This is a genomic window from Aeromonas sp. QDB14, from assembly GCF_027707845.1.
Classification (GTDB): domain Bacteria; phylum Pseudomonadota; class Gammaproteobacteria; order Enterobacterales; family Aeromonadaceae; genus Aeromonas; species Aeromonas caviae.
The window spans coordinates 1-57,273 of the sequence record NZ_JAPCJD010000018.1; the positions used below are offsets into that span (position 1 = coordinate 1).

Genomic DNA, 57,273 nt, shown 5'->3' on the forward strand with positions numbered 1-57,273 from the left:
GAGAGTAGGACACTGCCAGGCACCCAATACAAGAAACCCCGCTCACTCGAGCGGGGTTTTTTATTGCCTGAAATTCAGCACTCACTGGAGTGCAAGCGGGCACTATGGTGCTGTTTCCCGCCGTGTTTTCTGATACTCGCATTCATCATCCCAGCCAATATCGACGTGTTTGTGGCCTGTATCTGTTCAATATCTCTTCGAAAGCCTGCGTTCTGGATATAAAAAGCACAGAATGTGATGCTTCTACCTTTCTTGTCATGCCTGCTCTGGTTTAATTCCCGGGTCCACATCGATGGACCAAGGAATCACAATAATTTGAGGAATGGACACATGTTCAAAAGAACAGTAACGATGATGCTGGCGGCGGGAACCCTGGTATTAGGCGGTTGCGCATCCAATGGTGGTGCAGAGCAGGCGGCGGCGGACAACAGCGACTTCGGCGGCAAGTCCATCTACCTGCGTGGTGAGATGAACGACTGGATGGCCACCGACGAAAGCAAGGTCGTCAAGGTTGCCGACAAGCTCTACATGGCCAAGGGGACGCTCAAGAAAGAGTGGGCTCCTTACAAGTTCAAGTTTGCCGACTCCGGCTGGAGTTGTGGCACCAACTTCGGTTACAAGAGCCCGAGCGATGGCGTTGCCGTGCTCGGCGGGGAACCTGTACCGGTCAACCCGTGCTCCAAGTATGAGGACATGAAGTTCTCGCCCGAGGCGGATGGCGTCTATGAGTTCTATCTGAATATGGCGGGTGAGACACCGAGCGTATACGTCAAGAAACCCTGAGATACTCTCTCGCTTTAAATCTCTCGGAAATTGAAACGGTTAAATGCCCTGGCCCAGAAATCTGCTGGCTGGGGCATTTTTTTAGGATAGAATCGGCGCCTTCATGACGGATAAATCACAATATATTGTGTTTTAAGTCCTTAAATTCACTACTGGTAGTATTTTTGTCACGATATTGCCCCATTCACAGGAGGTTGATTGACCATGGCTAAATCCATTCCGGTACTGGAGGGCGTCACCGCCAGCCGCCAGATCCCTCTGCAGGAGACGTCTCTCGAGATCTGGGACAGCAAGTATCGTCTCAAGAGCAAGGATGGCGCCCCCATCGACGGCTCCATCGACGAGACCTACCAGCGTGTCGCTCGCGCGCTGGCTGCGCAGGAGCGCGAACCCGACACCTGGTATGAACCCTTCCTGTGGGCCCTGCGCAATGGTGCCATTCCGGCGGGCCGTATCACCTCCAACGCCGGGGCGTTTGAGCACAAGCCGGCGACCTCCACCATCAACTGCACCGTCTCCGGCACCATTGAGGATTCGATGGACGATATCCTCGGCAAGGTGCACGAGGCGGGGCTGACCCTGAAGGCGGGTTGCGGCATCGGTTACGACTTCTCGACCCTGCGACCGCGTGGAGCCTTCGTTTCGGGAGCGGGGGCCTATACCTCGGGGCCGCTCTCCTTCATGGATATCTACGACAAGATGTGCTTTACCGTCTCCTCTGCCGGTGGCCGTCGTGGCGCCCAGATGGGCACCATGGATATCCGTCACCCCGATGTCGTCGAGTTCATCCAGGCCAAGCGGGAGGATGGTCGCCTGCGTCAATTCAACCTCTCCCTGCTCATCACCGAAGAGTTCGTCAGTGCGGTGAAGGAGGATGCACCCTGGCAACTGATCTTCCCCTACACCGCCAAGGAGGTGGAGCAGGATGGCATCGCGCTGGATGACCCTGCGAGGGTGGTCTGGGCGGACTGGCCCAACAAGGAGGGTGTGGTGATCAACGAGCTGGGCCAGGTGGCCTGCAAGGTCTACAAGACCCTGCCCGCGCGCAAGCTGTGGAACGTCATCATGACCTCTACCTACGACTATGCGGAGCCCGGTTTCATCCTGATCGACAAGGTGAACCAGATGAACAACAACTGGTTCTGCGAAGAGATCCGTGCCACCAACCCCTGCGGTGAACAGCCTCTGCCGCCCTATGGGGCCTGTCTGCTGGGCTCGGTCAACCTGACCACCTTCGTGCGCGATCCCTTCACCGAGCAGGCCGCCTTCGACTGGCCCGCGTTTCGCAAGGTGGTGGCCATCTTCACCCGTATGCTCGACAACGTGGTGGAGATAAACCAGCTGCCGCTGGCCAAGCAGCGCGAGGAGATCACCGCCAAGCGTCGCCACGGCATGGGCTTCCTGGGGCTGGGCTCGACCCTCACCATGCTGCGCATCAAGTACGGCTCTGCGGCCTCCGTCGCCTTCACCGAACAGGTCTCCCAGGAGCTGGCGATGACCGGCTGGCAGGAGTCTCTGCGTCTGGCGAAGGAGAAGGGGCCGGCCCCCATCATGGAGCAGGAGTTCGAAGTCACCGGCAAGATGCTGCGTCTGCGCCCCGAAATGGCGGCAGATGGCATCAAGCTCGGCGACAAGGTGAAGGGCAAGGTGTTGCATGCCCGCTACAGCCGCTACATGCAGCAGGTGGCCGAGGTGGATCCCGCTCTGGTAGCCGAGCTGGCCGAGGTGGGTGGACGCTTCACCCACCACAGCAGCATAGCGCCGACCGGTACCATCTCCCTGTCGCTCGCCAACAACGCCAGCAACGGCATCGAGCCGAGCTTTGCCCACCACTACAGCCGCAATGTCATTAAACCGGGCAAGAAGAGCAAGGAGAGCGTGGATGTCTACTCCTTCGAGCTGCTGGCCTATAGGGAGCTGGTGAACCCGGCCGCCATGCCCTATGCCGAGGAGGAGGGTAGCCGCCTGCCGGATTACTTCATCACCGCGGACGACGTCACGCCGACCGGGCACGTGGATATCCAGGCGGCGGCCCAGCGCTGGATCGACTCCTCCATCTCCAAGACCGCCAACGTGCCGACCGATTTTCCGTTCGAGCAGTTCAAGGATATCTACCTCTATGCCTCGGACTCCGGCCTCAAGGGCTGTACCACCTTCCGCTTCAACCCGGCCGCCTTCCAGGGCGTGCTGGTGAAGGAGAAGGATCTGGAGAACACCAGTTACGAGTTCACCCTGGAAGATGGCACCGTCATCACGGCGAAGGGGAACGAGGAGATCGAATACGATGGCGAGCTGCACACCGCCGCCAACCTCTATGACGCCTTGAAAGAAGGCTATTACGGCAAGTTCTGAGGACGAGACATGGTCAAGAAAATCGACAGAAAAATCGTCGCCTACAAGGTAAAAACCCGGGATGAGCCGCAAGATGCGCCGACGCCCCAGGATGACGTGGTGCACATGCATGAAACCGTGTTGCGCCCGGAGCGGTTGATGGGCACCACCTACAAGCTGAAAACGCCGGAGCATGTCTCCGAGCACTCGCTGTTCATCACCATCAACGACATCATTCTCAACGAGGGCACGGTGCACGAGACCCGGCGCCCGTTCGAGATCTTCATCAACTCCAAGAGCCTGGAGCACTATCAGTGGATAGTGGCGCTGACCCGCATCATCTCGGCGGTGTTTCGCAAGGGAGGGGACGTCACCTTTCTGGTGGAGGAGTTGCGCTCCGTGTTCGATCCCAAGGGGGGGTACTGGAACAAGGGCAAGTACGTGCCCTCTCTCATCGCCGAAATTGGCAACGTGATCGAAACCCATCTCACCGAGATCGGCATGCTCAAGGTGCCCGGGCTGGACGAGCACCAGCAGGCGTTCCTGGCCGAGAAGCAGGCGCAATTGCAGGCACAGCAACAGGCAGAAGAGCAGCCGGCGGGCAGCGGTTTCCCACCCAGTGCCGCGCTCTGCTACAAGTGCCACACCAAGGCGCTGGTGCAAAAGGATGGCTGCATGACCTGTCTCAATTGCGGGGATTCCAAGTGCGGTTGAGGTGCTGATTGCCACCAAAGGCCGGCAACATGCCGGCCTTTTCGTTGCTGATTTTATGTTCGAACGACGCCCATGATGGCAGCGATTTGTTGCGCACCGGTAAATTCGGGCGTAGCGTTGGGGGTAATAAAACTGTCACGGCCGTGTGGTTTCAATGACATCTGAGATTCACACACGTGGCACCTTCAGTGCCAAGGAGGATGCTTATGGACAACACGGACCGAAAGCTGTTTATCCTGGATACCAACGTTCTGCTTCACGAACCCCTCGCCATCTACTCCTTCAAAGAGCACGACGTGCTCATCCCCATGACGGTGCTCGAAGAGCTCGACAACATCAAGGATCGCCAGAAGGACGTCAGCCGTGATGCCCGCATCGCCATCCGTGCCCTGGAAGATGTCTTCCGCGATGCGACTCCGGAGCAGATAGTGCAAGGAGTGGCACTGGCCGGCGAGGCGAGCGGCCGTATCTCCATCTTCAGCGATCACCATCTGCCCCAGGATGCCGAGGTGTTCACCGACAAGGAGGCGGACAACCGCATCATCAACGCCGCCCTCTACCTGCAAAAGCACGAGATGAAGCGTCAGGTGGTGCTGGTCACCAAAGACATCAACATGCGCCTCAAGGCCAAGGGAGCAGGTCTTGCCCATGTGGAGGATTACCGCAGCGACCAGCTCATCGACGACATCCGCCTGCTCGCCAAGGGCTTCCAGGTGGTGCCCGGCAGCTTCTGGGAGCGGGTCGGCGAGTGCGACAGCGAAACCCATGGCCGCGATACGGTCCACGTCATCGATGCCAACCTGCTGGAGGGAGTCCACGTCAACCAGTACCTGCTGGACGAGGAGAACTTCTTTGCCGCGCGGGTACTGAGCCACGACGGCAACAAGATCCGCCTGAAAGATCTCGGCCGCGAGCGGCTGATGTCCCGCAAGGCCTGGGGGGTGCATCCCAAGAACGTCTATCAGGGCATGGCGCTGGATGCCCTGCTGGATCCGCACATCGACCTGGTGATCCTGACCGGCCCGGCGGGCTGCGGCAAGACCCTGCTCGCCATGGCGGCGGCGCTGGAGCTGGTGATCGAGAAGGGGATCTACGAGAAGGTGATCGTCACCCGCAATACCCCGGAAATTGCCGAGAGCATCGGCTTCCTGCCCGGCACCGAGGAGGAGAAGATGATGCCCTGGCTGGCGGCGGTGACCGACACCCTGGAGGTGCTGCACAAGCAGGACGAGAACATGAGCGGGTCGCTCAGCTACATCATGGAGAAGGCCAATATCCAGTTCAAATCGGTCAACTTCATGCGCGGGCGCAGCATCCAGAACACCTTCGTGCTGCTGGACGAGTGCCAGAACCTGACCGCGTCCCAGATCAAGACCATCATCACCCGCTGCGGGGAGGGGACCAAGATCGTCTGCTCCGGCAACCTGGCTCAGATCGACTCCAACTACCTGAGCCCGGTGACCTCGGGTCTGACCTACATCGTCGAGCGGTTCAAGGACTTCGACGGCAGTGCCAACATCTTCCTGAACGGGGTGGTGCGCAGCAGGCTGGCTTCGTTCGCCGAGGAAAATCTCTGATTTGACGGGATCTCTGCATGAGAAAGGGGAAGTCGGACGGCTTCCCCTTTTTTGATCCCGCCTATCTCATGCCTCTCTCGGTCGGCCCAGGTAGCGCAGCAGCCCGGGGTGATCGCTGCTGTGCAGGATATCCGGCTTGCCCTGCAAGGCGATGCGCCCTGCGTCGATGAAAAGCACCTGATCGGCGATGAGCTGGGCATCCTCCGGGTTGTGAGAGACCATCAGCACGGTGATGCCCTGCTCGCAGGCGAGGCGGGCGACCTCCGCCAGCATCTCCCGGCGCAGGGCCGGATCGAGGGCCGAGAAGGGCTCGTCCAGCAGCAGCAGCGGCCTGCCCCGCACCAGGGCGCGGGCCAGCCCCACCCGCTGCTGCTGGCCGCCGGAGAGCTGCTCCGGCAGGCGCGTCAGCATCTCCCCCAGGCCCACCTTGTCAGCGGCCTCCTGCACCTGCCTTTTCTGGGCCGGATTCAAGCGCAGGCCGGGATGCAGGCCGATGGCGATGTTGTCGAACACCGACAGGTGCAGGAAGAGGTTGTGATCCTGGAACAGGGTGGTGACCGGGCGCTCGGCGGGGCCCAGTGACTGCAGATCCTGGCCGTCGAAGGTGAGGGTGCCCGACTCCACCGGCACGAAGCCCGCGATCATGCCGAGCAGGGTGGACTTGCCGGCGCCGCTCGGACCGATGAGGGCGGTGATCTCCCCTTTGGGCAAGGTCGCACTGAAGGTCACCTGCCAGTCGGGATAACTGGTGACCAGTTCCTCAATTACCAGCATGTTTGGCTCCTGAATGTCGTTTTATAGAACAACAAGTAAGAAAAATTGATGAAAGGCAGCGTGAGTGACTGCCCCAAGGGGCGCCCCAGGGGCGTGCCCAGCCGGATCCTGGGGGCGGGGAGGCGGCAATGCCGCCGGGGATCAGTGATCCACATGCCTGCCTCCCAGTCCCCGCTCCACCAGCCAGAACAGGGAGAAGCAGAGGGTGAGCAGCAGCAGGGCGGTGGCGGCCGCCTCGGTCAGCCGGTAGCTGCCGAGCTGCTGATAGAGCAGCCAGGGCAGGGTAGTGAGGGTCTGGCTGCCGAACATGGCGATGGCCCCGAGATCCCCGAGGGACAATATCATCGAGAGCGCCATGGCCAGGGCCAGCGGACGGCGCAGCAGGGGCCACTCCACCAGGCGCAGGCGATGCAGGCCGCGCACCCCCAGACTGTCCGCCAGCCTATCGTACTGGCGCACCACCAGTTGCATGGGGGCCGAGAGAGTGCGCAGCACATAGGGCAGCGCCATCAGGGCGTTGACCAGCACCACCAGCCAGGGGCCCAGGGCAAAGACGTCGGTGAAGGGCATGAACAGGATGAAGAGGCCGGTGGAGAGCACCACCGCCGGGATCATCAGGATCATGGAGCCGCTGGCCTCCCACAGGGCGGCGGCCCGCCGTTTGCGATCCCGCACCCTCAGATGCCGGCTGGTGAGCAGCAGCCCGGCGCCGAGCAAAGTGGCCAGGGAGCCCGCCGCCAGGGCTATGCCCAGGGACTGCCCCCCTGCCTGCCATAGCCGGGGTGAGCCGAGCGCCGCCAGCAGACCGGGGTTGAACCCGGCGACCACGATGGCCAGCAGGGGCGGCAGGAAGATGGCGAGCCCCATGGTCAGGGCCAGGCCATCCACCAGAGCGCTGCCCTTCTGGTGTCTGTCGGGACGCAGGCAGGGGCGACGGCTGGTGAGGCGACTGGCCGGAGTGGTCTGCAGCTTGTGTTGCAGCAGGAGCAGGGCCAGGGTCAGCAGCAGTTGCACCAGGGCGAGCCCGCCAGCGGTGGCGAGATCGAAGTCAAAGCGCAGCGCCTGGTAGACGGCCACCTCCAGTGTGGTGGACTTGGGGCCGCCCCCGAGCGCCAGCACTGTGGTGAAGCTGGTGAAGCAGAGCATGAAGATGAGGCTGGCGAGCCCCGGCAAGATGCCGCGGATGAGCGGCCACTCCAGCAGCCGGAAGATGTGGGAGGAGCGCATGCCGAGCTGGCTGGCGAGGCGCCAGGAGGACTCGGGGATGCTCTCTATGCTCTGCAGGATGAGGCGGGCGGCCAGCGGCATGTTGAAGAAGACATGGGCCAGCAGGATGCCGAACAGGCCGTAGAGGTAGTTGCCGGGATCCAGGCCCAGGCCGTGCAGCAGTTGCGGCAGCCAGCCCTGACGACCGTGCACCGCCACCATGCCGAAGATGGCGATGATGACCGGCAACACCAGGGAGAGGCCGAAGAGCTTGAGCAGCAGGCGGCGTCCGGTGAAACGGCGTCGCGCCAGGGCTCTGGCCACCGGGATGGCAAGCCCCAGGCTCAGCAGGGTGGAGAGCAGTGCCTGCCAGAGGCTGAAACCCAGCACGTGGCGCAGGTAGGGATCGCCTAGCAGGGCGCGGGGGGAGAGGGCCCCCGCCTGCCACAACAGGGCGACCAGCGGCCCAATTGAGAGCAGCAGGATGACCAGGGTGGCTGCACTGCCGGGCAGCCACCAGAGGGTGCGACGACCTGAACTCACTGGGTGACGGCTTGCAGCCATTCGCGGATCCACCCCTTGCGGTTGGCGGCTACCTCGTCAGAGCTGAAGGTGAGTGGCTTAGCTACGGTGATCATCTGTTCGAACCCCTTGGGCAGCGCCACGTCTGTCACCGGATACATCCAGTTGCCGCCGGGGATCTCGTTCTGGAAGGCGGGGCTCACCATGAATTGCAGGAACTGGTCAGCCAGTTTGCCCTGTGTGGCGCCCTTGAGCTTGGCTGCTACTTCCACCTGGCGGTAGTGACCCTCCTCGAACGCGGCCGCCCGGTACTGGGGTTTGCTCTCGGCAATCAGGTGATAGGCGGGGGAGGTGGTGTAGGAGAGCACCATGTCCGCCTCGCCGTCGAGGAACATGCCGTAGGCCTCTGACCACCCCTTGGTGACGGTGACCGTCTTTTTGGCCAGTTGCGCCCAGGCGGTCGGTGCCTCATCCCCGTAGACCGACTTCATCCAGAGCATCAGGCCCTGACCCGGGGTGGAGGTGCGGGGATCCTGATAGATCACCTTGATATCGGGGCGCGCCACCAGCTCCTTCAGGCTCTTGGGGGGCTGCTTGAGCTTGTTGCTGTCATAGACGAAGGCGAAGTAGCCGTAGTCATAGGGGACAAAGGTGTCATCCTGCCAGCCACCCGGCACCTTGAGGTCATCGAGCCTGGTGGAATGGGGGGCGAACAGGCCGCTCTGTTTGGCCTCGCTGATGAGGGCATCGTCCAGCCCCAGCACCATGTCGGCCTTGCTGTGCTGGCCTTCCAGCCGCAGCCGGTTGAGGATGGCGACGCCATCCTCGAGGGGCACCAGATTGAGGGTGCAGCCGCACTCCTTCTCGAAGGCCTGCTTGATCTTGGGGCCCGGCCCCCATTCGGCGGCGAAGGAGCCGTAGGTGTAGACGGTGAGGGTGTCGGCGGCAAACGCCTGGGCAGAGAGCAGGCTGGTGGCGATCAGCAGCAGGGTCTTCATCAATGGCACTCCTGTGGGTGTCGGGGTGCTCATCAATGGCACCTCGCGTGTGGTGAGCGCCGGCGGATGAGGGCACAAAAAACGCGCGCCATGCCTCAAATTCCTCCGCCAGCATTATCTGGATCAGGTTCACGGGTATAATCTCAGCGGTAAACCGCACCCCGTTTGAGCAACGCATCGCATTGTATTGGCGTTCCTGGGGGGAGGCCAGCACTATGTTTCACGGGCCGCATCGTGCGAGCCACCACCAAGGAGGAAGTCCCCAGTGATCACCAGCACCAAGGAAAGACGTGCCTTCCAGCGCATGGTCATCAATGCCCCCGTCACCCTGTTCCAGCATCAGCAGGTGCTGGAGGGGGTCTGCCGGGATCTCAGCGCCAACGGCATGGGCGTCGAGGTGAACAAGCACGCGTTCGATCTTGCCCAGCCCATCCGGGTGAGCCTGGCGACCAGCAGCAATCTTCTGCCTCCCTTCGAGGCCCAGGCTCGCATCGTGCGGGTGCTGGAGGAAGAAGACGGTCTCCTGCTGGCGCTGGAGTTTCTCTCCCTCACCTGAGACCCGGGCGCCCGTCCTCCTCGAGACAGGCCAGCCATGGGCTGGCCTGTCTCATTTCCCCTCATCCTGCACCGGTTGCACGCTCAACTGGCCGCTGTCGACCAGCGTCTTGCTGGTGGGCGCGAGCTGGCCCATGGGCAGCTGGGCCGGGCCGGTCGGCTCCATCAGGAGGTAGGTCTCCCCCGCCCGGCTCAAGGTGGCCTCCCCCGGTTTGGCTGGCAGGGCCACCCCCAGCAGGGCGTGTCCCGGCACGAACACCATGGCCTGCTTGAGATTGGGATACCCCTGGGCCAGCAGGGCGGCCATCAGGGTCACCTTGCTGTCGCAATCCCCCCGGTTCTGCTCCAGCACCTGGCGCGGGCTCAGAAACCCCTTGCCAGAGCGGCCCGACTGGCTGTCGAGCAGTTGATAGGGGATGGCCTGGATGAAGTCGAGCATGTGGGCCACCGTCTTCTGGCGCGCCTCGGTCTCGGTGGCCCCTTCCTGCTTGAGCTGCTCCATCAACGGGGCCAGTTCGTCCCGGCTCTCCAGGGCGATGCGCACATGATCCTGCTTGATGGCGGGAGCGCCGTCGGGGGCAGTGAAGGGCTGGAAGTAGTGCTGCGTGAGCCAGGCGGCCTCCAGTTTGGCCTGCTCGGGCTTGACCCATTGGGAGGCTTCCCGCGCCTTGTCGGCGTTGCGGCTCTTGATGCTGAGGCTCATGGCGGGGCGAACGAGGGAGAACTGCACCTCGGGGAACGCCAGGGGGGCCTGTTGCAGCAAGCTTTGCAGTACGTCTTCCTGCATCCTGGCCGGACGGTAAGCGATGAGAGGGGGCAGCTTGCCCGCCTCCAGCCGGTAGCTGAGCTGCTGCGCCTTGCCCTCCTTGTCCTGCCAGCCGACGTTGAGCTGACCGCCACTGTTGGTGAAAGAGGTCTGTCCGCCCAGGGCCGGGAGGCTGAGCAGCAGGCAGAGCAATGAAAGGGCGCCCCTTGCGGACATAGGTGTCTCCTGTCGGACATGCAGAGGTGGTGGGCTTTGTACAGCGACCCGACAATAAAACAGGGAGCCTCGGCTCCCTGTTGATTCTACTCGCTTTCTTGTCGCAGGCTCGTCAAATCCAGCTTGGCTGCTTCGCCTCGAAGGCGCTGATGGCGGCCTCGTGCTGCAGGGTCAGACCGATGGCATCCAGCCCGTTGAGCAGACAGTAGCGACGGAACTCGTCGATTTCGAAGCCGAACGTGAGGCTGCCTGCACGCACCTGGTTGGCCTCCAGATCCACTTCGATCTCGATGCCCGGCTGGGCGGCGACCAGCTGGAACAGGGCGTCGACCTCCTCCTCCTTCAGACGAACCGGCACCATGCCGTTGTTGATGGCGTTGCCGTAGAAGATGTCGGCAAAGCTCGGAGCGATCATGGTCTTGAAGCCGTAGTCCGCCAGCGCCCAGGGGGCGTGCTCGCGACTCGAGCCGCAGCCGAAGTTCTCGCGGGCCAACAGGATGCTGGCACCGGCGAATTGCGGTTTGTTCAGTACGAACTCCGGGTTGGGCTGCTCCCCTGCATCGTCCAGGAAGCGCCAGTCGTGGAACAGGTGCTTGCCAAAGCCGATGCGGTTGACCTTCTGCAGGAACTGCTTGGGAATGATGGCGTCGGTGTCGACGTTGGCGCTGTCGAGGGGAACGACGATCCCTTTATGCTGTTTGAAACCTGTCATCATGTTCTCCTTGTCGTTACAGCGCACGAATGTCGGCGAAGCGGCCGGTGACGGCGGCGGCGGCGGCCATGGCCGGGCTCACCAGGTGGGTGCGGCCGGCACGACCCTGACGCCCCTCGAAGTTGCGGTTGCTGGTGGAGGCGCAGCGCTCCCCTGGTTGCAGCCGGTCGTTGTTCATGGCCAGACACATGGAGCAGCCGGGCAAACGCCACTCAAAGCCTGCCTCGATGAAGATCTTGTCCAGCCCCTCGGCCTCGGCCTGGGCCTTCACCTGCTCGGAGCCCGGCACCACCAGGGCCTGTACCCCGGCGGCCACCTTGCGACCGCGGGCGATGGCGGCAGCCGCGCGCAGATCCTCGATGCGGCTGTTGGTGCACGAACCGATGAACACCTTGTCGATGGCGACCTCGGAGAGCTTCTGACCCGGTTGCAGGTCCATGTAGGCGAGTGCCTTGCGGGCGGACTGCTGCTCCACCGGATCGGCGAAGGATTCCGGTGCAGGGATGGGCTCATTGACGGCAATGACCTGGCCCGGGTTGGTTCCCCAGGTCACTTGCGGGGCGATGTCGGCGGCGTCGAGCACCACTTCGGCGTCGAAGTGGGCACCTTCGTCGCTCTTGAGGGTCAGCCAGTAGGCGATGGCCTGCTCCAGCGCCTCCCCCTTGGGAGCGAACTCCTTGCCACGGATGTAGTCGATGGTGGTCTGGTCGGGGGCAATCATGCCCGCCTTGGCGCCGAGCTCGATGGCCATGTTGCACACCGTCATGCGCCCTTCCATGGTGAGCCCCTCGATGGCTTCACCGGCGAACTCCACCACGTAGCCGGTCCCGCCTGCATGACCTACCTTGCCGATGATGGCGAGCACCACGTCTTTGGCGCTGATGCCTGCGGCCAGCTTGCCGTTGACAGAGATACGCATGGTCCTGGCGCGGCCCTGTTTCAGGGTCTGGGTGGCCATCACGTGTTCCACTTCGGAGGTGCCGATACCGAATGCGAGCGACCCGAAGGCGCCGTGGGTGGCGGTGTGGGAGTCACCGCAGACGATGGTGGTGCCGGGCAATGTGATGCCGAGCTCGGGGCCCATCACGTGGACGATGCCCTGGTACTTGTGGTTCAAGTCATAGAGACGAACCCCGAACGCCTTGCAGTTGGCGGCGAGCGTCTCCATCTGGATGCGGGCCATCTCGCCGGAGGCGGCGATGTCCTTGGTGGTGGTGGAGACGTTGTGATCCATGGTGGCCCAGGTCAGATCCGGGCGACGCAGCTGGCGGTTCATGGCGCGCAGGCCGTCGAATGCCTGGGGGCTGGTCACTTCATGCACCAGGTGACGGTCGATGTAGATGAGAGGGGTTTCCCCTTCCACTTCCCGCACCACGTGTGCGTCGAACACTTTCTGATAGAGGGTCTTGGACATTGCTCGGTTTCCTTGTTATCGATGCCGTGGGATCAGATGCGCGCGGCGATCTGGCTGCCCATGTCGGCCGTGCTCTGCACCGGGTGCGTGGCGCTGGCCTGATGCAGGTCGGCGGTGAAATAGCCTTCTGCCAGGGTCTGGGCCACGGCCTGCTCGATGGCCTGGGCGGCGGCTTCCTGGCCGAGACTGTAACGCAGCATCAGGGCGGCGGAGAGGATCTGGGCGATGGGATTCGCAATCCCCTTGCCGGCGATATCCGGGGCCGAGCCACCGGCCGGCTCGAACAGACCGAAGCCGGATTCGTTGAGGCTGGCGGAGGGGAGCAGGCCCATGGAGCCGGTGATCATGGCGCACTCGTCGGAGAGGATGTCACCGAACAGGTTGGAGCAGAGCAGCACGTCGAACTGGGACGGATCCTTGATGAGCTGCATGGTGGCGTTGTCGATGTACATGTGGTTCAGGGCCACATCCGGGTAGGACTTGGCGACCTCGGTCACCACCTCGCGCCACAGGATGGAGGAGGCGAGCACGTTGGCCTTGTCGATGGAGGTGACCCTGGCCTTGCGCACCCGGGCCGATTCAAACGCTATCTTGGCGATGCGCTCGATCTCGAAGCGGTGGTACACCTCGGTGTCGAAGGCCTTCTCGGTGGCGCCTTCCCCTTCACGCCCCTTGGGCTGGCCGAAATAGATGCCGCCGGTCAGCTCGCGCACGCAGGCGATGTCGAAGCCGCGATCGGAGATGTCGGCACGCAGCGGGGAGAACTGCTCCAGACCGGTGTAGATGCGGGCCGGGCGCAGGTTGCAGAACAGTTTGAAGTGGGCACGCAGGGGCAGCAGGGCACCGCGCTCCGGCTGATCGTTGGGCGGCAGGTGCTCCCACTTGGGGCCGCCCACCGATCCGAACAGCACCGCATCGGCCGCTTCGCAGCCTTTGATCGTGCTCTGGGGCAGCGGTGTGCCGTGGTTGTCGATGGCGATGCCGCCGACGTCGTGACGGTCATAGTCGAGGGAGAAGCCGAATTTGGTCTGCACCTTTTCCAGTACCTTGATGGCCTCTGCCATCACTTCCGGGCCAATGCCGTCACCCGGCAATACTGCGATCCGATAACTGCTCATACTCTCTCCGTCTTGATAGTGTGATTCCGTTTCATCCGGGAGGCCGGTCCGGGCCACTGCCCTGGCCCCGGTCCTCCCCATGTCATGCTGTCATCTTGTCCGGCGGCGGGCTCAGACGGTTTCCGATTTGATGGTGTGGTTGCGCTCCATCTGCTCGGCGACCTGGTCCGCGCGCCAGATGCTGTTGATCACGTGGACCAGGGCCTGGGCCGAGGATTCGATGATGTCAGTGGCCAGCCCCATGCCGTGGAACTTGCGCCCCTTGTACTCGGCGACGATATCCACCTGGCCGAGGGCGTTCTTGCCCTCGCCCTTGCCCTTGAGTTCGTATTTATCGATGCGGATCTCGTAGCCGGTGATGCGGTTGATGCACTGGTAGACCGCATCCACCGGGCCGTTGCCGGTGGCGGCCTCGCACACCAGATCCTGGCCTACCTTGAGCTTGACCGAGGCGGTGGCGAGCACCGAGCTGCCGCTCTGCACGCCAAGGTACTCCAGCTTGAAGTGCTCGGGTTCCTCGTGGATCTGGCTGAAGAAGGCGAGGGCCTCCAGGTCGTAGTCGAACACCTGGCCCTTCTTGTCGGCCAGGGTGAGGAACTTGGCGTAGAGATCGTCGAGGTCGTAGCTGCTCTCGGCGTAGCCCATGGACTCCATCCGGTGCTTGATGACGTGGCGGCCGGAGCGGGAGGTCATGTTGAGGTTGTTCTGGGTGAGACCGATGCTCTCGGGGGTGATGATTTCATAGGTGTTCTTCGCCTTGAGCACGCCGTCCTGATGGATGCCTGAGCTGTGGGAGAAGGCGTTGGCGCCGACGATGGCCTTGTTGGGCTGCACCGGCATGTTGCAGATTTGACTGACGAGGGTGCTGGTGCGGTGGATCTCGCTGTGGCGGATGTTGGTGTGTACCCCGAGCAGGTCGGCGCGGGTCTTCAGGATCATCGCGACCTCTTCCAGAGAGCAGTTGCCAGCACGCTCGCCGATGCCGTTGATGGTGCACTCGATCTGGCGGGCCCCCATCTGCACGGCACTGATGGAGTTGGCCACCGAGAGGCCCAGATCGTCGTGGCAGTGCACCGAGATGATGGCCTTGTCGATGTTGGGTACCCGGTTGAACAGGGTATGGATGATGCCGGAGAATTCGGTCGGCACCGTGTAGCCCACGGTGTCAGGAATGTTGATGGTGCGGGCGCCGGCCTTGATGGCGGCTTCCACCATGCGGCAGAGGTTGTCTATCGGGGTGCGGCCCGCATCTTCGCAGGAGAACTCCACGTCATCGGTGTAGCGCAAGGCGTGCTTGATGGCGCCGACCCCCATCTCCAGCACGTCTTCGAAGCTCTTTTTCAGCTTGCTCTCCACGTGGATGGAGGAAGTGGAGATGAAGGTATGGATGCGAAACGCCTCTGCCACTTTCAAGGCTTCGCCGGCGGCATCGATGTCTTTTTGCAGGGCGCGAGCCAGGGCGCAGACCCGGCTGTTCTTGATGTGGCGGGCGATGGTCTGAACCGATTGAAAATCGCCGGGAGAGGAGACGGGGAAACCCACTTCCATGATATCGACACCGAGCCGCTCCAGCGCCTGGGCGATCTGCAGCTTCTCCTTGACCGTCAAGCTGGCCGACAGCGCCTGCTCACCATCACGCAAGGTGGTGTCGAATATGATGACCCGATCTGACATGTGACTTCCCTCTTCCTAAGTTCGCTGCGTGCATCCTGCATGGCATAAAAAAACCCGTGCGGGGTGCACGGGTTTCTGTAAATTCCGGCTATGCCTTAGCCCGGCTACAAGGATCCCGCGCGAGGAGTCGCGATTAGGGAGAGCAGTAGTAGCGGAGCGGCAATACGCATGATGTCTCAATCCTTCCAGTCGATAACGCTACTACCAATAACGAGATTTTTATGCTGTGTCAACCGGAATGGACAGGTTCAATCCACTGGTTTATTTAATCGGATTGTAAAGGAGTGCAAATTCTCTTGTCCCATATTCGGTTCATGCCTGATTATCTGGTCATTCCTGCTGTACTCGATCACCCGCACAATCAGATCGACTTATCAGCCCTTGCTGAATTATCTGAGGTATTCCATGGAAAAACGCAGACCTGGCCGTCCAGTCGGACGTTCCGACATTCGTGACAAGCTGCTTGCCGCCGCACGCGAACGTTTTCTCAACACCCCCTACAGCAAGGTGACGACCCGCGAGATTGCCGAGCTGGCAGGCTCCAATCTGGCGATGATCCACTACTACTTCGGCAGCAAGGAAGGCCTCTACAAGGCGGTGCTGGGGGATGTGGCCGAGCCCCTCGAGCAAGCCTGGCACGACGAGAGCAGCAACCGCAGCCTGACCGATCTGCTCAATACCTACTATCAGGTGATGGCGCCCAACAGCGAGCTGACCTCCGCCATCTCCAGCGCATTGTCCACCGAAAAGAGCCCGGGGCGTGATTTTGTGCTGAGCCGCCTGCTGGATCGCCAACTTCCCCAGTTCGATGCCCTGCTCGAATCCATGCGCTCCAACGGCCAGCTGGCGGACAACCTGGACCCCGAGATGCTGAAGATCTCCTTCCTCAGCATGATGTGGCAGCCATTCGTGATGAAGGATCTCTACGAGCAGGTGTTTGGTCTGACGGTGGACGAGCACTTCATGAGCCGCCTCGCGGCCCACAACTGCCGCCTGATGGAAAACGGCCTGCGCGGTGCCCTGAACTGACTTTTTCGGGATGACGGATGAAAAAGGGCCCCTGGGCCCTTTTTTTCATCAATCTGTTATCTGGGCGTCAACGAAGTGTCATGCCGCCCTCCTAGTCTGCACTCAGGATGCAAGGGAGGGCCGTGATGAACAAGATCCAGCAATGGGACCTGCGGGTGTGCCGTGTCTGCCTGCTTCATCCCTACAATCAGCCGCAGGCCAGGATAAGCCGGCTTGTCTCCCGTACCGGTGACGGCCCCCTCTATGCCGTGGCGGCCTGCCTGCTCTGGTGGCAGGGGAGCGCCGGGCAGGAGGCGGTCAGGGTGGCGCTCTGGGCGTTTGCCCTCGAGTTGCCGCTCTACCTGCTGCTCAAGAATGCCCTCAAACGCCAGCGCCCGGCAGGGCTGCCTGTCTTCATCACCCCGTCGGATCGTTACAGCCTGCCCTCCGGCCACACGGCCGCCGCTTTCCTGATGGCGACCGTGCTGGCCGCCGGCTTCCCCTCCTGGGCTCCCCTGTTGTTTGCCTGGGCGGCGCTGGTGGGGGCGTCCCGCCTGCTGCTCGGCGTGCATTACCTCAGCGATCTGGTGGCCGGTGCCCTGCTCGGCGGTGGCTGTGCCCTGTGGGCGCTCGGCTGGAGCCAGGGATGAGAATACTGTTTGGAGTGCAGGGGACCGGCAACGGTCACATCAGCCGTAGCCGGACCCTGGCGCGTGCCCTGAAGAGCAGGGGAATGGCGGTGGACTACCTGTTCAGCGGCCGCGCCGCCGACGGCTATTTCGAGATGGGGGAGTTCGGGGAGTATCGCACCTTTCCCGGCATCACCTTCGCCAGTCATCAGGGGCGCATCTCGGGCTGGCGCACCCTCAAGGGGCTCTCGCCCCTGCGTTTCTGGCAGGATCTGCGAGCCCTCGACTGCCGAGACTACGATCTCGTCATCAGCGACTTCGAGCCGCTCAGTGCTCATGCCGCCCGTCGCTGGGGCAAGCCCAGCCTCACCATCAGCCATCAGGCGAGCTTCGACTGGCCGATCCCGCGCTGGGGGGAGAGCGGCTTCAACCGCCAGCTGATGCGCCATTTTGCGCCGGTACGCCAGTCCCTGGGGCTGCACTGGTTCCATTTCGGCCAGCCCCTGCTGCCTCCCATCGTCGATCCCCTCGAGCCGGTGCCGGACAACCAGCAGATCCTGGTCTATCTGCCATTCGAGCAGACAGAGACGATCGCGGCCCTGTTGTCGCGTTTCAGCACGCAGTCGTTCATCTGCTTCCATCCCGAGGTGCGCAAGCGTAGCGAGTGGCGCAACATCCGCTTTGAACCTCAGGCCAGAGAGGGGTTCAAGCTGGCGCTGGCCGGTTGTCGCGGGGTCATCAGCAATGCGGGATTCGAGCTTGCCTCCGAGGCGCTCTCTTTGGGCAAGAAGCTGCTGGTCAAACCCCTGGGTGGCCAGTTCGAGCAGTTGACCAACGGCAGGACCCTGGAGCTGATGGGGCTGGCCCAGTTGATGGACAGCCTGGATGCCAATGCGGTGCGAAGCTGGCTGGAGGCCCCTTCTCCTGGCAGGGTACGCTATCCCGATGTGGCAGGAGAGCTGGCCGACTGGTTGCTGGCCGGGGCCGGGGAGGAGGTGGGGGCGCTCTCCCGCCGCCTCTGGGGCAGGACTCTCTTTCCGGAGGAGGTGTGTGACAGCCTGGGGGAGCTTGCCAGCCGTACCGGCCAGGAGCGTCCCTGGTTATCCCAACTCAGCGCCTTTGACTAAACTGAGTCGATCCCACCACGGAGAGGACGGACACCATGCGCTTTACCAATGAAAACGGCGACACCATGACCCTGGCAGACAATCTCACCCTGCATGAGCTGCTCGACATGGGTGTCAGCATTTCGGTCTGCGAAGAGACGGATCCGGATCAGCAGATCTGGCTGGCAGAACCCGAAGACGAGCAGTGAAACCAGCCAGTTTTTGACGGCCCACCCCCTCGGGGTGGGCCGTTTATTTTGTTCCTGACCGACGCGGGCAGCATGATCCGCTGGTTGTTCCCCCCAGGGCCCCTCTTTGTTGCCCGTCTGGTGGCCAAGTCACTGAATGTTAATAGCTGTTTGAAATTTATGACTGTTATGGCCAGACAAAGCCGTGGACAAGCGTTCACGGGCGGGTTAAGTTGGTTTTTCACCCGCTTTTCGGGTGAATGATGGAAAACCCCTATTTTTCTACTATCGACGGCTCCGAACTCGCCTGATCTGCCTGCAGACAACAACAAGACTCGGATCGGCGCTGCCGGGAAGCAGCGGACTGTCGATAGCTTTCGCTTAACGGAGCAAAGCCTGGAGGGCTTTATCATGGAGATGTTATCAGGCGCCCAGATGGTGGTTAGAGCGCTGGAGGATCAGGGAGTGGAACACGTTTTCGGCTACCCTGGTGGCTCAGTGCTCGACATCTATGACGCTCTCTTCGAAAACGGCAAGATGGAGCATGTCCTGGTGCGGCATGAGCAGGCCGCAGTGCACATGGCGGACGGTTACGCCCGCTCCACCGGCAAGGTGGGCACTGTGCTGGTGACCTCGGGTCCCGGCGCCACCAACTGCATCACGGGGATCGCCACCGCCTACATGGATTCCATTCCCCTGGTGATCCTGTCCGGCCAGGTGCCGACCAGCATGATCGGGGAGGATGCGTTCCAGGAGACCGACATGATCGGCATCTCCCGCCCGGTGGTGAAGCACAGCTTCCTGTGCAAGAAAGCCAGCGACATTCCCGAGGCCATCAAGAAGGCCTATTACATTGCCGCCAGTGGCCGCCCGGGGCCCGTGGTGGTGGATCTGCCCAAAGACGTGCAGAATCCGAAAGAGAAGTTCCCCTATCAGTATCCCGAGTCCGTTTCCCTGCGCTCCTACAATCCGACCAAGGCCGGGCACAAGGGCCAGATCAAGCGGGCTGCCAAGCTGCTGACCGAGGCGAGCCGCCCGGTCATGTACGTGGGTGGCGGCGCCATCAACGCCAATGCGGATCACCTGGTGACCAAGCTGGCGGAGCTGCTGAACCTGCCGGTGACTACCACGCTCATGGGGCTGGGCGCCTTCTCCGGCACCCATCCGCAGTTTATCGGTATGTTGGGGATGCACGGTACCTTCGAAGCGAACAAGAGCATGCACAACGCGGATCTCATCTTCGCAGTGGGTGCCCGCTTCGATGATCGCGTGACCAACAACGTAGCCAAGTTCTGCCCCAACGCTACCATAGTCCACATCGACATCGACCCCACCTCCATCTCCAAGACGGTACAGGCCCACGTGCCCATCGTCGGCTCGGTGGAAACCGTGCTGGAACAGATGCTGGAAGTGATCCGCGAGTGCGGCTTTGACAACGACAAGCAGGTGCTGGCGGACTGGTGGGAGCAGATCAACCAGTGGCGCTCCCGCAACTGCCTGGCCTACGAGACCCACCCCACCCTGATCAAGCCGCAGCAGGTCATCGAGACTCTCTACAAGGTGACCAAGGGGGAGGCCTTCGTCGCCTCCGACGTCGGCCAGCACCAGATGTTTGCCGCCCTCTACTACCCGTTTGCCAAACCGCGCCAGTGGATCAACTCCGGCGGTCTCGGCACCATGGGCTTTGGCATTCCCGCCGCCATGGGGGCCCAGTTTGCCAACCCGGAAGCCGTGGTCTGCTGCGTCACCGGCGACGGCTCGGTGCAGATGAACATCCAGGAGCTCTCTACCTGCATGCAGTACGGGGTGCCCATCAAGATCATTTCCATCAACAACCGTGCGCTGGGTATGGTCAAGCAGTGGCAGAAGATGTTCTACGGCGGCCGTCACAGCCACTCCTACATGGAATCCCTGCCTGACTTCGTCAAGCTGGCGGAAGCCTATGGCCACGTCGGCATCGCGGTGAGCGATCCGGCGGAGCTGGAGAGCGCCATGGAGAAGGCCTTTGCCATGAAGGACAGACTGGTGTTCATGGACATCTCGGTCGATCCGGACGAGCACGTCTATCCGATGCAGATCAAATTTGGCGCCATGGACGAGATGTGGCTGAGCAAGACGGAGAGAACCTGATGAGACATATAATTTCCGTTCTGCTGGAGAACGAATCCGGTGCCCTGAGCCGTGTGGTAGGCCTCTTCTCCCAGCGCGGCTACAACATCGAGACCCTGACGGTGGCCCCCACCGAGGATCCCACCCTGTCCCGCATGACCATCGTCACCATGGGGGATGAGCGGGTACTGGAGCAGATCCAGAAGCAGCTGCACAAGCTGGTGGACGTGCTCAAGGTGTGCGATCTCAGCGAAGGGGAGCACATCGAGCGGGAGATCGCGCTGGTCAAGGCGCGCGCCGCCGGTGGTGCCCGTGACGAACTGAAGCGGCTGGCGGACATCTTCCGTGGCCAGATCGTCGACGTCACCCCCGAGCTCTACACGGTGCAGCTCGTCGGGACCAGCGAAAAGCTGGACGCCTTCATCAAGACGGCTGCCCAGACCAACGAGATCATCGAAGTGGTGCGCTCCGGTGTCTGCGGCATCTCCCGGGCGGACAAATCCCTGCGTCCCTGATGTGGCCGGATGTGAAAATAGCTGTTCAAGGGCTCTTCGGAGCCCTTTTTCGTGTCTGGCAGCGTGGGGGCGCCGGTAGGGATGCAGTCCACAGCATCAGGGGGCTATCGAGGGGGTGAAAGAGAAGGGAGAAGGGAGGGTCTTCACCTGTCATTTTCTTTCAAATGATCGGTAAACTATCCACAAAAGCTGTGGAAAACTCTGTAGATTAGCGGTGTGTCTGGCGTTAGTTGCATGATCTTAAAAGGATATTTCAATTTGATCCTGGCTGGATCGCATTTGTGCAATCCCCTGGCGAGGGTGTGAGCGTTTGCTTATCCCTCGTGCTTTGCCAAGGGCGGAACGCGGATCTGTCCGTAGATCCGGACGGGATCCCGACCTGATCTTGCTGATCAACATTTCTGGGCGCGAGCCATAAAAAGACCCGCCTCTCGGCGGGTTTTTCAGTGCATCGGACTGCGGGTCGATTACTCGGCCTGGGCTGCCTGGATGCCGGTCAGGGCGATGGTGTAGACGATGTCGTCCACCAGGGCGCCGCGAGAGAGGTCGTTGACCGGCTTGCGCATGCCTTGCAGCATGGGGCCGATGGAGACCAGCTCGGCGGAGCGCTGTACCGCCTTGTAGGTGGTGTTGCCGGTGTTGAGATCCGGGAACACGAACACGGTGGCCTTGCCGGCAACCGGGGAGTTCGGTGCCTTGGACTTGGCGACGTTCTCCATGATGGCCGCATCGTACTGCAGCGGGCCGTCGATGATGAGGTCGGGACGCTTGGCCTTGGCCAGCTCGGTCGCCTCACGCACCTTCTCCACATCCGCGCCGGCGCCGGAGGTGCCGGTGGAGTAGGAGATCATGGCCACGCGCGGCTCGATGCCGAAGGCGGCAGCGGAGTCGGCGGACTGGATGGCGATCTCGGCCAGCTGCTCGGCGGTGGGATCCGGGTTGATCGCGCAGTCACCGTAGACCAGCACCTGATCCGGCAGCAGCATGAAGAAGATGGAGGAGATCAGGGAAGAGCCCGGGGCGGTCTTGATGATCTGCATCGGCGGACGGATGGTGTTGGCAGTAGTGTGCACGGCGCCGGATACCAGGCCGTCGACCTCGTTGCGCTCCAGCATCATGGTACCCAGTACCACGTTGTCTTCCAGCTGCTCGCGGGCAACCACTTCGGTCATGCCCTTGTTCTTGCGCAGCTCGACCAGACGGGCCACATAGCGCTCGCGCACGGCAACCGGATCGATGATCTCGACGCGGTCGGTCAGGATCACGCCCTGCTGTTCAGCGACGCGGCGGATCTCTTCCGGGTTGCCCAGCAGCACCGGACGGGCGATGCCACGCTCGGCACAGATGGCGGCCGCCTTGATGGTGCGCGGTTCTTCCCCTTCCGGCAGGACGACGCGCTTGTTGGCCTGACGGGCCAGCTCGGTCAGCTGATAGCGGAAGGCCGGCGGGCTCAGGCGACGGGAGCGGGTGGACTTGGCGGAGAGAGACTCGATCCAGTGCTTGTCGATGTGACCAGCAACGTAGTCCTGCACCAGCTCGATACGCTCGCGGTCATCTTCCGGGATGTCGACGTTGAAGTTCTGCAGGCTGACGGCGGTCTGCCAGGTGTTGGTGCCGGTGATCATGATCGGCAGACCGGTGGCCATGGCCTGTTGGCACAGGGCCATCACCTGGGGTTCCGGATGGTAGTTGCCGGTCAGCAGCAGGGCACCCAGCTTGACGCCGTTCATGGCGGAGAGGCAGGCGGAGACGATGACGTCGGAACGGTCGCCGGAGGTCACCAGCAGGCTGCCCGGACGGAAGTGCTCGATCATGTTGTGGATGGAGCGGGCGCAGAAGGTCACGGTCTGCAGGCGGCGGCTTTCCAGCTCACCCTTGTTGATGATCTTGGCGGCCAGGTGCTTGGCGAGATCCTTGGCGCGCGGGGCGATCAGCTGGGTGTTCCAGGGGATGCAGCCGAGGATGCGCAGCGGGCTCTTGCCGAAGACCTGCAGCACTTCCAGGTTGTGGCCGGTGTCGGCGCCGTGGTGGTGCGCTTCGAACATCTCGGTCAGGTCGGGACGGGTCACGCCGTGCTCGTCAACCGGGGCACCCACCTTGTTGATGACGCAGCCCACGATGCGCGGGTTGTTGACGCCACCGAAGTTGGAGCAGGCCAGCTCGATGCGCTCTTTGAGCTTCTGGCTGGAGTCGTTGCCCGGATGGGTCACGAACACCATGTCGGCGTCCAGCGCCTTGGCGACGTCGTAGTTCAGCTTGTTGGCAAAGGGTTGCTTGTCGGTCGGAACCAGGCCCTCGATCACCACCACTTCGGCACCGCTGGTCTTCACGTGCTCTTCGAAGCGGGCCACGATCTCTTCCAGCAGGATGTCGGTGTTGCTGGAGGTGATCATGTTCTCGGCGTAGGAGAGGGCGAACGGCTCGGGCGGGTTGATGTTGGCAGCGGCGCGGATCACGGCGGTGGAGCGCTCGGTACCGGTTTCACCCGGACGCGGCTGGGCAACCGGTTTGAAGAAGCTGACATTGACACCGTGACGTTCCATGGCGCGAACGACGCCAAGACTCACGGAGGTTACGCCGACACCAGTGCCGACCGGGATGAGCATAATAGTGCGTGCCACTTATTACCCCTTGTTCATTTTTTGGGATCAGGAAAAGGCCGCCCTGGGGCGGCCTTGCTCTACAGCTAATTTATGCGCCGACCAGTTCCAGCGCGTCGTGGGCGATGACCCACTCTTCGTTGGTCGGGATAACCAGGGCCTTGGTGGAACCAGCCTTGGTGATCTCGCCGCCCTTGCCGAAGCGAGCCTTCAGGTTGGCGTCGTGGTCGACGTCAAAGCCCAGCAGGCCCAGCTTGTTCAGGGTGATCTCACGGATCGGGGCGGAGTTCTCGCCGATGCCGCCGGTGAAGACCACGGCATCCAGACGACCGTCCATGGCGGCGGCGTAGGCACCGATGTACTTGGCCAGACGGTAGCAGTACACGTCCATGGCGCGCTTGGCTTCTTCCTTGCTGTCGTAGTTGTCTTCAACGAAACGGCAGTCGGAGGTGGCTTCGGTCAGACCCTGCAGGCCGGATTCCTTGGTCAGCATGGTGTTGATCTCGGCAACGCTCATGCCCAGCTTGTCGTGCAGGAAGAAGATGATAGCCGGATCGATGTCACCGGAACGGGTACCCATCACCAGGCCTTCCAGCGGGGTCAGGCCCATGGAGGTGTCGACGGACTGGCCGTTCTTGATGGCGCAGACGGAGCCGCCGTTGCCCAGGTGGCAGTTGATGATGTTGAGCTCTTCCACCGGCTTGTTCAGCTGCTTGGCCGCTTCCAGGCTGATGTAGTAGTGGCTGGTGCCGTGGGCGCCGTAGCGACGGATGCCGTTCTCTTTGTAGAGCTTGTACGGCAGGGCGTACAGGAAGGCTTCTTCCGGCATGGTCTGGTGGAAGGCGGTGTCGAACACGGCGACGTTCTTCTCGGCCAGTTCCGGGAAGACCTTCAGGGCGGCACGGATACCGATCAGGTGAGCCGGGTTGTGCAGCGGTGCGTAAGGAATGGCGGCTTCGATGCCGGCAATGACGTCATCACAGATGCGAACGGAGGAGGTGAAACGCTCGCCGCCGTGTACCACGCGGTGGCCGATGGCGATCAGGTTCTTGGACAGTTCCGGGTTGAGCGGCAGGATCTTGTGAACGATGAAGTCCAGCGCTTCCTGGTGAGCGGCACCGGCACCCAGATCAGCGTTGCCTTTCTCGCCGTTCAGCTTCCACTTGATGCGGGCGTCGTCGAGGTTGAAGCATTCGGCCAGGCCGGACAGCAGGTCATCACCGGTGGTTGCGTCAATGACAGCAAACTTCAGGGACGAGCTGCCACAGTTAAGAACAAGAACCAGCTTACTCATGAATAAATCCTATCGCAGATTGGGTTGGGTTGGAGGATGCGCCGGACGCGGTGCGTCCAAAAACTATCAACTTATCCTTATGAGGGTTGGCAATCTGTTGCTTGCCCCTTGTATAGTGATACAAGACCCGAAATTCAGACGTCCCTGACTGGTCAGTGGCCGTGCCCCAGCGTAAAAATGGGCGTACAAAGGATAACCTGATTGTTGAAAAATAACAAAGTCATCCTCAACCTTTGTTATTGCCTCTCAAATATTGTCGAGGTTTTGCCGTTAATGCGTTCGAAAAGAGCTCGGAGGTAGCATGAGCATGAACATTTTTGGAACTAAATTACAGCAAGGCCGTCATTATATGACTCTTTGGCCGCGCCGTCCCGAGCTTAATTCCATGTTCCCGGAGAATCGGGTGATCAAGGCCACCGAATTCGCCCTCAAGGTGATTCCGGCACTGGCGGTGCTCAGCGTCATGGTGCAGTTCCAGTTTGGTGAGCAGCACTACTGGCCCTCCGTCATGACCTCAGTGCTCTTCCTGCTCAGCCTGCCGCTGCAAGGGTACTACTGGCTCGGCCAGCGCGCCGATACCCGGCTACCCCCCTCCCTCGCCACCTGGTATCGGGAGATAAACGGCAAGATGAACGAGCAGGGCGGTCAACGTCAGCTGGTGGCCCGTCCCCGCTACGAAGAGCTGGCCGATACCCTCAACGCCGCCTTCAAGCAGCTGGACAAATCCTTCCTCTACGAATGACTTTCCGAAGTCAGACTGACGACAAAGGCGCCCTCAGGCGCCTTTTTCACATTCAGGCGGCCAGCACCTTGCTGATCTCCTGGATGGAGAGCTTGTACTGACGGGGGCACTGACGCCAGACCGCCAGCATGCGCTGGTACTTGTCCCGCATGGCGATGTCGCTGGAGAGCTCGTCGCAGGGGCAGGGCAGTTCGGGGAAGCGCTTGTCCACTTCCAGCAGGAAGCAGACGTAATCCGCCAGTTCCCGCTCCTGGCTGCGGCTGTAGCCGTTGAAGGCAAGGCGGCTCTCGTTGACATCGGCCCGGGCGCTGGCATCCAGGTTGCCCCAGGAGATGGCCAATGCATGGTGCAGCTCCAGGGTGTCCAGCACCTCCTGGCAGGTGGCGAGATCCAGATGGCCGAAGCTCTTCTCCAGCTCGAGGATCTGCAGGCAGTAGCCGCGCTCGACGATGGTGCTGGCACGCTGGTAAAACGCCGCCTTTTCCGGATTGAGTTTGGCCAGGATCTCGTACTGGTTGCTCAGGATCAGGCGTTCGGTGTGGCTCATGTTCATGGGCTGTCTCGCTGGAAAATGAATCTGGGGTCACGTTAACCCATATCCAGGATGAATTTTTTGATCTGAGAGGGGAGGTTGGCGAGAAAAGGGGGGAGAGGCGCTCTGGTGAGCCGCCAGAGAGTGGGGGCTGATGCCGTGGTGAAACGAGCAGAGCCCGCCATGGCGAGCCCTGCAACAATGCCGCTGGTGGCTTACCCCTTGACGAGGTCGAGCACCACCTGATGATGATCGCTGGTCTTGAACTTGTCGAAGCGATGGGCAACCTTGCCCTCTTCGTCGATGAGGAAACTCAGGCGATGAATGCCGTCATACTCCTTGCCCATGAACTTCTTCGGGCCCCAGACGCCAAAGGCATCGGCCACCGCGTGATCCTCATCGGCCAGCAGGCGGAAGTTGAGGTTGTCGCGCTCCTCGAACTTTTTCAGGCGCTTGGCGCTGTCAGGGCTGATGCCGAGCACCACCACATTGAGGGCAGCCAGCTCGCTATTGACGTCGCGCAGACCGCAGGCCTGGGTGGTGCAACCCGGGGTCATCGCCTTGGGGTAGAAATAGATCAGCACCTTCTTGCCGCGCAGGTCGGCGAGGCGAACCTGATTGCCGTCCTGATCGGAGAGGGAGAAATCGGGGGCCTGGGTACCAGCTTCTAGTGGTGACATGGGGTCTCCTCGGATAAACGCCGTCAGGCGTACTTGTGATTGACGATGAATTCGAACGACTCGGCGCCCAGTCCACGACAGAAATCGGCGAAGGCTGTCTTCGAGCCGGGCTCTTCTCCCTGCTTGGAGAGATTCAACTGAAAGTTCGCCTTGAGCAGGTTGAAGGGCTGCTGTTCCAGGGTGATGGTCTGCATGGCCTGGATGTCCCAGCCGTGATCGCTGAAGAACTGGGTGCACTGACTTACGATGCCCGGCTGATCCCGGATCAGCACCTCTGCGCTGGCGCTGATGTCATATTGCAGGGAGTGGTGGCGCTCGGTGCGTTTCATCATGGTGATGAGATCCCACTCCTGGCTGCGCAGTGGGAGGCTGATTTCCAGTTGCATCAGGCTGTTCCAGTCACCGGACAGCAGCATGATGAAGGTGAATTCGTTGCCGAAGATGCCAAGACGGCTGTCGACAATGTTGCAACCGCAGCCACTGACGTGACGGGTCACCTCATTGACGATGCCAGGCCTGTCCGTGCCGATGGCCGTTACGACCAGGTAGTGAGTCATAAATCGTCTCTTGTCCATTATTGAGAATGCGTTGACCGCGGGTGCCAGCACCCTGCCGGGAGGCCTCTTGTGCGCTCGTGCATTCATACGTTTTGTGCCGGATGGTAACACGGCTTGTCCCGTGTCTCCCTTGTTTTTCAAAAGGGGCAGCTTTACCATTACGCCCCTGAAAATCGGGAGAATTATCCATGTTACGCGGTAGTATTGTTGCGCTCGTTACCCCCATGCTGCCCTCGGGCGACATCGATTGGGTCAGTCTGGCAGCGCTGGTGGAATATCATGTGGATGCCGGGACCAGCGCCATCGTCGCCGTGGGAACCACGGGAGAATCGGTCACCCTGAGCGAGCAGGAACATATCGCCGTGGTTGAGAAGACGGTGGAATACGCCGCCGGACGCATTCCCGTCATCGCGGGCTGCGGCTCCAACAATACTGCTCATGCCATCGCCCTCTCCCGGCGTTTCGCCACCATGGGCGTGGTGGCGGGTCTCTCGGTTACCCCCTATTACAACAAACCCACCCAGGAAGGCCTCTATCGTCACTATTGTGCGATCGCCGAGGCTAGTGGTCTGCCTCAAATTCTCTATAATGTGCCCGGTCGCACCTGCTGTGACCTCAAACCCGAGACGGTGGCCCGTCTGGCCAAGGTGCCCGGCATCATAGGTTTGAAAGAAGCGACTGGCGATCTTGGCCGTACCCCGCTGCTGCGCGAACTGTGCGGGCCGGATTTTGCGCTTTATAGTGGCGATGACGCCAGCGGATGTGATTTTATGCTGCAAGGGGGCGATGGTGTCATTTCGGTCACCACCAATATTGCGGCGCCCCAGATGGCCGACATGTGTCGTGCTGCCCTGGCCGGTGATGCCGGGCAGGCTCATGACATCAACAATCGATTGATGCCGTTGCATCAGACTCTGTTCTGTGAACCGAGTCCCATCCCGGTGAAATGGGCCTGTGCCCGGCTGGGATTGATGGCGACGGCGACCTTGCGTCTGCCCCTGACCGATCTCACCCCCGAGGGGGAAGCGGCGATGGCGCGAGCACTGACGACTGCGGAGTTGATGGCGAGTGTTTAAAGCAAATGGAAAGGGAAATGCAGTGCGCCTGGTACTGAGTGTCGCGACGGTGGCCGTGCTGGCTGCCTGCAGCTCACCCCAGGAACGCAAAATGGCCAACCGTGGCTTCGAGTATGAAGAGAGCCGCCTTGAAGGCCGCGCCTTCCTTGTGCCCGCCGGGTTGAGTACCCCCGCCTTTAACAGCAATTTCGACATTCCGGCCCTGCCCGAGAGCAGCCGTGAGGGCGCCCTCGGGGCCAAGGTGGACGTGCGTCCGCCCGCCCAGTTGCTCACCGTGGTGCCCGGCAGCCAGGTGGTGGCCAATGCCAGCGAGCCAACCGTCGCCTTCTATGCCCTCAGCACCTCCCAGAGCGTGGAGCGCGATACCTGGGCCTTCCTGATGAACTTCCTGGCCGAACACAAGGTCACCACCGAGAAGCTGGACCAGCAGGACGGCGTCTTGCAGACCGGCTGGTTTGACAACTCAGCGGTGCTCGATGGCTGGGCGGAAGATGACGATGACTTCAAGATCCGTCAGCGTTACCAGTTCACCCTGCGCAACGATGTGCAGCGCCACGCCATCAAAATGTCGGTACGGGTGCTGGATCACGAAGAGACCATCGACGGCGAGACCAGCACTGTGCTGACACCGGCGGACGCCCAGCGTTATGCTACCCGCGCCCTGAACCAGTTCTCCCTCTATTACGACAAGCAGCTCAAGGCCCGTGAACAGCACAAGTCCAGCGATGGCATGGGGCTGGAGCTGGGTCTGGACAACAACGAGCTGAGCGCCTGGATTGCCGAAGGGTCGTTTGACCAGGTGTGGCGCCGCCTCAATCAGGTGCTGCCTGCCTATGGTTTCACCATCAAGGACACCCAGCAGTCCCTGGGCTGGATCGACGTGGAGTACGACGAGCCGGACAGCGAGTTCTGGAAGGCAAAGGGAGCGGAGCCCTTCAAGCTCGAGGAAGACAAGTATCGCTTCCAGCTCGGCGAGATGACGGGCGGCAAGACCTCCATCACCCTGTTCGACAAGGACAAGAAGCCTGTCGCATCCGGTGTCATCTCCCAGATGTACATCAGCCTGTCCGAGGCCTTTGCCAAGGGCTTGGCCGATCAGGGGGCGAAGTAAGCATGGAAACAGGGGCCTCGCGCCCCTGTTTTCTTATGTCCGGGTTGCCGCAGGGCCAGCGTGCCGAGCCGGTTGCCCCGGGCCTGAGTACCTGATGATGTGAATCCCCCACAGACAGGGGTCTGGTGCCCCTGCCTAACTAGTCCCACAACAGGAAGTGTTATTAGCCATGAGTCTTGCAGATCAAGTATTGGCGGTGAACGACGATTTGCCGATCCGTACCGATAAACCTGTCCATTCCGGCAAAGTGCGCAGCGTCTACTGGTTGACCCCGGCAGACAGTGCCCGGCTCATTCGGGAGAAAGGCTATGATGTGCCGGCCGATACGCCCCTGGCCCTCATGGTGATCAGTGATCGCATCTCGGCTTTCGACTGCATCTGGCAAGGGGTGGACGGTCTGAACGGCGTGCCGGGCAAGGGCGCGGCGCTCAATGCCATCTCCAGCCACTGGTTCAAGCTGTTCAAGGAGCAGGGGCTGGCGGACAGCCACATCCTGGACATCCCGCACCCCTTCGTCTGGATCGTGCAAAAAGCCCGTCCCGTGATGATCGAGGCCATTGCCCGCCAGTACATCACCGGCTCCATGTGGCGTGCCTACAAGGATGGTGAGCGGGAATTCTGCGGCATCACCCTGCCGGAAGGGCTCAAAAAGGATCAGAAGCTGCCCGAGATCCTCATCACCCCGTCCACCAAGGGGATCCTCAAGGGGCTGGATGGCGTGCCGGAAGCGGACGACGTCAACGTCTCCCGCGGCGACATCGAGCGCCACCATCAGGCCTTCGGCTTCCGCTCCCCGGCGGACATCGACCGCTACGAGGCGCTGCTCAAAGAGGGCTTCAACGTCATCAGCGAGGCGCTGGCTGCCCTGGATCAGGTCTTCGTCGACACCAAGTTCGAGTTCGGTTACGTGACCGATGCCGCCGGTCGCGAGAAGCTCATCTATATGGATGAAGTGGGCACCCCCGACAGCTCCCGCATCTGGGACGGCGCAGCCCTTCGCGGCGGCGAGATCATCGAGAAGTCCAAAGAGGGCTTCCGCCAGTGGCTGCTGAACCACTTCCCGGATCCGGACATCCTGCTCAACAAGAACCGTATGCCCGAGCGCTTTGCCCTGGCCCGTGACAACAAGCTGCCCACCGAGGTGATGATGGATATCTCCCGCACCTATGTGGGGATCGCCGAGAAGATCATCGGTCAGCCGCTGGTACGCAGTGCCAATCCGAAGCAGGAGATCATCGAGGTACTGCGGGAGCAGTACGGCCTGATCGACTGAGGCCGACCGCTTTTTTTGCCGCAGGCGCACAAACGTTTGCCGGTGGCAAGGGAGGCGTTTGCAACGCAGATGACAAAACGGGCCCCATGGCGGGGCCCGTTTTCATTGGGTTGTCCGGAGCGCTCAGCCATTGACCCGGAAGATCTGGCCGGTCTGTACCCCCAGTACCGATTTCTTGTAGGCCTGGGCCACCCGGGCGGCGGGTACCGGCACGAAGCCCGGGAAGAAGTCGGCATACTTGCCCATGGACTCTTCCAGCACGGTGGGGCTGACCACGTTGATGCGAATGCCCCTTGGCAGCTCGCAGGCGGCCCCTTTCACGAAGTGCTCGATGGCACCGTTGATGGTGGTGGCGCTCACCCCCCAGTGGATGGGCTCCTCGCTCAGAATGCCGCTGATGAGGGTGATGGAGCCACGGTCACTCAGGTGGGCAATGGCGGCCCGGGTCAGGTTGATCTGGCCCATCAGCTTGCTCTGAAGCCCCACCTGCCACTGCTCGTCCGTCATCTCGGTCAGGGCATTGAAGGCGACGCTGCCGCTGGCGACCACCAGGGCATCGAAGGATCCGACCTGCTCGAAGAGCGCCCGGATGGAGGCGGGGTCGCGCATGTCCACTCTGGCATCCCCCTGGCTGTGACCGACCCGGATCACCTGGTGATCCTGGGCAAGCAGTTCGCTGACGGCGGCGCCAATGGTGCCGGAGGCACCCACAATCACAATCTTCATATCTATCGCTCCTGGTTGAGATGAGTTGATGATAGCGGGATAAAAAGGGAGAAAAAGCGCTTATGATGAACCCATTGTTTCCATATTGGAGCTAATGATGGATATCACTCACCTGGCCAGTTTCTATGAAGTGGTGCAGCGGGGCAGTTTCTCCGCCGCTGCCGATGCCCTGGGGGTGAGCAAGGGGATGCTGAGTCGCCATGTCAGCGCCCTGGAGTCCGCCCTCAATGCCCAGCTGCTCCAGCGCACGACCCGCAGACTCAGCCTGACCGAGGCGGGGCGGGTGCTTCACCAGCAGGCCGGCGAGATCTTCGCCCTGGCCCGGGAGGCGGAGGAGGGGATCCGCGCCCTGACCGAGGAGGACAGCGGCCGCCTGCGCTTCACCTGCCCGGTCAGCACGGGGGACCGCATGGTGAGCGAGCTGCTCGCCCGTTTTGCCGAGCTGTGCCCCGGCGTCCAGGTCGAGCTCAACTTCACCAATGCCATGATCGACATGAGCCAGGGGGAGAATGACATCGCCCTGCGGGCCATGGAGCTGATCCCCGACAACCTGGTGGCCCTGCCGCTCGGCAGGCTCAAGGATGTGGTGGTGGCAAGCCCCGCCCTGCTGGCGCGGGAGGGGATCCCCGCCACTCCCTATGAGCTGGGGGGGCGCTCCTGCCTGCTGCAGGGCCACAACCCGGACTGGGAGCAGTGGCACTTTCGCCAGGGGGAAGAGGAGGCGCACATCCTGGTGCAGGGGCGAGTGCGGGCCAACCACTACAGCACCCTGCTGCAACTGGCCCGGGCGGGCATGGGCTTTGCCAAGTGTCCACTGATGCTGGTGGAGGCTAGCCTGGCCCGAGGGGAGCTGGTGGCCGTGCTGACGGAGTGGCAGACCGGCCTGCACCCGATCCATGTGCTGCACGCCCAGCAGCGCCGGGTGCCGCGCAAGATCCGGCTGTTCAAGCAGGTGCTGGCCCAGTGGTTTGCCGAGCGGCCCCATTATCTGCTGGGGTGAGCCTGCATCCCGTTATTTTTCTGTCATCTGGGGCTGCTACCCTGCGCCCTTCATCGCGAAAGGAGAGTCAGGGAATGAAGCGTCATCAGGGTTGGGCAGGGGTTGCGCTGCTGTGCTGCGGCGGTGTGCAGGCCGAGGTCAGGGTCGAGGTGCCCCGGGATTTCCAGATCCTGGCGGTGAGCGCCGGCAAGGTGCAGGACGAGCAGCATGCCGTGCTGGCCGACGGGGAGCAGCAACTGCTGGTGCGCTACGAGGGGGTGATCCCGAGTCGCAACAGCAGCGACAACGATCGCCAGGTTCGCTCCGAGCCCCAGGTGCTTCGCTATAAGGCCCGCGGGCAGTCGGTGCGCCTGCAGGCTCCCGTGCCCGCGGACGAGGCCGGGATGGAACGCTACGCCAGGGCCCCTGTCCTGGGCCTGGTGGCGGGGGGGCAGCCCCTCGAGGTGCGCCAGGATACGCTGATGGTGCAGGGGATGCAGATCGGCATGGACTGGCATGCCAGGCTGATGGAGTACAACCGTGGCGAGGGGCCTGCCGTGCTCGCCGGTGCGGCGGATGTAGCTGCGGCCGCCGTGGCGACGCCCCGGGTCTCCTCCGTGCCGTCCAGCGCCCTGGAAGGGCAGTTGCAACAGCTTTTCCTGCAGGCGGACCCCGCGCTTCGCAAGCGCTTCATCGGTTGGGCCGTGCCACGCCTTTAAGTTTGCTCCCCGTTGCAGTAACGTGGGCACATCTTTGATTCCCGATGTGCCCATGTTGATCAGCGAGGCCCCATGTTTGAATTGCACCCCCGCCTTCAGGCGGATACCCGGATACTCGGGGATCTGCCCCTGTGCCGCGTCCTGCTGGCCAAAGACAGCCAGTATCCCTGGCTGATTCTGGTGCCCCGGGTCGCCAACCTGCGGGAGATCCATCATCTGGCCCCCGAGCAGCAACAGCAGTTGATGCAGGAGTCCTGCGCCGTCGCCACCCTGATGGAGCGGGCACTCGGCCCGGACAAGATCAACGTGGCGGCCCTCGGCAATCTGGTGCCTCAGTTACACCTGCACCACGTGGCCCGCTTCAGCTCGGATGCGGCCTGGCCCGGTCCCATCTGGGGTGCCTGTCCCGCCATTCCCTATGAGGAGCAGGCCTTGCAAGGGGCGGCTGCCAGTTGGCAAACCCGTCTGGCTACCCTGGATGGATTTCAGCCATTTCTGACTGATAATCCAGTCAAGTGAGAGGTGGCTCGCGCTTTGGGCACCGGGATCACGCAATCTGTTAGCGTATCGCGCCGGTGCATGGTGACATGGGCGACACGAGTGACAGCCCCATTATTTCGATCAGCAGGAAGGTTCCATGATAGTGACAAGATCCGAGGATGATGCCGTATTGACCACAGAGGACGTACTGCTGAGCCTGTGCAATTCGGTAACGAGCGTATTGAGTGCGGCGACCCAGACCCAGGTGCGCTTCTCCGGCATGGTGCAGCGGATCAGCAAGACCTGCCTCAAGCCTGACATCGGCTGTTTCGTGCTGTTTGACGGCGGCTTCTCCGGGCTGGTGGTGATCAACTTCTCCGCCGCCGCGGCCATGGAGCTCTACCAGAGCTACATGCTGAGCATGGGGCTCTCCAAGGAGGATCTTGCCATCTCCCACACCTCGGACGAGGTGAGCAACGTCATGGGCGAGCTGATGAACCAGATCGTCGGCAGCTTCACCACCAAGGTGGGGCGCGAGCTGCAGACCCACATCACCCAGAACCAGCCCAAGATGCTGGCGCTCAACAAGCAGGTGATGCTGAGCGTCGACACCAACCTCGACAATCCCGAGACCCGCCGGGTGACCTTCTTCACCGCCAGCAACAACATCTTCTATCTGGAGCTGGCCATGGACAAGACGGAGTTTATCCGGATCCATGATGGCGGCGTGCAGGAGGAGGTGGATCCCGACGAGCTGATCGCCCAGGCCAAGCAATCAGCCAAACCGGCACCGGCGGCCGCGCCGGCGAGCAACGAGCACGACGATCTGCTGGATTCCCTCGGCATCTGATGGTCGAGGGTTGTGCAAATGAAGAGGCCACCCCGGGGGTGGCCTTCTTGCTTGGGGCGGGTCAGAAGTTGTAAAGCAGCCCGGTACTGAAGCGAAGCGCCTCGGCATCGTAGAAGTCGATGTCGGAGTCGGCGCTGGAGTAGGCTGCGGTGAAGGTGGCGGCAAGGGGTTTGATGCCGAACAGGTTGTGCCAGAAGAAGGTGCCATTGAGGGCGAGCTCGCTGGCATCGGCGCGCTGGCCGAACAGGGGATTCGCCTCGTCATACTTGCGCTTGCCGGCGTAGAGGTTGCTCACGATGGACCACTGGGAGGCGCGCTTGGCATAGGTCAGCTGCAGACCGGTATTCTTGAAGCTCTCCGCACTCCCGTCCAGGCGGGCCTCCTTGTAGAGGAAGGCGGGCTCCAGCAGCTGGTCGCCGCCGAAGTGGTACTGGTAGGAGACAGCCAGGTCGTGGACCTTGCCGTTGCGGCTCAGCATGGAGGCGTAGTGGGTGCCGTGGGTCAGGTCATATTGCTGGCCACTGCGCTCCTCGTCGAGCTCCACTTCCCGGCTGGTCAGGGTGGCGTAGACGTTGCTGCCCCAGATCCTGTCCCAGGCAAAGCGCACCCCTTTCGAGGTGAGATCGGTGGCGCTGCGGTCCACGCCGGTGGCGAAGGGATCGCTCCACACTTCCACCGGCATGAGGTTGAACACCAGGGAGGTGGCGACGATACCCTTGTCGCCCATCTCCTGGCGCAGACCGAGTTGCTGGGTAAAGTCGAAGCGCACCGCGTCCTGGATGAGGTTGCCGAGGAAGACCTGGGTGCGGGTATCGGCGAAGGTGTAGCGGATATCGGCATTGAGCAGCGGGCTCAGACCGCTTTCGCGGCCGGGGGAGCCCAGATCATCGATACGGCTGTTGCTGTCGTCACCGGCATAGAAGTTGGACTTGTGGCTGCCGGCATTGACCCCGCCCAGCAGAAAACCGGACCAGCCGGTCTGGCGGGGGATCTCCCCCAGATCGGCGTGGGCGGTGGTGGCGACCAGCAGGCCAAGGCTCAACAGAACATGATTTCGCATCGGGTATGCTCCTGACATAACGAATGAGAAGGGTGACAGTGTGCCCCGGTATTCCGGTGGAACCGGTGCTGACTGAGGCATGGCAGGCATGCTACCCCAGCCGGAGTGTGACGTTAATCAATAATTGAATACGCGACGGACAAGAGTTCATGTCGCCGTACTGGTATCCTGTTTGCGCAAGAAAAGGGGAGAAAACAACGAGATGAAGCAGATCAAATCCTGGGCGCAATATTACGTCGACCTGATGACCAAGCTGGGACTGGTGCGCTTCAGCATGTTCCTGGCCACCGCCATCATAGTGCTGGCCGTGTCGATCCAGATGGGGGTGACCCTGTTTTTGCGCGGCACCGTGGACATCGTCGACCTGGTGCGCTCTGTCTTCTTCGGCCTGCTGGTGACCCCCTGGGCCGTCTATTTTCTCTCCATCGTGGTGGATCAGCTGGAGGACTCCCGCCAGCGGCTGACCCGGATGGTGCGCAAGTTGCAAGACATGCGCGAGCGGGATCTCGAGCTCAACAGCCAGTTGCAGGAGAACATCAGCCGGCTCAACGCCCAGATCGCCGAGACCAACCGGGCCGAGACCCTGCGCCAGCAAGCCATCGAGGATCTCGAAAACGAAGTGTTCCAGCGGGAGAAGGCCCAGCTGCATCTGGGGGAGCGTACCGCCCTCTTGCGCTCCTTCATCGACTGCTCCCCCGATCTGGTCTATTACCGCAACGAGGACGAGCAGTTCTCCGGTTGCAACCGCGCCATGGAGGAGCTCACCGGCAAGGTGGAAGCGGAACTCATCGGCCTGACCCCGTTCGATGTCTACAAGCACGACATCGCCAGCAAGGTGGTGGAAACCGACAAGCAGGTCTTCGCCCAGAACGAGCCGCTCACCTATGAGCAGTGGCTGGAGTATCCCGATGGCCGCAAGGCCTACTTCGAGCTGCGCAAGGTGCCCTTCTTCGACCGCTTCGGCAAGCGGCTCGGCCTGCTCGGCTTTGGTCGCGACATCACCGAGCGCAAGCAGTACCAGGACAAGCTGGAGAAGGCGAGTCGGGACAAGACCACCTTCATCTCCACCATCAGCCACGAGCTGCGCACCCCGCTCAATGGCATCGTGGGCCTGAGCCGGATGCTGATGGATACGCCCCTCGATGCCAGACAGCAGCAGCAGCTCAAGACCATCCACCTGAGCGCGGTGACGCTCGGCAACATCTTCAACGACATCATCGATCTGGACAAGCTCGACCGTCGTCGGCTGGAGATTGCGCCGGCTCCGCTGGATTTGCCCGCCTTCCTCGACGAGCTGGAGACGCTGTCGCGCATCCAGGCGGAGCAGAAGGGGCTCTACCTGCACTTCGACCGGGACGGCGACATGCCCCAGTTCGTTATGGCGGACGGCACCCGGCTGCGTCAGGTGCTGTGGAACCTGGTGGGCAATGCGGTCAAGTTCACCGATGAAGGGGGCGTCACCATACGCTGTCTCGCCCACACCGCTGATGAACCGGGCAAACTGGCGCTGCACTTCGAGGTGGAAGACACCGGGGTGGGCATTCCCCGTGCCCAGCAGGAGAAGATCTTCGCCATGTACTATCAGGTGCAGGGCAAGAAGCACGCCACCGGCACCGGCATCGGTCTTGCGGTCTCCCGCCAGCTGGTGCAGGCCATGGGCGGTCAACTCTATGTAGACAGCGACCCGGGCGAAGGCGCCTGCTTCACCGCCGAGCTTGAGGTGGACTGCGTCGAGCCCAGGGCCGCGGCCCCGGAGCCCGAGATGCCCTCCCTCGACATCCTGCTGGTGGAGGATGTGGAGCTCAACGTGACTGTGGCCTGCGCCCTGCTGAACAAGCTCGGCCATCAGGTCAAGGTGGCGCGGGATGGTGCAGAGGCGCTGGCCATGGCCAACCCGGATGATTTCGACTTGATCCTGCTCGACATCCAGCTGCCGGACATGACGGGGTTCGATGTGGCGGAGCAACTGCTCGCGCGCTACGGCGACAGCCTGCCCCCCATGGTGGCGCTCACCGCCAACGCCACCGGCGATCGCCAGTACTACCGGGATCACGGCATGCAGGATGTGATCAACAAGCCGCTGGGCTCCAAGGCGGTGCGGGAGGTGATAGGCCACCTGTTTGCGGATCTTGCCGGGGACGAGGCGGACGAGCAGGACGATGTCCACCATCAGGATGCCCTGCTGGATCTGCCCTTCCTCACCGATTACGCCAGCACGGTCGGCAAGCCGGTGCTGTTCTCCAGCGTCGAGCTGTTCGAGAAGATGATGCCGGACTACATGGCAGTACTCGACTCCAACATGATTGCCAGGGATCAGGCCGGTGTGGTGGAGGAGGCCCACAAGATCAAGGGGGCGGCGGGCTCCATCGGCCTGCGCCGGTTGCAGCAGACGGCCCAGCTTATCCAGAGCCCGGATCACCCCGCCTGGTGGGAGAACGTGGAAGACTGGATTGAAACCCTGCGCCGGGAATACCCGGGTGACATCGCCCGCCTGCGGCGCTGGCTGCTCTCGTAGACACGACGCCTCAGGCAAGGAGCCACGACATGTATGACCGTTTGATCCCCCCCGAGCGCATTCACCCCTGGGGAGACGAAGACCTGCTGGAGGCGACGGAGCAGGACCGCACCCGCATCGTGCAGGCGGCGCCGGTGCGTCGGTTGCAGCAGAAGACCCAGGTCTTCCCGCTCGATGTGAAAGCCTCGGTGCGCAGCCGCCTCACCCATTCGCTGGAGGTGCAGGAGACCGGTCGCCAGATCAGTCGCCGCATCCTGGCGGCGCTGCCGGACGGAGTGGTGTGCGAGGGGGCCTTCATCAATCTGGTGGAGATGTCCTGCCTGTTGCACGATGTCGGCAACCCGCCGTTTGGCCATTTCGGCGAGCAGGTGATGAGTCAGTGGCTTGCCCAGGAGCTGGACGGCCTCTTCGCCCGTGCCCACGACCAGTTGCCGAGCCCCCAATGGGCAACCCTTCGCCAGGATCTGCTGGTGTTTGACGGCAATGCCCAGAGCCTGCGACTGGTGCACAGCCTCCATGAGCTGAACCTCACCCTGGGGCTGCTGGCGGCGCTGTGCAAATACCCGCAGCAGCCCCTGCCGGGCCTGCACCATCCACAGGGCTATGGTCAGCACCACGGCTGGACCAGCAAGCGCGGCATCTTCTTCAGCGAACAACCCCTCTATCGTGCCCTCGGCCAGAGCCTGGGGCTGGCCGAGGGGTGCCGTCATCCGCTGGTCTACATCATGGAGGCGGCGGACGACATCTCCTACTGCATCGCCGATCTCGAGGATGCAGTGGACAGGCGCATCCTCACCCAGAGCGAGCTGCTGGCAGCCCTGCGCGAGACGGACGAGGGCGGTTACATGGCCGACCTGCTCGATGAGGCGCTTGCCTCCGGTCGGGGGTTCTTCCCCCATTTTCGCCAGCATCTGACCCGGGATCTGGTGGCGCTGGCCGCCCATACCTATGTGGCCGAGCACGATCAGATCCTGAGCGGGGCCTATCCCCAGGCGCTGCTGCACGGTCAGGCTCCGGCAGCCCGGGTACTCGATACCCTCAAGCGGGTGGCTCGCGAGCTGGTGTTCATGCGCCCGGAGGTGGAGGCGCTGGAGCTGGAAGGCTATGCCGCCCTGCGCGGGGTGCTCTCCACCTACGCCTGCCTGCTGGCCCTGCCTGCCAGCCAGTTCGAGCGGCTGCTCGCAGGCAACGGCGGGAGCGAGCTCTTCTTCGCCCGGCGGTTGTTCCACCGCCTCTCTGCCCGCCACCTCAAGGCGTACCGACTGGCGGTGGCGAGCCGGGATCCCCGTTTCGAAAAGGAGAGCGAGCAGGAGTGGTACTACCGGGTGCGGCTGCTGCTCGATTATGTGAGCGGCATGACGGATACCTATGCGCTGGAGGAGTTCCGGCTGTTGTCAGGGATTTGACTGAACCTCTTTTTGGCCGCATTCCACCCATATGGGTGGGAGAGATATTGCGTAAAATTCGGTGTTTTTTTACACTGCGGCAACTTGTTCAACTTTCACACGGTAAGGAGACGACCATGCAACATTCCATGTTCAACGTTGCGTTCGATCGCTGCTCTGGCAGCGCGAAGACTCGTGCTCTTTATTTGCCGCGTGGAGGGGACAGGTAACACCTGCTTTTCTCATCACCCGCGGTTGTCCCGCAGGGTGATCACCTCTCTCCGGGGGAACCGCACGTTCAACTGGAGAATATTATGTCTATCGAACTCGCCCTGCTGCGCCACGTAGAGACCCTGGTTCAAAAAAGGATCACCCGGCTGGAGCGTCGCGTCAGCTACCTGCATCTTTCACCTGCCCTGCTCAAAGACATCGGGCTGGAAGGCAAGGAAGTGCAGATCGCCCACATCCGTGAGCGGGAGTTTCAAACCGGTTTCCGGCTCGGGAACCGAATAACCTGATGGGAGGGGGCCCGGCCCCCGACCTGGTGGATGGCAGGCCTGGGCCTGCCATTTTTCTTTCCTGATGAGCATTGTCTCAATTTAGTTGTCGCACATTGCGCCAAACACTCTATGATCCCCCTCCGTTTCGTATGGGAGTTGATAATGTTCCGCCGCTGCTGTCGTCTCATCCTGCTATGTGGTCTGGCTTTCTGGAGCCTGATGGTTGCGGCTGCGCCGGCGCAACTGGACCAGAGCAACTTCACCCTGGACGAACTGCACTGGCTTGCCACCCATGATGAACTGGTTGTCGGCATGCCTTCGGCGGCCTGGCCACCCTATGTCTATACCGATGGGCGCGGCAATTTCACCGGCCCCCTGGATGAGTTCGCCTCCCAGATTGCAGCCAGGCTGGGAGTGAGCCTTCGCTACCGTGCCTATGCCAACAATGCGGCGGTCCAGCAGGCCTTGCTGGATGGCAAGGTCGACATGTTGATCGGGGTGGCACCGAGCCCGACCCGCACCCTGCAGATGCAATTTACCTCCGAGCTGATGGCACTGCCCCGGGCCGTGCTGCTGACGGGGGGGCGGGAGAGCCTCTCCCTGGAGGAGGCCTATGGGGTGCGCTGGGTCTGCGTCTTCGGTGTCAGCGCCTGCGATGAGCTGCTGCGCCTTGGGATCTCGAACCTGATCACGGCCGACAGCCGGGACGAGGCGATCTTCATGCTCAAGGAGGGCAAGGCGGATGCCTACCTGGCCGAGCTGCCCATGCTGAACAGGCTGCAAGCCATGGCGGGCATGGCGCTGGCCAGGATCGACTGGATGAGGGATACCTCCCTCGCCATGGCCGTGGCGCCCAGGAATGATGTCTTGCAGGGATTGCTGGAGCGGGCCCTCGAGGATATCTCTCCCCTCGAGCGTCGCGCCATTCTGGAGGCGGGGGATATCCTCGACTATGCCCTGGTGAAAAGGAGCAGGGAGATCGTCTTCAATCCGCAGGAGCAGGCGTGGTTGCAAGCACATCCGGTCATCCGCTACGGGGTTGCCCCGGATTGGCCCGGGATGAGCGAGGTGGACGACAGGGGGCGGCTCAAGGGGCTCATTGCCGATCTGCTGACACTGATGAGCCAGCGTGCCGGGCTCCAGTTCACCCTGGTGCCGACCCGGAGCTGGGCCCAGAGCATGGCGCTCTTCCAGGATCGCAAGCTGGATCTCATCCCGGCCATGACTCCCACCGCGGAGCGTCAGCAGTTTGCCCGCTTTACCCCCAACTACGCGTCGATCAACCGGGTGGTCGTGGCGAGGCAGGGGATGGCCGAGCTCACCGCCGCCAGGGCACTGAAAGGGCACAGGGTGGGCATGGTGGGGGGCTCGGTGGAGCAGGTCTTGCTGAACGAGGTGGGGGCCATCGCCGTGCCGGTGGCCAGCGATGCCGAATTGCTGCCCCTGCTGGACCAGCAGAAGGTCGACTATGTGCTGATGAGCACCACCACCCTGGAGCAGTCGCTGCAAAAGGGATTCAGCGACCGCTACCAGGTGGTCTTCTCCGGCAGCGACCTGCGGGTACCCATCGCCATGGCGACCCAGTTGCAGGACCCCATGCTGCAGCAGATCCTCACCAAGGTGTTGATCGCCATTCCCCCCGACGAGCTCTCCGCCCTGGAGAAAAAGTGGCTCTCCCTGACCATACAGACGGGACTGGATCCGAAGACGGTGCTGCTCTGGTCCTCCCTTGGCGGCGGCATCTTCCTGCTCTGCCTCTTGCTGTTCATGGGCTGGAACCGGACGCTGCGCCGCCAGATCAGCCAGCGGCGGGAGGCCGAGCGGCGGCTCGAGGAGCAGCTGGTGTTTGTCCAGATGATGCTGGATGCCCTGCCCAACCAGGTGGTGCTGACCAACGAGCGCTATGAAGTGGCAATGACGAACCGGGCGTATCGGCAGATGTTCCTCGGCGGGGAGAATCTGACGGGCTCCTATGAGCGGTTGCTCCAGGATCGATTGCCCGAGTCGATCCGCGCCAGGGTGATGGAGGAGGATGCCAGCGTCTGGGAGAGCGGAGAGGAGCTTCATGGCCGGGGCGAGATCCGGTTTGATGACGACCGCCTGCACCAGATGATCTACACCAAGCGGCTCTTTGCGGGGCCCGATGACAAGCGGCTCGGGATCCTGACCGTGCTGACCGACGTGACCGAGCTGGAGCAGGCGCGGTTTGCGGCCCAGGAGGCGCAGACCCGGCTGACCCAGATCACCGACAGCATGCCGGGTCTGGTCTATCAGTATCACTGGCTTGGACCGGGCAAGGGGCACTTCCTCTACACCTCGCAAGGGGTCAGGGAGATGGTGGGGGTGGAAGAGGACCTGGTCGGCATGGCGGTCACCGGTGCCTCCATCCTGGGGCTGACAGGCAAGGCGCACCAGGACTTCGTGGCCACGGTGGATCGTCATGCCCTGAGCATGCAGCCGCTGGATCTCGAGGTGGAGATCCGGCGCCAGGGGGAGGCGGGCTATTTGCAGATCCGTGGTCACTTCGTTCACCAGGAGGGGCTTGAAGGGGTCATATTGAACGGCGTGGTGCAGGACATCACCAAGCTCAAGCGCCAGGAGCTGGAGCTGCGCCAGGCCAGGCGGGTGGCGGAGGAGGCGACCCAGGCGCGCAGCCGCTTCCTCGCCACCATGAGTCATGAGCTTCGCACTCCCATCTCCGGCATGCACGGCATGCTGGAGCTGCTGCAAATGAGCCCGCTGGATGACGATCAGCGCTACATGTTGCGCAATATCTCGACCTCCACCAACCACCTGCTCTATCTGGTGAACGACATCCTGGACTTCTCCAAGATGGAAGCCGGGCAGTTGCAACTGCATCCCCATCACTGCCGCCTGACCTCGGTGATTTGCGATGTCATCCGGGGACATGCGGCCCTGGCCTATGGCAAGGGACTCATTGTGACGCTGCGGTGGGGGAAGACGGTGCCGGATCTGGCCTGCATCGACGGGATCAGGGTGGGGCAGGTGATCTCCAATCTGTTGAACAACGAGGTGAAGTTCACCGAGGCAGGGGCGATCGCCATCCAGGTGGATTATGAAGACGACCGGCTGGCCTTCCGGATCCGGGATACCGGGATAGGCATCGCCCTGGAGCAGCAGCGCACCCTCTTCATCCCGTTCAAGCAGGTGGAGTCCGACACCAACCGCCGGTTTGGCGGCACCGGGCTCGGGCTTGCCATCTGTCATCAACTCACCCAGAAAATGGGGGGGAGCCTGACCCTGGAGAGTACCCCCGGAATGGGCACCTGCGTGACTTTCACGTTGCCTCTGGCCGAGTGCCAGTGGGAAGCGCCCCCCCTGACCGGCCAGGTATGGTGGTGGTTTGGGGAGGATGAGGGGCTGGAATCGGTGATGGCCAGGCTGGGCGCCAGACTGGTTCGCATGGAGGCACACCATTGGCAGCAGCCCCTCGAGGGGCATCTGCTGGCGCAGGAGAATCACCTGGAGCAGGCCCTTGGCAGTGACTGGCTGGCCTGTTTGCAGCGTTCGAACCTCAAGGGCATAGTACTCTCTCCCCATGAGGCCCTGCGGGGACGCATGGGTGGTGACGCCTGGTGGCGACTGGGACAATCGCCTCTCTATCCCGATCTGTTGCTGGAAACCTGCCAGTCACTGTTCAACCAGCAGGCGAGCCAGTCGATGGGGATGGAGGGGGAGAAGCTCAGGGGGCGGGTGCTGGTGGCGGATGATCACCCCGTCAACCGGGCATTGCTGACGAGGCAGCTCGCTATCCTGGGGCTCGAATCCGAGGTGGTGGAAGATGGCGAAGAGGCGCTGCGCGCCTGGCAGGGGCAGGATTTCGCCCTGCTGCTGACCGACTGCCACATGCCGGTGATGGATGGCTATGCCCTTACGCGAGCCTTGCGGGATGCCGGGGACAGTGCTCCCATTATCGGGGTGACGGCCGATACCTCTGAGGAGGCGAGCCAGCAGATGCGTGATGCCGGCATGAACGACATGCTGTTCAAGCCCTACAGCCTGGATGCCCTGAGCCAGACCCTGGGACGCTGGTTGCCGACTCAGGAAGAACAGCTCGCCTCGGAGGCGCCCCGGCAAGCCAGGGTTCAGCTGCCAGGCATAAGCTGGTTGACCCTGTTTGGGGATGAGGCGGTGGCACGCAGCATGGCCAGCGAATACCTGGAAGCCAACGAGCAGGATGGCGAGGACATGAGGCTGGCGCTGGCCAGCCAGGATACCCAGGCGCTGGTGGAGACGGCACATCGCATCAAGGGGGCCGCGCGCATGGTAGGACAGCAGGCATTGGCAGAGGAGGCGGCCCGGCTGGAGGCGGCGGCCAGATTGAAACAACTGGACAAGCTCGATGACCTGGCCAGGGCGGTACAGGCATTGATGGACTCTATCAGAGGTGAAACGGGGTTATGGCTCGATGAATAGCGCACGGCATGAGTTGGCGATCATGGTGGTGGAGGATCACAACTTCCAGCGCAAGGCCCTGATGCACCAGATCCGCGGACTGGGCTACGGCAACCTGCTGGAGGCGCAGGACGGGGAGGAGGCGCTGGCACAGTGCCAGCACCACAGGGTCGACATCCTGTTCTGCGATCTGCGCATGCCGGGCATGGATGGCATGGCGCTGCTGCGCCGCCTCTCCCTTGGCGGGTTTCGCGGCGGCATCGTGCTGTGCAGCGCCCTGGAGGATGACGTGGTCGATGCCGTGCTGCGCATGAGCCGGGCCTATGGCCTGCAGGTGCTGGGGCGCATCGAGAAACCCGCGTCTCCCCAGCAGATCGCGCAGCTCATCGGTGCCTGGCGGCCCCAGCAGGTACGCAGCCAGGAGGAGGATGGTTATCACCTGACCCTGGATGAGCTGCGCCGGGCGCTGGATCAGGACCAGTTGCTGCCCTGGTATCAACCCAAGGTGGGTTTTCACAACGGGGAGTGGCTCGGCATGGAGGCGCTTGCCCGCTGGCAGCACCCCGAATATGGCCTCATCTCGCCGGCCCGTTTCATCCCGCTGGCGGAGCACAACGGGCTCATCGACCCGCTCACCGAGGTGATCATCGGCAAGGCGCTGCGGGACGGCCACCTGTGGAAGAAGACCGGGCTCTCCCTGAACCTGTCGATGAACCTCTCCACCACCTCCCTCATCGAGGGGGATCTGTGCAACACCCTGCTTAGCCACTGCCAGCGCTGGAGCATCAACCCCGAGCTCATCACCCTCGAAGTGACCGAGAGCGCCTTCGTCAAGGATCTCGGCAAGTCGCTGGAGGTGCTGACCCGCTTGCGGATGTACGGTTTTGGTCTCTCCATCGATGATTTCGGGACCGGCTACTCCTCCATGCAGCAGCTCGCCCTGCTCCCCTTTACCGAGTTGAAACTGGACAGATCCTTCGTGGATCGCTGCTATGAAGATCCCTCTCGCCTAGCCATCATCGAGTCCAGCATCGAGCTGGCTCGCAAGTTGGGCTTGAAATCGGTGGCCGAGGGGGTCGAAGATGAGGCGACCTGGCAATTGCTGGCGAAGCTGGGGTGCGATCAATGCCAGGGCTTCTTCTCCGCCCGTCCCATGCCCCGCGAGGAGCTGATGGGATGGCATCAGGGTTGGCAGGCTCGTTTGCCCGCGCTCATCAGACGCTAATCCCGGGCAGGATGCCCGACGAATTCCAAGGATGGCCATGAAAATATCAAGCAAGTTGTTGTTGAGCTTCTGTTTTATCAACCTGCTCATCATTCTCTCCTCCGCCCTTGTCTATCATCAGCTCGGCCGGATCGAAGGCTCGCAAGATGCCTTGCTGGCCCAGGCCCTGCCCGCCCTGCAGCGGGACGAGGCGAGCCAGAAAGCCCTGATTGCCACCGTTTCATCCCTGCGGGCCTATCTCATCCTCGGCAAGGATCCGGCACAGGGTGATCGCATCAAGCAGGAGTGGGAAGAGGCCTGGCACGCCATCGAGCGCCAGCGTTTCACTCCCGACCTGACCCGGGCACTCAAGGATTTCAAGGGGGCACAGTCACAGGTGTGGGCCCTGGCTCACACCGAAGAGAACCTGCCCGCCCACACCCTGATGCTGCTGGAGGCCGGCCCCCTGGCGGAGTCGGCCCTCGATCAGTTGCAGTCTTTTGCCAATGAAGAGGTGGCGACGCCCCAGGCGACGTTGCCCGGTGACAGGCGCCTGCTGCTCAAGCAGGTGGGGGATGCCTACAACAGCCTGGGCAATGCGCTCTCCGCTCTGCGGGATTTCCTCATCTCGGGGGAGAAGGAGTACCTGGACAAGTATCGGGACTACTACCAGTTCCACCAGCAGCGGGTGGCCGAGCTGAAACAGCAAGAGGCCAACTTCACCGAGGCACAAAAGGGGCTCTGGACGCTCTTTGAAGAGATGTCAGCCCCCTTTGCAGAGCTGGTCGGTCAGGTGATCGAGAAGCGCCAGGCCCCGGACTGGGACAGGGCCAACCACCTGATGGCTACCGAGATAGAGCCCGCCCTGACCCGGCTGGCGGATCAGCTGGCGACCCAGGTGACCCATACCCGTGCCGAGGTGGACAAGATGGCGGGGGAGATGGCGGCCGCCAGTCAGACCATTCACCGCACCCTGCTGCTGGCCACCACCAGCGTCATCCTGCTGGGCACCCTGGTGGCCCTGCTGTTCAGCCGACGCCTGACCCGGGACATCGCCAGCCTGGTGAAACGGGCGGGCCTGGTGGCCGATGGCCGCCTCCCCGTCACCCCCTTGCCCGTGCTTCGTCAGGATGAGCTGGGAGGGCTCACGGGCTCCATCAACCGGATGTCGGCACAGTTGCGCGAGCTGGTGGGGGAGATCCAGGGGGCGGTCGGTCAGGTGGAAGGGGCTGGCCGCGAGGTGGGCCAGACCACCAATGCCATCGTGGATGATCTGGCAAGCCAGAATCAGCGGCTCGATGCGGTGGCAGCCGCCATCGAGCAGATGTCGGTCAGTACCCGGGATGTGGCGGGCAACATTGCGGACGCGGCGGGAGCGGCTCGCCAGACCGAGCAACAGGCAAGGGAGGGGGAGCAGGCCCTCGCCCGCATGGGGACCACCATGGCGCAGATTGGTGCCATGATTGCCCAGGCAAACCAGGCGATGACGCAGCTCAGCAGCCAGAGCGAGCAAGTGGGGAGGGTCACCGAAGTGATCGCCACCATCGCCGAGCAGACCAATCTGCTGGCACTCAATGCGGCCATCGAGGCGGCGCGGGCCGGTGAGCAGGGACGGGGATTTGCCGTGGTGGCCGATGAAGTGAGGCAGTTGGCCAGCCGCACCAGCGCATCGACCATGGAGATCAACCAGACCATTGCCAGCATCCAGCAGCAGACCCGGGAGACCGCGGATACCGTGGGCAGCGGCACCCTGCTGGTGGAGCAGGGGCGCGGCGCCGTGGCCTCGGTGACCGAGACTCTGGAGTCGATGGCGACGCTGGTGCAGGATCTCAGCGGCCAGCTTGCCGCCATCGCCACCGCCACCGAGCAGCAGTCAAGGGCGGCGCAGGAGGTGGCGGGCACGGTGGAGGAGATTGCCGGGCTCAGCCATCAGTCCAGCGAGCATGGCCAGCAGGGGGAGCAGATCGCCGCCCGCCTGACCCGGGAGACCGGGAGACTGACATCGGCCATCAGCCGCTTCGAACTGGATGCCTGACGCAAGTGAGAGAAAAACGGGGCAGACCTCTGGGTCTGCCCCGTTTTTTTCGGCCCGAAAACTTGGTGGTGGAAGGATGCACGCCGCAGGTGCGGTCCTGACCGTTCGGAAGCTGGGGGATGGTGTCTTGTGTACTGCCCTGTGGCTCTTTCTGCCGGCAGGACGGGTCACTCCAGGCGGCGGAAGGCCTGGTTTTCGAAGCTGCTGCAGGTCTCCTGGTTGAGCAGGTTGACCAGCAGGATGGCCCGCTTTTCGCCATCCGGTTCCAGATAGATGGCTTCAAACCCGGCGAGGGGGCCGGATTCGATAAGTACCTTGTCTCCCTGGGTCGGCAGGCGGGCATAGCTGGCGCGCGCCTCGTCGCTGTCGTCCCGGCTCATGAGCCGGTAGATCAGCTGGCTGCTGACTGGGGTCCACTCCTTGCCGAAGTGGATGATGCGACTGATGCCCCGGGTCGATTTCAGGGTGACCGGGGTGACCTCTTCCAGATCCACGTAGATGAAGAGATAGTTGGGGAACATGGGCTCGCGCTGGGGCACGCGCTTGCCTCGCCGCAGTTTTTCAATCTCGACCATGGGGTAATAGGATTCAACGCCCTGGGCTGCCAGATGGGCGCGGGCGCGGGCCTCTTCCTTGGGTTTGCAGTAGGCCAGATACCATTTCTTCATTGTTGTTCTGTTTTTCGTGTTGCCGTGCTTGTGGCTATGATAACGGGGGTAAAAAAAAAGGCCACGCTTGACGTGGCCTTTTTTCCAGAGTGAGTGATTACCAACCTTTCACCAGACCGCCCTTGAACAGCTCGGTCCCCTTCTTGAAGACCTCGTCGGTCTGGAAGGACTGGACGAACTCCTTGACCTTCTCGTCGTCCTTGTTGTTCTCGCGAGCAACGATCAGGTTGACGTAGGGGGACTCCTTGTCTTCGACAAACAGGCCGTTCTCGGTCGGGGTCAGACCAATCTGACCGGCGAAGGTGTTGTTGATGATGGCCAGATCCACGTCTTCCAGGGAGCGCGGCAGTTGTGCGGCTTCCAGCTCGACGATCTTGAAGTTGCGCGGGTTGCTGGCGATGTCCAGTACGGTCGCTTCCAGACCGGCACCCTCTTTCAGCGTCAGCAGGCCCTGCTTCTCCAGCAGGATCAGGGAACGACCCAGGTTGGTCGGATCGTTCGGCACCGCGATCTGGGCACCGTCTTTCAGCTCGGACAGGGCCTTGACCTTCTTGGAGTAACCGGCGATCGGGTAGACGAAGGTGTTGCCGACCGGCACCAGCTTGAAGCCGCGATCACGGATCTGGGCATCCAGGTAGGGCTTGTGCTGGAAGGCGTTGACGTCGACGCTGCCGTCGTTCAGGGCCACGTTCGGGGTGACGTAGTCGGAGAAGGTGACCACTTCGACGGTCAGGCCGTATTTTTCCTTGGCCACCTTGGCCGCGGTCTCAACCAGCTCGGTCTCGGGACCGGCGATGGCGCCCACCTTCAGGGTCTTGTTCTCTTCCTTCTGGCCGCAGCCGACCAGTACCAGGGTTGCCAGCAGCGCAGCTGCTGCGGATTTGATGCCCAATTTCATAAAAACCTCCTGTCAGAAATCGACGATTAACGATGATCACATTGTTTGACCAGGCGCTCACCCGCGCTCTGGATGAGTTGAACCAGCACCACCAGAATGACCACGGTGACCAGCATGACGGTGGGATCGAAACGCTGGTAGCCGTAGCGAATACCCACATCACCGAGACCACCGCCTCCGATGGCACCTGCCATGGCGGAGTAGTTCACCAGGGTGACGAGGGTGATGATGACGCTGTTGAGGATCCCCGGCAGGGCCTCGGGCAGCAGCACCTTGGCGATGATTTGCAGGGGTTTGGCCCCCATGGCCTTGGCCGCTTCCAGCAGGCCGTCAGGCACCTCCATCAGGGCCCCTTCCACCAGGCGGGCGATGAAGGGAATGCAGCCCACGGTCAGCGGCACGATGGCGGCGATGGTGCCGATGCTGGTGCCGACGATGAAGCGGGTCAACGGAATGATGGCGACCAGCAGAATGATGAAGGGCACCGAGCGACCGACGTTGACGATGACGCCCAGGACCTTGTTGAGCAGCGGATTTGCCAGGATCTGGCCCGCCTTGGTCACGTGCAGCGCAACGCCGAGCGGCAGGCCGAGCAGGCAGCCGAACAGGGCGGAGGCAAACACCATGATGAGGGTGTCGCCCAGAGCCGAAATCAGCAGATTAATCATTGCTTCGGACATAACCCATTACCTCCAGCTGAATGTGGTTGTCGATGAGGAACTGCTGGGTGGCCTCGCACTGGGCCTCGTCCCCGAACAGTTCCGCCAGCAGGAAGCCGAACTTGACGCCACCGGCGTATTCGATGTCTGCGCTCAGGATGCTGATGTCGATGTTGAAACGGCGGCTCGCCTCGGAAATCAGCGGCGAATCCACCGTGGTCCCGGTAAAGCCGAGCTTCACCAGGGGATAGCTGCCGGGCACCCGGTCGCTACTCATCCGATCCTGATACTCCTGGGGCACTTCCAGGTGGATGGTGGAGTGGATGAAATCCCGGGCCAGCTGGGTCTTGGCATTGCTGAAGAACCAGGCCACTTCCCCCTGCTCGATGAGACGGCCGTCGCTGATGATGGCCACTTCGTCGCAGATCCCCTTCACCACGTCCATTTCGTGGGTGATGAGCAGTATGGTGAGCCCCAGCTTGACGTTGATCTCCTTGAGCAGGGTCAGGATCGAGCGTGTGGTCTGGGGGTCGAGGGCCGAGGTGGCCTCGTCGCACAGCAGGACCTTGGGAGCCGGTGCCAGGGCACGGGCGATGGCGACGCGCTGCTTCTGGCCGCCGGAGAGCTCGGACGGATAAGCGTGGGCACGGGCTTCCAGCCCGACCAGGGCCAGCAGTTCGCTGACCCGGCTCTGGATCTTGTCCTTGCTCCAGCCCGCCAGTTCCAGCGGGAAGGCGATGTTGGCGGAGACGGTGCGAGAGGCCAGCAGGTTGAAGTGCTGGAAGATCATGCCGATCTGGCGGCGAGCCTGAGTCAGATCCCGCTCGCTCAGGGCGACCAGGTCCTGGCCATCGACGATGACCTGCCCCTCGGTGGGGCGCTCCAGCAGGTTGACGCAGCGGATGAGGGTACTCTTGCCGGCACCGGAGGCACCGATCACCCCGAAGATCTTGCCTTGGGGCACATGCAGGCTCACGTCACGCAGGGCGTGCACGGCATCACTGCCTTTACCGTAGACTTTGTTGAGACCGATCAACTTAATCATGGATTCTTCCGTGCTAACAGCCTTAAAGCACAGGGCGCTACAGGCGGGTAAATTGGGCAGAGGTTTCACTGGGTAGCTCTGTCATCATGGAGGATGATGCTAAGATGTCCGGATGGCTGTGTCAACGCATGTTTTTACGTCTAGACGTCTAAAAAATGGATAAGGATTCCCGCCATTTGACTATGGTGTGGAGGTATAACCACCAGCATCAATATTAGATTCCGATTTGATGACTCTAGTCCGAATATAAGCTGGTAAATATATTTTATGTCGTCGATTTGATGTCTCCCCTTCGGACAAGATGCCCGGTCGTCCGGGCAGCATCGCTGCCGGTTTCCCCTTCCTCCTGCCGTCTCTTTTTCTGTTTTCTTTTCCATCTCCTTGATGCAGAACAATAAATGACCAGTTCGTGGCCGTGTCGACATGCCAGCTCCCTATACTGGCTGCAGGTGGATGCCAGGAGGGAGGCGAGATGCGATTCCAACAGATCAAGGACCTGATGCTCTATCTCGAGGAGCTTCATCATCGGCAAGGGCACATTTACGGGCGCCAGATCCCCCGGGTGGATGCTGAGCGCAGCAGAATGTTGCTGGCCTATCTGCAAGGGCGGGAGGATGCCGCGGCGGCTCATCTGCACGATTATCGCGAGCAGATGGGCAGCGCGGTGAAGGAGACCTGGCTGGATCAGGGGTTTGGCGAGGATCTGCTGGCCGAGGGGGATCGTCTGGCGCTGCCCGCCACAACCCAGCCCGCGGAGATAGTGGCCCTGGTGTCACGCCAGGAGGAGAGGCTCATCGGCGAGCTGGAACGTCTGGCCCGGGAGTGCCCCACGCCCGATACGGCGGCGCTGCTGAAAGCCCTGGCCTCCATGGCCCAATCCCGCCTGACCCGCCTGGTACACGGTGTTCATCGCCTCGACGATCTCTGAGCCCGGATGGGAGAGACCCGGCACGGGCCGGGTCTTCTGATGTTGCTGGCGGTCAGCCCCCTTGCCGGGCCGCGCCATAGAGGGCGGCGCCTATGATGCCGGCCTGGTTGAGGTTCGCGGCCGCCACCAGGGGAGCCCGGGTCTCAATCTTGTCGATGAACTTGTCGAGCTTGGCGGCGCTGCCGCCCCCCAGGATGAAGAGATCGGGGGAGAACAGAAACTCCAGGCGAGCCAGGTATTTGTTGAAACGTTTGCCCCAGCGGCCCCAGGAAAGATCCTCGCGCTTGCGCACCGCATCGGAGCAATAGTGTTCGGCCACCATGCCTTCCAGCATCAGGTGGCCCAGCTCGGTATTGGGCAGCAACTGGCCATTGACGAAGACGGCGGTACCGATGCCGGTGCCGACGGTGATGAGAATGATGACCCCCTGGCGATCCTGCCCGGTGCCAAAGCGCATCTCCGCCAGACCGGCCGCATCGGCGTCGTTCAGGACATGGCAGGGCAGGCCGGTCACATCGGCAAACAGGTGGGCTGCATCGGTCTCAATCCAGCTCTTGTCGATGTTGGAGGCATTCTTGGCGATGCCGTTGTGGATGGTGGCGGGAAAACCGCACCCCACGGGACCCTTCCATTGGAAGTGCTCGACCAGCGCCTTGAGGGTGTGTGCCACGGCGGCCGGGGTTGCCGGTTGCGGTGTGGCGATGCGGTGGCGTTCGCCAATCAGCTCCCCGGTTTCGGTGTCGACCAGGCAGCCCTTGATCCCGGACCCCCCAATATCTACTCCCAGCATCTGCATCAGAATCTTCCTTTTATTGTGCCGATGTTCAATGGTCGGCAGAGCATGAAAAAATGGCTGCGATCCGGCAAGTGCCAGATCACTTATGCGTGATCCGGCAGACCTTTTTCGATGCAGCGGATCAGCAATCGCGTCTTTTTATTCTCTTCCTGCTGACGCCTGGCCAGGGTCGCCAGCGCCCACTCGATATGCTCGGCCACCATGGGCGCCGCCTCAGGCAGCGCCTGTTCCAGGGCGGCCAGGACCTCGCTGCTGGCCGGTCCGTTGCCAAGGGCCACCGCCAGGTTGCGGCGCCAGCGCTGATAGCCGATGCGGCGGATGGGGCTGCCTTCCGTGTGCTTGAGAAATTCGGCCTCGCTCCAGCCCCACAAGGTCAAGAGGGGCGGGCGGTGCAGATTGGGGCGCGGGCTGAAGTCGGGCTCCGGGCTGGCATCGGCATAGCGGTTCCAGGGGCAGATGAGCTGGCAGTCGTCACAGCCATAGATGCGATTGCCCATGAGCGGCCTGAACTCCTCGGGAATGGGGCCGTCATTCTCGATGGTGAGATAGGATATGCAGCGCCGTCCGTCTACCACATAGGGGGCGATGATGGCACCGGTGGGGCAGATATTGATGCAGGCCACGCACTTGCCACACAGCTCCTTCTCCACCGGGGTATCCACGGGCAGCGGCAGGGCGATGAGCAATTCTCCCAGAAAGAAGAAGGAGCCGGCGGACTCGTTGATCAGCAGCGAGTGCTTTCCCACCCAGCCAAGGCCCGCCTTGGCCGCTAGCGGCCTTTCCAGAATAGGGGCCGAGTCGACGAAGGGGCGCCACTCGCCCAGGGTTTGTCCCGCCGCCTGCAACAGGGTTTCGCACCGCAGCTCGATGCGCTCCCCCAACTGTTTGAGCCGATTGCGCAGCACCTTGTGGTAGTCGCGGCCGAGGGCATAGCGGCTGATGTAGCCGAGGGTGGGATTGCGCAGGGTGGCGGCAAAGCCCGCCTCGAACGGGAGGTAGTTCATCCGCACCGAGATGACCCGCAAGGTGCCCGGCAACAGCTCGTGGGGGCGGGCCCTCATCATGCCGTGGCGCGCCATGTAGTCCATGGTCCCGTGATAACCGGCATCCAGCCAGGCCTGCAACCTTGGCTCTTCCAGGGTGAGGTCGGTGTCGGCGATGCCGACCTGGTCAAATCCTAGCTCCCTTGCCCAGAGCTTGATATCGTGGGCCAGTTGCGCAAGTTCGGCAGCCGTCATGCAGCATCCCCCCTCTGCCTGCAGGAGTGTGGCAGGCGCAGGGCGGCAATATGGCGTGCCAGTTGCCGGGTCATGGGATGATGAAACGTGGGGGCCGTCATGGTAGAGGTGTTCGGGGACGCTATCCGCAAAAATGAGTGGGAGAGTCTAGCACAACCCCTGTGGCGGGCCGAGCAGATCCGCAGCATGGAACGGCGCTGGGCCGAGCAGGAGGGGTTGCCCCTCTATGTGCTGATGGAGCGGGCCGGGAGTGCGCTGTGCAACTATGCCTGTCACCACTGGCCCGACAGCCGCCAGTGGTGGATCTTCGTCGGCCCTGGCAACAACGGCGGTGACGGCTACGTGCTGGCCCGCCTTGCCCGGCGCATCGGCCTCGAGCCTTTGGTGATTGCCGCCCGGGCTCCCGGCCTGCTGAGGGGAGATGCCAGGCGGGCTGCCGAAGAGTGGCTCGCATCGGGGGGGAGCGTGACCATGGCCGAGGATCTGCTGCCCGCCACGCTGCCGCCGCCGGATCTGGTCATAGACGCACTGCTCGGTACCGGTGTCCAGCTTCCCCTCTCCTCGTCAATGACAAAGATCGTCGCAACAATCAATGGCTTGAACGCGCCCGTGCTGGCGGTGGATCTCCCCTCCGGTCTCCATGCCGACACCGGCCGCGCCATGGGCGCACTGGTGCGTGCCACCCGCACCCTCACTTTCATCGGTATCAAGCAGGGTATGCTCACCGCCGACGGGGTAGACGGAGTCGGCCACCTCGACCGGGATCTCCTGGGAGTGACGCCGGGGGAGGAACGGGTTCCCGCTGCCGAGCGGATCGATTATCCCAGCCTCAAGGGGTTGCTGACCCCGCGCAGGCGCTCGGCTCACAAGGGACACAGCGGCAAGGTACTGCTGACGGGGGGGAACCTCGGCATGCAGGGGGCCATCCTGCTGGCGGGTCAGGCCTGTCTGCGGGCGGGGGCGGGATTGGTACGCCTGCGCCAGCACCCGGATTTCCCGGCGGCCAGCCTGGTTCAACCCGAGCTGATGGGATGCCCGGCGGACATGGATGAAGGATGGGCATCGGTGCAGGTACTGGGCCCCGGGCTCGGTCAGGATGAGTGGGGCCGGGCCCGGTTCGAACAGGGCATCGGAGCCGCCGTGCCACTGGTATTGGATGCCGATGGATTGAATTGGCTGGCGCAGGCCCCCCGTCATCAGGATAATTGGGTGCTCACGCCCCACCCCGGGGAGGCGGCTCGCCTGCTGGGCTGCACCATCGCCGAGGTCGAGGGGGACAGGTTTGCGGCCGTCTCGCGGCTGCAACAGCGCTACGGTGGCGTGGTGCTGCTCAAGGGGGCGGGGTCGCTCATCTGCGACGGCAGGCGCATTTCCCTGTGCGACGAGGGCAACCCCGGCATGGCCAGTGGCGGCATGGGTGACCTCTTGTCTGGTATAATCGCCGCCCTTCTGGCTCAGGGCTGGTCTGCGGGCATGGCCACCCGACTCGGGGCCGTGATCCACGCAGAGGCCGCCGATCTGGCCGCTGCCGAGGGTGAGAGGGGCATGCTGGCATCGGATCTGCTGCCCTGGATCCGTCGTCTGGTCAATCCGACACAGTAACAAGTAACAAGAAGAACATGGCAAAAACCTTGATGATGACACTGCCGGACGAGGCAGCAACAGTGGCGCTGGGTGGCCGTCTGGCAAAGGCGTGCCAACAGGCCACCACGGTATTTCTGCACGGTGCCCTCGGGGCCGGCAAAACCACCCTGACCCGAGGCTGGGTGCAGGGACTGGGTCATGAGGGCAAGGTCAAGAGTCCGACCTATACCCTGGTGGAGCCCTATGAGCTTGCCCAGTGGCAGGTCTATCACTTCGATCTCTATCGACTGGCGGACCCGGAAGAGCTGGAGTTCATGGGCATTCGCGACTATTTCGCCGCCGATACCCTCTGCCTGGTGGAGTGGCCAGAGAAGGGCGACGGCTGGCTGCCAGCCCCGGATCTCGAGATCACCCTGAGTTATGCAAACGAGCAGCGCGAGGTGCAGATTGATGCCCGCACTGCTATCGGCGAAGCCATTCTGGAACGGTTGTCATCTCAGTGCGCGTGATCCTTGTTTTTGTTCTCTCCCTGATGGCATTGCCCACCTGGGCCAATCAGCTCAAGAGTGTGCGGGTGTGGCCATCACCGGACAACACCCGGGTGGTGCTCGACATGAGCAGCGCCCCCAATTTCAACTACTTCACCCTGACCGGTCCGAACCGTCTGGTCATCGACCTGAAAGGGGCGAGCAACGCCACCAACCTGGCCGGCATCGAGAACAAGAGCGAGCTGGTGCGCAAGATCCGCGAGAGCACGCCGCTGGAGAAGGGCGGCCTGCGACTGGTGCTGGATCTCGGCTCTGCCATCAAGCCGGTGGTCTTCCCGCTGGCGCCGGCAGGCCCCTATGGCCACCGTCTTGTGATCGATCTTCCCTATGAAGAGAAGGGGAGCGCTGCGGCGCAGCCCGCTCCCGTCGGGGGGCACGGCAAGGCCATCGTCATCGCCATCGATCCTGGTCACGGCGGGGAAGACCCGGGCTCCATCGGCCCGCGCCGCACCTACGAGAAGCGGGTGACCCTGGCGGTCTCCCAGAAGCTGGCGGCCCTCATCGACCGGGAGCCCGGCATGCGCGCCGTGCTGACCCGCCGTGGCGACTACTTCGTCGATCTCAACAAACGCTCCGAGATTGCCCGCAAGGCCAAGGCAGACCTGCTGGTGTCGGTGCATGCCGACAGCTTCCACAACTCGACTCCTCGCGGCGCCTCCGTCTGGGTGCTGTCGACCAACCGCGCCAACCGCGAGATGGGTAGCTGGCTCGAGAAGCAGGAGAAGCAGGGGGAGCTCCTGGGGGGCGTTGGCAAGGTATTGGCCGAGTCTGATCCCAACCCCTATCTGGCGCAGACCTTCCTGGATCTCTCCATGGACAAGTCGCGGGCTGAAGGCTATGACGTCAGCCGCCAGATCCTGCGCTCGCTCGGCCGGGTGGCCAGATTGCACAAGAAGGCGCCGGAACATGCGAGTCTGGCGGTGCTGAAGGCGCCGGACATCCCCTCGGTACTGGTGGAAACCGGCTTTATCTCGAACCACGCCGAGGAGAAGCTGCTGGCCACCGCCAGCTATCAGGATCAGCTGGCCCGGGCCATCTTCGAGGGGATCCGCAACTATTACCGCAGCCATCCGACCAAGGGGCCCATGCTCACCGGCAAGGGCCAGGTTGCCGCCCCGCCGCGTCAGGCGCCTGCCAGCAAGCCGGTCGCCGTCAGCAAGCCGGTTGCCCAGCCAACGCAGCAGGTCGTGACCAACCGGATGCCGGCGAGCGAGCCCTATCGCGTTGGTGAGGGCGGCGCCCCGGTCAGCAGCGTCGGCA

General features: G+C 62.4%; 50 protein-coding genes and 1 riboswitch (1 of these 51 only partly in view). Of the genes, 29 read left to right on the forward strand and 21 right to left on the reverse strand.

The window, feature by feature from the left end; genetic code table 11:
* Positions 1-330: 330 nt before the first annotated feature.
* The 4 genes from PG887_RS08155 to PG887_RS08170 all read left to right on the forward strand — a co-directional run bounded on the left by PG887_RS08155 (position 331) and on the right by PG887_RS08170 (position 5,405).
* Complete coding sequence (locus tag PG887_RS08155; protein WP_029313820.1) at positions 331-783, forward strand: pullulanase; 453 nt, start codon at positions 331-333, stop codon at positions 781-783.
* Positions 784-987: 204 nt separating this feature from the next.
* Positions 988-3,135: an adenosylcobalamin-dependent ribonucleoside-diphosphate reductase gene (locus tag PG887_RS08160; protein WP_041215837.1), complete on the forward strand. Its 2,148-nt coding sequence runs from the start codon at positions 988-990 to the stop codon at positions 3,133-3,135.
* A gap of 9 nt (positions 3,136-3,144) precedes the next feature.
* A complete protein-coding gene (locus tag PG887_RS08165) occupies positions 3,145-3,828 on the forward strand; it encodes a TSCPD domain-containing protein (protein ID WP_010673144.1) in 684 nt (227 codons plus the stop codon).
* 206 nt (positions 3,829-4,034) lie between these two features.
* Positions 4,035-5,405: a PhoH family protein gene (locus tag PG887_RS08170; protein WP_010673145.1), complete on the forward strand. Its 1,371-nt coding sequence runs from the start codon at positions 4,035-4,037 to the stop codon at positions 5,403-5,405.
* 66 nt (positions 5,406-5,471) lie between these two features.
* Here PG887_RS08170 and thiQ read toward each other — a convergent pair whose 3' ends face one another.
* The 3 genes from thiQ to thiB all read right to left on the reverse strand — a co-directional run bounded on the left by thiQ (position 5,472) and on the right by thiB (position 8,905).
* Complete coding sequence (thiQ, locus tag PG887_RS08175; protein WP_161470225.1) at positions 5,472-6,179, reverse strand: thiamine ABC transporter ATP-binding protein; 708 nt, start codon at positions 6,177-6,179, stop codon at positions 5,472-5,474.
* A gap of 141 nt (positions 6,180-6,320) precedes the next feature.
* Positions 6,321-7,949 (reverse strand): thiamine/thiamine pyrophosphate ABC transporter permease, encoded by a 1,629-nt coding sequence (thiP, locus tag PG887_RS08180; protein ID WP_042016674.1) that lies wholly within the window; start codon positions 7,947-7,949, stop codon positions 6,321-6,323.
* Positions 7,925-8,905, reverse strand: a complete 981-nt coding sequence (thiB, locus tag PG887_RS08185; protein WP_109111917.1) for a thiamine ABC transporter substrate binding subunit — start codon at positions 8,903-8,905, stop codon at positions 7,925-7,927. Before thiB ends, thiP begins: the two co-directional genes overlap by 25 nt.
* An 83-nt stretch (positions 8,906-8,988) precedes the next feature.
* A riboswitch (TPP riboswitch) is annotated at positions 8,989-9,079 on the reverse strand.
* A gap of 91 nt (positions 9,080-9,170) precedes the next feature.
* Here thiB and PG887_RS08190 point away from each other — a divergent pair.
* On the forward strand, positions 9,171-9,461 hold the full coding sequence (locus PG887_RS08190) for a PilZ domain-containing protein (RefSeq protein WP_039041182.1): 291 nt from the start codon (positions 9,171-9,173) through the stop codon (positions 9,459-9,461).
* A 51-nt stretch (positions 9,462-9,512) separates the two neighbouring features.
* Here the strand turns inward: PG887_RS08190 and PG887_RS08195 are convergent, their stop codons facing one another.
* The 5 genes from PG887_RS08195 to leuA form a co-directional block, all read right to left on the reverse strand.
* The gene (locus PG887_RS08195) at positions 9,513-10,442 is read right to left on the reverse strand and encodes a transglutaminase domain-containing protein (protein WP_270821455.1); all 930 of its coding nucleotides are present in this window, start codon (positions 10,440-10,442) and stop codon (positions 9,513-9,515) included.
* Positions 10,443-10,554: 112 nt separating this feature from the next.
* Complete coding sequence (gene leuD, locus PG887_RS08200) at positions 10,555-11,154, reverse strand: 3-isopropylmalate dehydratase small subunit (protein ID WP_039041180.1); 600 nt, start codon at positions 11,152-11,154, stop codon at positions 10,555-10,557.
* Between the two features lie 16 nt (positions 11,155-11,170).
* Positions 11,171-12,568: a 3-isopropylmalate dehydratase large subunit gene (gene leuC / locus PG887_RS08205; RefSeq protein WP_270821456.1), complete on the reverse strand. Its 1,398-nt coding sequence runs from the start codon at positions 12,566-12,568 to the stop codon at positions 11,171-11,173.
* A 32-nt stretch (positions 12,569-12,600) separates the two neighbouring features.
* Complete coding sequence (leuB, locus tag PG887_RS08210) at positions 12,601-13,686, reverse strand: 3-isopropylmalate dehydrogenase (RefSeq protein WP_041211114.1); 1,086 nt, start codon at positions 13,684-13,686, stop codon at positions 12,601-12,603.
* Between the two features lie 111 nt (positions 13,687-13,797).
* On the reverse strand, positions 13,798-15,360 hold the full coding sequence (leuA, locus tag PG887_RS08215) for a 2-isopropylmalate synthase (RefSeq protein WP_010673154.1): 1,563 nt from the start codon (positions 15,358-15,360) through the stop codon (positions 13,798-13,800).
* Positions 15,361-15,765: 405 nt separating this feature from the next.
* Here leuA and PG887_RS08220 point away from each other — a divergent pair, with 405 nt between their 5' ends.
* From PG887_RS08220 to ilvN, 6 genes are all read left to right on the forward strand, one after another.
* Entirely contained in the window at positions 15,766-16,389 is a 624-nt protein-coding gene (locus PG887_RS08220) for a TetR/AcrR family transcriptional regulator (RefSeq protein WP_010673155.1), read from the forward strand.
* Between the two features lie 125 nt (positions 16,390-16,514).
* On the forward strand, positions 16,515-17,018 hold the full coding sequence (locus PG887_RS08225) for a phosphatase PAP2 family protein (protein WP_270821457.1): 504 nt from the start codon (positions 16,515-16,517) through the stop codon (positions 17,016-17,018).
* Positions 17,015-18,124, forward strand: a complete 1,110-nt coding sequence (locus PG887_RS08230; RefSeq protein ID WP_270821458.1) for an MJ1255/VC2487 family glycosyltransferase — start codon at positions 17,015-17,017, stop codon at positions 18,122-18,124. Before PG887_RS08225 ends, PG887_RS08230 begins: the two co-directional genes overlap by 4 nt.
* Positions 18,125-18,159: 35 nt before the next feature.
* Entirely contained in the window at positions 18,160-18,312 is a 153-nt protein-coding gene (locus tag PG887_RS08235) for a hypothetical protein (protein ID WP_010673158.1), read from the forward strand.
* Positions 18,313-18,702: 390 nt separating this feature from the next.
* Complete coding sequence (locus tag PG887_RS08240; protein ID WP_052816547.1) at positions 18,703-20,421, forward strand: acetolactate synthase 3 large subunit; 1,719 nt, start codon at positions 18,703-18,705, stop codon at positions 20,419-20,421.
* Positions 20,421-20,915, forward strand: coding sequence for an acetolactate synthase small subunit (gene ilvN / locus PG887_RS08245; RefSeq protein WP_010673160.1), 495 nt, complete (start codon positions 20,421-20,423; stop codon positions 20,913-20,915). Before PG887_RS08240 ends, ilvN begins: the two co-directional genes overlap by 1 nt.
* Before the next feature lie 467 nt (positions 20,916-21,382).
* On the opposite strand, the gene pta is transcribed toward ilvN, so the two are convergent.
* Both pta and PG887_RS08255 read right to left on the reverse strand, forming a co-directional pair.
* A complete protein-coding gene (gene pta, locus PG887_RS08250) occupies positions 21,383-23,536 on the reverse strand; it encodes a phosphate acetyltransferase (protein WP_049637125.1) in 2,154 nt (717 codons plus the stop codon).
* 70 nt (positions 23,537-23,606) lie between these two features.
* Entirely contained in the window at positions 23,607-24,809 is a 1,203-nt protein-coding gene (locus PG887_RS08255) for an acetate kinase (protein WP_200164566.1), read from the reverse strand.
* A gap of 301 nt (positions 24,810-25,110) precedes the next feature.
* Here PG887_RS08255 and yfbV point away from each other — a divergent pair, with 301 nt between their 5' ends.
* The gene (gene yfbV / locus PG887_RS08260) at positions 25,111-25,551 is read left to right on the forward strand and encodes a terminus macrodomain insulation protein YfbV (RefSeq protein WP_041211118.1); all 441 of its coding nucleotides are present in this window, start codon (positions 25,111-25,113) and stop codon (positions 25,549-25,551) included.
* Between the two features lie 52 nt (positions 25,552-25,603).
* Here the strand turns inward: yfbV and PG887_RS08265 are convergent, their stop codons facing one another.
* The 3 genes from PG887_RS08265 to PG887_RS08275 form a co-directional block, all read right to left on the reverse strand.
* Positions 25,604-26,104, reverse strand: a complete 501-nt coding sequence (locus PG887_RS08265) for a YfbU family protein (RefSeq protein ID WP_039040945.1) — start codon at positions 26,102-26,104, stop codon at positions 25,604-25,606.
* Positions 26,105-26,298: 194 nt separating this feature from the next.
* Positions 26,299-26,763 carry a thioredoxin-dependent thiol peroxidase gene (gene bcp, locus PG887_RS08270; RefSeq protein WP_010673165.1) on the reverse strand — a complete coding sequence of 155 codons (465 nt, stop codon included), beginning with the start codon at positions 26,761-26,763 and terminating at the stop codon, positions 26,299-26,301.
* 23 nt (positions 26,764-26,786) lie between these two features.
* Entirely contained in the window at positions 26,787-27,320 is a 534-nt protein-coding gene (locus tag PG887_RS08275) for a glycine cleavage system protein R (protein ID WP_010673166.1), read from the reverse strand.
* Positions 27,321-27,508: 188 nt separating this feature from the next.
* Between PG887_RS08275 and dapA the strand changes: the two genes are divergently transcribed.
* The 3 genes from dapA to PG887_RS08290 all read left to right on the forward strand — a co-directional run bounded on the left by dapA (position 27,509) and on the right by PG887_RS08290 (position 30,780).
* A complete protein-coding gene (dapA, locus tag PG887_RS08280) occupies positions 27,509-28,396 on the forward strand; it encodes a 4-hydroxy-tetrahydrodipicolinate synthase (protein ID WP_029313831.1) in 888 nt (295 codons plus the stop codon).
* A complete protein-coding gene (bamC, locus tag PG887_RS08285; RefSeq protein WP_029313833.1) occupies positions 28,389-29,507 on the forward strand; it encodes an outer membrane protein assembly factor BamC in 1,119 nt (372 codons plus the stop codon). The genes dapA and bamC overlap by 8 nt, the downstream gene beginning before the upstream one ends.
* 169 nt (positions 29,508-29,676) lie before the next feature.
* Positions 29,677-30,780, forward strand: coding sequence for a phosphoribosylaminoimidazolesuccinocarboxamide synthase (locus tag PG887_RS08290; protein WP_039040947.1), 1,104 nt, complete (start codon positions 29,677-29,679; stop codon positions 30,778-30,780).
* A gap of 123 nt (positions 30,781-30,903) precedes the next feature.
* Here PG887_RS08290 and PG887_RS08295 read toward each other — a convergent pair whose 3' ends face one another.
* On the reverse strand, positions 30,904-31,506 hold the full coding sequence (locus PG887_RS08295; protein ID WP_041211120.1) for a short chain dehydrogenase: 603 nt from the start codon (positions 31,504-31,506) through the stop codon (positions 30,904-30,906).
* Positions 31,507-31,603: 97 nt separating this feature from the next.
* On the opposite strand from PG887_RS08295, the gene PG887_RS08300 reads away from it, so the two are divergent.
* From PG887_RS08300 to PG887_RS08315, 4 genes are all read left to right on the forward strand, one after another.
* Positions 31,604-32,506 carry a LysR family transcriptional regulator gene (locus tag PG887_RS08300; RefSeq protein ID WP_042016837.1) on the forward strand — a complete coding sequence of 301 codons (903 nt, stop codon included), beginning with the start codon at positions 31,604-31,606 and terminating at the stop codon, positions 32,504-32,506.
* A 74-nt stretch (positions 32,507-32,580) separates the two neighbouring features.
* A complete protein-coding gene (locus PG887_RS08305; protein WP_270821459.1) occupies positions 32,581-33,204 on the forward strand; it encodes a DUF2057 domain-containing protein in 624 nt (207 codons plus the stop codon).
* Positions 33,205-33,276: 72 nt separating this feature from the next.
* A complete protein-coding gene (locus tag PG887_RS08310; RefSeq protein ID WP_039040966.1) occupies positions 33,277-33,723 on the forward strand; it encodes an HIT domain-containing protein in 447 nt (148 codons plus the stop codon).
* 118 nt (positions 33,724-33,841) lie between these two features.
* Positions 33,842-34,534 carry a DUF3334 family protein gene (locus tag PG887_RS08315; RefSeq protein ID WP_029313837.1) on the forward strand — a complete coding sequence of 231 codons (693 nt, stop codon included), beginning with the start codon at positions 33,842-33,844 and terminating at the stop codon, positions 34,532-34,534.
* Between the two features lie 61 nt (positions 34,535-34,595).
* Here the strand turns inward: PG887_RS08315 and PG887_RS08320 are convergent, their stop codons facing one another.
* Positions 34,596-35,594 carry a DUF2860 family protein gene (locus tag PG887_RS08320; protein WP_270821460.1) on the reverse strand — a complete coding sequence of 333 codons (999 nt, stop codon included), beginning with the start codon at positions 35,592-35,594 and terminating at the stop codon, positions 34,596-34,598.
* A 202-nt stretch (positions 35,595-35,796) separates the two neighbouring features.
* On the opposite strand from PG887_RS08320, the gene arcB reads away from it, so the two are divergent.
* The 6 genes from arcB to PG887_RS08350 all read left to right on the forward strand — a co-directional run bounded on the left by arcB (position 35,797) and on the right by PG887_RS08350 (position 47,649).
* Entirely contained in the window at positions 35,797-38,109 is a 2,313-nt protein-coding gene (arcB, locus tag PG887_RS08325) for an aerobic respiration two-component sensor histidine kinase ArcB (protein WP_270821461.1), read from the forward strand.
* A 29-nt stretch (positions 38,110-38,138) separates the two neighbouring features.
* On the forward strand, positions 38,139-39,515 hold the full coding sequence (dgt, locus tag PG887_RS08330; protein WP_270821462.1) for a dGTPase: 1,377 nt from the start codon (positions 38,139-38,141) through the stop codon (positions 39,513-39,515).
* Positions 39,516-39,808: 293 nt separating this feature from the next.
* Entirely contained in the window at positions 39,809-40,012 is a 204-nt protein-coding gene (locus PG887_RS08335; protein WP_041211124.1) for a hypothetical protein, read from the forward strand.
* A 144-nt stretch (positions 40,013-40,156) separates the two neighbouring features.
* Positions 40,157-44,431 carry a transporter substrate-binding domain-containing protein gene (locus PG887_RS08340; protein ID WP_270821463.1) on the forward strand — a complete coding sequence of 1,425 codons (4,275 nt, stop codon included), beginning with the start codon at positions 40,157-40,159 and terminating at the stop codon, positions 44,429-44,431.
* Complete coding sequence (locus tag PG887_RS08345) at positions 44,424-45,635, forward strand: EAL domain-containing response regulator (RefSeq protein WP_270821464.1); 1,212 nt, start codon at positions 44,424-44,426, stop codon at positions 45,633-45,635. The genes PG887_RS08340 and PG887_RS08345 overlap by 8 nt, the downstream gene beginning before the upstream one ends.
* Before the next feature lie 37 nt (positions 45,636-45,672).
* Positions 45,673-47,649, forward strand: a complete 1,977-nt coding sequence (locus tag PG887_RS08350; RefSeq protein WP_043152548.1) for a methyl-accepting chemotaxis protein — start codon at positions 45,673-45,675, stop codon at positions 47,647-47,649.
* Between the two features lie 167 nt (positions 47,650-47,816).
* On the opposite strand, the gene rfaH is transcribed toward PG887_RS08350, so the two are convergent.
* The 4 genes from rfaH to metN form a co-directional block, all read right to left on the reverse strand.
* Positions 47,817-48,317: a transcription/translation regulatory transformer protein RfaH gene (rfaH, locus tag PG887_RS08355; protein WP_010673182.1), complete on the reverse strand. Its 501-nt coding sequence runs from the start codon at positions 48,315-48,317 to the stop codon at positions 47,817-47,819.
* A 97-nt stretch (positions 48,318-48,414) separates the two neighbouring features.
* Positions 48,415-49,215: a methionine ABC transporter substrate-binding lipoprotein MetQ gene (gene metQ, locus PG887_RS08360; protein WP_041211129.1), complete on the reverse strand. Its 801-nt coding sequence runs from the start codon at positions 49,213-49,215 to the stop codon at positions 48,415-48,417.
* Positions 49,216-49,241: 26 nt separating this feature from the next.
* A complete protein-coding gene (locus PG887_RS08365) occupies positions 49,242-49,895 on the reverse strand; it encodes a methionine ABC transporter permease (RefSeq protein WP_029313844.1) in 654 nt (217 codons plus the stop codon).
* Positions 49,876-50,919: a methionine ABC transporter ATP-binding protein MetN gene (gene metN / locus PG887_RS08370; RefSeq protein WP_039040957.1), complete on the reverse strand. Its 1,044-nt coding sequence runs from the start codon at positions 50,917-50,919 to the stop codon at positions 49,876-49,878. Before metN ends, PG887_RS08365 begins: the two co-directional genes overlap by 20 nt.
* Positions 50,920-51,391: 472 nt before the next feature.
* On the opposite strand from metN, the gene PG887_RS08375 reads away from it, so the two are divergent.
* The gene (locus PG887_RS08375; protein WP_270821465.1) at positions 51,392-51,847 is read left to right on the forward strand and encodes a hypothetical protein; all 456 of its coding nucleotides are present in this window, start codon (positions 51,392-51,394) and stop codon (positions 51,845-51,847) included.
* 52 nt (positions 51,848-51,899) lie between these two features.
* Here the strand turns inward: PG887_RS08375 and ppgK are convergent, their stop codons facing one another.
* Both ppgK and queG read right to left on the reverse strand, forming a co-directional pair.
* Positions 51,900-52,643, reverse strand: a complete 744-nt coding sequence (gene ppgK, locus PG887_RS08380) for a polyphosphate--glucose phosphotransferase (RefSeq protein ID WP_010673187.1) — start codon at positions 52,641-52,643, stop codon at positions 51,900-51,902.
* An 83-nt stretch (positions 52,644-52,726) separates the two neighbouring features.
* Positions 52,727-53,881 (reverse strand): tRNA epoxyqueuosine(34) reductase QueG, encoded by a 1,155-nt coding sequence (gene queG, locus PG887_RS08385; protein ID WP_183149402.1) that lies wholly within the window; start codon positions 53,879-53,881, stop codon positions 52,727-52,729.
* A gap of 99 nt (positions 53,882-53,980) precedes the next feature.
* On the opposite strand from queG, the gene PG887_RS08390 reads away from it, so the two are divergent.
* The 3 genes in view from PG887_RS08390 to PG887_RS08400 are tightly spaced (at most 23 nt apart) and all read left to right on the forward strand, a layout consistent with a single transcriptional unit that may run on beyond the window.
* On the forward strand, positions 53,981-55,483 hold the full coding sequence (locus PG887_RS08390) for an NAD(P)H-hydrate dehydratase (protein ID WP_270821466.1): 1,503 nt from the start codon (positions 53,981-53,983) through the stop codon (positions 55,481-55,483).
* Between the two features lie 17 nt (positions 55,484-55,500).
* Positions 55,501-55,974 (forward strand): tRNA (adenosine(37)-N6)-threonylcarbamoyltransferase complex ATPase subunit type 1 TsaE, encoded by a 474-nt coding sequence (tsaE, locus tag PG887_RS08395; RefSeq protein WP_029313846.1) that lies wholly within the window; start codon positions 55,501-55,503, stop codon positions 55,972-55,974.
* A 23-nt stretch (positions 55,975-55,997) separates the two neighbouring features.
* Positions 55,998-57,273, forward strand: partial view of an N-acetylmuramoyl-L-alanine amidase gene (locus tag PG887_RS08400; RefSeq protein ID WP_270821467.1) — the 5' portion only. It continues 242 nt past the right edge of the window; only the first 1,276 of its 1,518 coding nucleotides appear in the window; the start codon lies at positions 55,998-56,000; its stop codon lies beyond the right edge, outside the window.

Coding starts and splice junctions, on each gene's coding strand:
- PG887_RS08170 (WP_010673145.1), top strand. CDS start 4,035: ATGGACAACACGGACCGAAAGCTGTTTATCCTGGATACCAACGTTCTG.
- PG887_RS08300 (WP_042016837.1), top strand. CDS start 31,604: ATGGATATCACTCACCTGGCCAGTTTCTATGAAGTGGTGCAGCGGGGC.
- metN (WP_039040957.1), bottom strand. CDS start 50,919: ATGATTAAGTTGATCGGTCTCAACAAAGTCTACGGTAAAGGCAGTGAT.
- PG887_RS08320 (WP_270821460.1), bottom strand. CDS start 35,594: ATGCGAAATCATGTTCTGTTGAGCCTTGGCCTGCTGGTCGCCACCACC.
- PG887_RS08160 (WP_041215837.1), top strand. CDS start 988: ATGGCTAAATCCATTCCGGTACTGGAGGGCGTCACCGCCAGCCGCCAG.
- leuC (WP_270821456.1), bottom strand. CDS start 12,568: ATGTCCAAGACCCTCTATCAGAAAGTGTTCGACGCACACGTGGTGCGG.
- PG887_RS08235 (WP_010673158.1), top strand. CDS start 18,160: ATGCGCTTTACCAATGAAAACGGCGACACCATGACCCTGGCAGACAAT.
- arcB (WP_270821461.1), top strand. CDS start 35,797: ATGAAGCAGATCAAATCCTGGGCGCAATATTACGTCGACCTGATGACC.
- dapA (WP_029313831.1), top strand. CDS start 27,509: ATGTTACGCGGTAGTATTGTTGCGCTCGTTACCCCCATGCTGCCCTCG.
- queG (WP_183149402.1), bottom strand. CDS start 53,881: ATGACGGCTGCCGAACTTGCGCAACTGGCCCACGATATCAAGCTCTGG.
- PG887_RS08390 (WP_270821466.1), top strand. CDS start 53,981: ATGGTAGAGGTGTTCGGGGACGCTATCCGCAAAAATGAGTGGGAGAGT.
- leuD (WP_039041180.1), bottom strand. CDS start 11,154: ATGACAGGTTTCAAACAGCATAAAGGGATCGTCGTTCCCCTCGACAGC.
- thiQ (WP_161470225.1), bottom strand. CDS start 6,179: ATGCTGGTAATTGAGGAACTGGTCACCAGTTATCCCGACTGGCAGGTG.
- PG887_RS08195 (WP_270821455.1), bottom strand. CDS start 10,442: ATGTCCGCAAGGGGCGCCCTTTCATTGCTCTGCCTGCTGCTCAGCCTC.
- PG887_RS08255 (WP_200164566.1), bottom strand. CDS start 24,809: ATGAGTAAGCTGGTTCTTGTTCTTAACTGTGGCAGCTCGTCCCTGAAG.
- PG887_RS08340 (WP_270821463.1), top strand. CDS start 40,157: ATGTTCCGCCGCTGCTGTCGTCTCATCCTGCTATGTGGTCTGGCTTTC.
- PG887_RS08165 (WP_010673144.1), top strand. CDS start 3,145: ATGGTCAAGAAAATCGACAGAAAAATCGTCGCCTACAAGGTAAAAACC.
- leuA (WP_010673154.1), bottom strand. CDS start 15,360: ATGTCAGATCGGGTCATCATATTCGACACCACCTTGCGTGATGGTGAG.
- PG887_RS08220 (WP_010673155.1), top strand. CDS start 15,766: ATGGAAAAACGCAGACCTGGCCGTCCAGTCGGACGTTCCGACATTCGT.
- dgt (WP_270821462.1), top strand. CDS start 38,139: ATGTATGACCGTTTGATCCCCCCCGAGCGCATTCACCCCTGGGGAGAC.
- PG887_RS08375 (WP_270821465.1), top strand. CDS start 51,392: ATGCGATTCCAACAGATCAAGGACCTGATGCTCTATCTCGAGGAGCTT.
- PG887_RS08275 (WP_010673166.1), bottom strand. CDS start 27,320: ATGACTCACTACCTGGTCGTAACGGCCATCGGCACGGACAGGCCTGGC.
- PG887_RS08350 (WP_043152548.1), top strand. CDS start 45,673: ATGAAAATATCAAGCAAGTTGTTGTTGAGCTTCTGTTTTATCAACCTG.
- tsaE (WP_029313846.1), top strand. CDS start 55,501: ATGGCAAAAACCTTGATGATGACACTGCCGGACGAGGCAGCAACAGTG.
- PG887_RS08225 (WP_270821457.1), top strand. CDS start 16,515: ATGAACAAGATCCAGCAATGGGACCTGCGGGTGTGCCGTGTCTGCCTG.
- PG887_RS08335 (WP_041211124.1), top strand. CDS start 39,809: ATGTCTATCGAACTCGCCCTGCTGCGCCACGTAGAGACCCTGGTTCAA.
- rfaH (WP_010673182.1), bottom strand. CDS start 48,317: ATGAAGAAATGGTATCTGGCCTACTGCAAACCCAAGGAAGAGGCCCGC.
- PG887_RS08310 (WP_039040966.1), top strand. CDS start 33,277: ATGTTTGAATTGCACCCCCGCCTTCAGGCGGATACCCGGATACTCGGG.
- PG887_RS08290 (WP_039040947.1), top strand. CDS start 29,677: ATGAGTCTTGCAGATCAAGTATTGGCGGTGAACGACGATTTGCCGATC.
- PG887_RS08345 (WP_270821464.1), top strand. CDS start 44,424: ATGAATAGCGCACGGCATGAGTTGGCGATCATGGTGGTGGAGGATCAC.
- PG887_RS08155 (WP_029313820.1), top strand. CDS start 331: ATGTTCAAAAGAACAGTAACGATGATGCTGGCGGCGGGAACCCTGGTA.
- leuB (WP_041211114.1), bottom strand. CDS start 13,686: ATGAGCAGTTATCGGATCGCAGTATTGCCGGGTGACGGCATTGGCCCG.
- PG887_RS08265 (WP_039040945.1), bottom strand. CDS start 26,104: ATGAACATGAGCCACACCGAACGCCTGATCCTGAGCAACCAGTACGAG.
- ppgK (WP_010673187.1), bottom strand. CDS start 52,643: ATGCAGATGCTGGGAGTAGATATTGGGGGGTCCGGGATCAAGGGCTGC.
- metQ (WP_041211129.1), bottom strand. CDS start 49,215: ATGAAATTGGGCATCAAATCCGCAGCAGCTGCGCTGCTGGCAACCCTG.
- ilvN (WP_010673160.1), top strand. CDS start 20,421: ATGAGACATATAATTTCCGTTCTGCTGGAGAACGAATCCGGTGCCCTG.
- PG887_RS08305 (WP_270821459.1), top strand. CDS start 32,581: ATGAAGCGTCATCAGGGTTGGGCAGGGGTTGCGCTGCTGTGCTGCGGC.
- thiB (WP_109111917.1), bottom strand. CDS start 8,905: ATGAAGACCCTGCTGCTGATCGCCACCAGCCTGCTCTCTGCCCAGGCG.
- yfbV (WP_041211118.1), top strand. CDS start 25,111: ATGAGCATGAACATTTTTGGAACTAAATTACAGCAAGGCCGTCATTAT.
- PG887_RS08240 (WP_052816547.1), top strand. CDS start 18,703: ATGGAGATGTTATCAGGCGCCCAGATGGTGGTTAGAGCGCTGGAGGAT.
- PG887_RS08365 (WP_029313844.1), bottom strand. CDS start 49,895: ATGTCCGAAGCAATGATTAATCTGCTGATTTCGGCTCTGGGCGACACC.
- bcp (WP_010673165.1), bottom strand. CDS start 26,763: ATGTCACCACTAGAAGCTGGTACCCAGGCCCCCGATTTCTCCCTCTCC.
- PG887_RS08230 (WP_270821458.1), top strand. CDS start 17,015: ATGAGAATACTGTTTGGAGTGCAGGGGACCGGCAACGGTCACATCAGC.
- thiP (WP_042016674.1), bottom strand. CDS start 7,949: ATGGCTGCAAGCCGTCACCCAGTGAGTTCAGGTCGTCGCACCCTCTGG.
- PG887_RS08315 (WP_029313837.1), top strand. CDS start 33,842: ATGATAGTGACAAGATCCGAGGATGATGCCGTATTGACCACAGAGGAC.
- PG887_RS08295 (WP_041211120.1), bottom strand. CDS start 31,506: ATGAAGATTGTGATTGTGGGTGCCTCCGGCACCATTGGCGCCGCCGTC.